The 56,928-nt window shown below is 65.7% G+C and carries 51 protein-coding genes (1 of these 51 only partly in view); 22 read left to right on the forward strand and 29 right to left on the reverse strand.

Annotated elements, in window-relative coordinates; all coding sequences use genetic code 11:
- The 4 genes from CI41S_RS26940 to CI41S_RS26955 form a co-directional block, all read right to left on the reverse strand.
- Positions 1-460: IS110 family RNA-guided transposase (locus CI41S_RS26940; RefSeq protein WP_139862371.1), on the reverse strand; the 460-nt coding region annotated here is incomplete at its 3' end.
- Positions 461-723: 263 nt separating this feature from the next.
- On the reverse strand, positions 724-1,950 hold the full coding sequence (locus tag CI41S_RS26945) for a PleD family two-component system response regulator (RefSeq protein WP_139483505.1): 1,227 nt from the start codon (positions 1,948-1,950) through the stop codon (positions 724-726).
- Between the two features lie 107 nt (positions 1,951-2,057).
- The gene (locus CI41S_RS26950; RefSeq protein ID WP_139862372.1) at positions 2,058-3,566 is read right to left on the reverse strand and encodes an AMP-binding protein; all 1,509 of its coding nucleotides are present in this window, start codon (positions 3,564-3,566) and stop codon (positions 2,058-2,060) included.
- Between the two features lie 38 nt (positions 3,567-3,604).
- Entirely contained in the window at positions 3,605-5,398 is a 1,794-nt protein-coding gene (locus tag CI41S_RS26955) for an extracellular solute-binding protein (protein ID WP_139862467.1), read from the reverse strand.
- Positions 5,399-5,772: 374 nt separating this feature from the next.
- Between CI41S_RS26955 and CI41S_RS26960 the strand changes: the two genes are divergently transcribed.
- Together CI41S_RS26960 and CI41S_RS26965 are read left to right on the forward strand one after the other, a co-directional pair.
- Positions 5,773-6,600, forward strand: a complete 828-nt coding sequence (locus tag CI41S_RS26960; protein ID WP_139483509.1) for an invasion associated locus B family protein — start codon at positions 5,773-5,775, stop codon at positions 6,598-6,600.
- A 285-nt stretch (positions 6,601-6,885) separates the two neighbouring features.
- The gene (locus CI41S_RS26965) at positions 6,886-8,160 is read left to right on the forward strand and encodes an MFS transporter (RefSeq protein ID WP_139862373.1); all 1,275 of its coding nucleotides are present in this window, start codon (positions 6,886-6,888) and stop codon (positions 8,158-8,160) included.
- A gap of 24 nt (positions 8,161-8,184) precedes the next feature.
- On the opposite strand, the gene hspQ is transcribed toward CI41S_RS26965, so the two are convergent.
- Positions 8,185-8,517: a heat shock protein HspQ gene (gene hspQ / locus CI41S_RS26970; RefSeq protein WP_139483513.1), complete on the reverse strand. Its 333-nt coding sequence runs from the start codon at positions 8,515-8,517 to the stop codon at positions 8,185-8,187.
- A 120-nt stretch (positions 8,518-8,637) separates the two neighbouring features.
- On the opposite strand from hspQ, the gene CI41S_RS26975 reads away from it, so the two are divergent.
- A complete protein-coding gene (locus CI41S_RS26975; protein WP_139862374.1) occupies positions 8,638-9,591 on the forward strand; it encodes an AEC family transporter in 954 nt (317 codons plus the stop codon).
- Positions 9,592-9,596: 5 nt separating this feature from the next.
- On the opposite strand, the gene CI41S_RS26980 is transcribed toward CI41S_RS26975, so the two are convergent.
- Entirely contained in the window at positions 9,597-10,781 is a 1,185-nt protein-coding gene (locus tag CI41S_RS26980; protein ID WP_139862375.1) for a UbiH/UbiF family hydroxylase, read from the reverse strand.
- Between the two features lie 134 nt (positions 10,782-10,915).
- Here CI41S_RS26980 and pcsA point away from each other — a divergent pair, with 134 nt between their 5' ends.
- The 3 genes from pcsA to CI41S_RS26995 all read left to right on the forward strand — a co-directional run bounded on the left by pcsA (position 10,916) and on the right by CI41S_RS26995 (position 13,421).
- Positions 10,916-11,644, forward strand: a complete 729-nt coding sequence (pcsA, locus tag CI41S_RS26985) for a phosphatidylcholine synthase (RefSeq protein ID WP_139862376.1) — start codon at positions 10,916-10,918, stop codon at positions 11,642-11,644.
- Positions 11,641-12,366, forward strand: a complete 726-nt coding sequence (locus CI41S_RS26990; protein WP_139862377.1) for a TerC family protein — start codon at positions 11,641-11,643, stop codon at positions 12,364-12,366. Before pcsA ends, CI41S_RS26990 begins: the two co-directional genes overlap by 4 nt.
- Before the next feature lie 80 nt (positions 12,367-12,446).
- Positions 12,447-13,421 (forward strand): quinone oxidoreductase family protein, encoded by a 975-nt coding sequence (locus tag CI41S_RS26995; protein ID WP_139862378.1) that lies wholly within the window; start codon positions 12,447-12,449, stop codon positions 13,419-13,421.
- 233 nt (positions 13,422-13,654) lie between these two features.
- Here CI41S_RS26995 and CI41S_RS27000 read toward each other — a convergent pair whose 3' ends face one another.
- The 3 genes from CI41S_RS27000 to rimO all read right to left on the reverse strand — a co-directional run bounded on the left by CI41S_RS27000 (position 13,655) and on the right by rimO (position 17,797).
- A complete protein-coding gene (locus CI41S_RS27000) occupies positions 13,655-14,851 on the reverse strand; it encodes an acetylornithine transaminase (RefSeq protein ID WP_139862379.1) in 1,197 nt (398 codons plus the stop codon).
- Positions 14,852-15,091: 240 nt separating this feature from the next.
- Positions 15,092-16,369 carry a tetratricopeptide repeat protein gene (locus tag CI41S_RS27005; protein WP_139862380.1) on the reverse strand — a complete coding sequence of 426 codons (1,278 nt, stop codon included), beginning with the start codon at positions 16,367-16,369 and terminating at the stop codon, positions 15,092-15,094.
- Positions 16,370-16,471: 102 nt separating this feature from the next.
- Positions 16,472-17,797 (reverse strand): 30S ribosomal protein S12 methylthiotransferase RimO, encoded by a 1,326-nt coding sequence (gene rimO / locus CI41S_RS27010; protein ID WP_139862381.1) that lies wholly within the window; start codon positions 17,795-17,797, stop codon positions 16,472-16,474.
- A 118-nt stretch (positions 17,798-17,915) separates the two neighbouring features.
- Here rimO and CI41S_RS27015 point away from each other — a divergent pair, with 118 nt between their 5' ends.
- From CI41S_RS27015 to CI41S_RS27025, 3 genes are all read left to right on the forward strand, one after another.
- Positions 17,916-18,506 (forward strand): ANTAR domain-containing response regulator, encoded by a 591-nt coding sequence (locus CI41S_RS27015; protein WP_139483527.1) that lies wholly within the window; start codon positions 17,916-17,918, stop codon positions 18,504-18,506.
- A complete protein-coding gene (locus tag CI41S_RS27020; RefSeq protein ID WP_139862382.1) occupies positions 18,503-19,660 on the forward strand; it encodes a CmpA/NrtA family ABC transporter substrate-binding protein in 1,158 nt (385 codons plus the stop codon). The genes CI41S_RS27015 and CI41S_RS27020 overlap by 4 nt, the downstream gene beginning before the upstream one ends.
- Before the next feature lie 190 nt (positions 19,661-19,850).
- Positions 19,851-20,003 (forward strand): hypothetical protein, encoded by a 153-nt coding sequence (locus tag CI41S_RS27025; protein ID WP_172626919.1) that lies wholly within the window; start codon positions 19,851-19,853, stop codon positions 20,001-20,003.
- A 73-nt stretch (positions 20,004-20,076) separates the two neighbouring features.
- On the opposite strand, the gene CI41S_RS27030 is transcribed toward CI41S_RS27025, so the two are convergent.
- From CI41S_RS27030 to pxpB, 4 genes are all read right to left on the reverse strand, one after another.
- Positions 20,077-20,508 carry a hypothetical protein gene (locus tag CI41S_RS27030; protein ID WP_139483533.1) on the reverse strand — a complete coding sequence of 144 codons (432 nt, stop codon included), beginning with the start codon at positions 20,506-20,508 and terminating at the stop codon, positions 20,077-20,079.
- 149 nt (positions 20,509-20,657) lie between these two features.
- A complete protein-coding gene (locus tag CI41S_RS27035; RefSeq protein ID WP_139483535.1) occupies positions 20,658-21,431 on the reverse strand; it encodes a LamB/YcsF family protein in 774 nt (257 codons plus the stop codon).
- A 24-nt stretch (positions 21,432-21,455) separates the two neighbouring features.
- Positions 21,456-22,490, reverse strand: coding sequence for a 5-oxoprolinase subunit C family protein (locus tag CI41S_RS27040; RefSeq protein WP_139862383.1), 1,035 nt, complete (start codon positions 22,488-22,490; stop codon positions 21,456-21,458).
- Positions 22,487-23,218 (reverse strand): 5-oxoprolinase subunit PxpB, encoded by a 732-nt coding sequence (pxpB, locus tag CI41S_RS27045; RefSeq protein ID WP_139862384.1) that lies wholly within the window; start codon positions 23,216-23,218, stop codon positions 22,487-22,489. Before pxpB ends, CI41S_RS27040 begins: the two co-directional genes overlap by 4 nt.
- A 212-nt stretch (positions 23,219-23,430) precedes the next feature.
- Here pxpB and CI41S_RS27050 point away from each other — a divergent pair, with 212 nt between their 5' ends.
- Together CI41S_RS27050 and CI41S_RS27055 are read left to right on the forward strand one after the other, a co-directional pair.
- Positions 23,431-24,129 carry a ribonuclease activity regulator RraA gene (locus CI41S_RS27050; RefSeq protein WP_139862385.1) on the forward strand — a complete coding sequence of 233 codons (699 nt, stop codon included), beginning with the start codon at positions 23,431-23,433 and terminating at the stop codon, positions 24,127-24,129.
- Between the two features lie 23 nt (positions 24,130-24,152).
- The gene (locus CI41S_RS27055) at positions 24,153-24,557 is read left to right on the forward strand and encodes a (R)-mandelonitrile lyase (protein ID WP_139483543.1); all 405 of its coding nucleotides are present in this window, start codon (positions 24,153-24,155) and stop codon (positions 24,555-24,557) included.
- 76 nt (positions 24,558-24,633) lie between these two features.
- Here CI41S_RS27055 and CI41S_RS27060 read toward each other — a convergent pair whose 3' ends face one another.
- Positions 24,634-25,452, reverse strand: coding sequence for a DUF2147 domain-containing protein (locus CI41S_RS27060; protein WP_139862386.1), 819 nt, complete (start codon positions 25,450-25,452; stop codon positions 24,634-24,636).
- A gap of 194 nt (positions 25,453-25,646) precedes the next feature.
- A complete protein-coding gene (locus tag CI41S_RS27065; RefSeq protein WP_172628210.1) occupies positions 25,647-26,420 on the reverse strand; it encodes a transporter substrate-binding domain-containing protein in 774 nt (257 codons plus the stop codon).
- An 85-nt stretch (positions 26,421-26,505) separates the two neighbouring features.
- On the opposite strand from CI41S_RS27065, the gene CI41S_RS27070 reads away from it, so the two are divergent.
- Positions 26,506-27,024, forward strand: a complete 519-nt coding sequence (locus tag CI41S_RS27070; protein ID WP_244622309.1) for a DUF1993 domain-containing protein — start codon at positions 26,506-26,508, stop codon at positions 27,022-27,024.
- Between the two features lie 715 nt (positions 27,025-27,739).
- On the opposite strand, the gene CI41S_RS44045 is transcribed toward CI41S_RS27070, so the two are convergent.
- From CI41S_RS44045 to CI41S_RS27105, 7 genes are all read right to left on the reverse strand, one after another.
- Positions 27,740-28,348, reverse strand: coding sequence for a hypothetical protein (locus tag CI41S_RS44045; protein WP_175607163.1), 609 nt, complete (start codon positions 28,346-28,348; stop codon positions 27,740-27,742).
- A gap of 154 nt (positions 28,349-28,502) precedes the next feature.
- Complete coding sequence (locus CI41S_RS27080) at positions 28,503-29,927, reverse strand: amidase (protein WP_139862388.1); 1,425 nt, start codon at positions 29,925-29,927, stop codon at positions 28,503-28,505.
- Between the two features lie 66 nt (positions 29,928-29,993).
- A complete protein-coding gene (locus CI41S_RS27085; protein WP_139483568.1) occupies positions 29,994-30,983 on the reverse strand; it encodes a hydroxyacid dehydrogenase in 990 nt (329 codons plus the stop codon).
- Positions 30,984-31,012: 29 nt separating this feature from the next.
- Positions 31,013-32,113: an ABC transporter ATP-binding protein gene (locus tag CI41S_RS27090; RefSeq protein WP_139483570.1), complete on the reverse strand. Its 1,101-nt coding sequence runs from the start codon at positions 32,111-32,113 to the stop codon at positions 31,013-31,015.
- 17 nt (positions 32,114-32,130) lie between these two features.
- A complete protein-coding gene (locus tag CI41S_RS27095; RefSeq protein ID WP_139862389.1) occupies positions 32,131-33,042 on the reverse strand; it encodes a carbohydrate ABC transporter permease in 912 nt (303 codons plus the stop codon).
- Complete coding sequence (locus CI41S_RS27100) at positions 33,042-33,977, reverse strand: carbohydrate ABC transporter permease (RefSeq protein WP_139862390.1); 936 nt, start codon at positions 33,975-33,977, stop codon at positions 33,042-33,044. The genes CI41S_RS27095 and CI41S_RS27100 overlap by 1 nt, the downstream gene beginning before the upstream one ends.
- Before the next feature lie 117 nt (positions 33,978-34,094).
- Entirely contained in the window at positions 34,095-35,435 is a 1,341-nt protein-coding gene (locus CI41S_RS27105; protein ID WP_139483573.1) for an ABC transporter substrate-binding protein, read from the reverse strand.
- 433 nt (positions 35,436-35,868) lie between these two features.
- Between CI41S_RS27105 and CI41S_RS27110 the strand changes: the two genes are divergently transcribed.
- On the forward strand, positions 35,869-36,621 hold the full coding sequence (locus tag CI41S_RS27110) for a Spy/CpxP family protein refolding chaperone (protein ID WP_139483575.1): 753 nt from the start codon (positions 35,869-35,871) through the stop codon (positions 36,619-36,621).
- A gap of 330 nt (positions 36,622-36,951) precedes the next feature.
- On the opposite strand, the gene CI41S_RS27115 is transcribed toward CI41S_RS27110, so the two are convergent.
- From CI41S_RS27115 to CI41S_RS27125, 3 genes are read right to left on the reverse strand one after another with little or no spacing between them, the layout of a single operon-like run.
- Complete coding sequence (locus CI41S_RS27115; protein WP_139483577.1) at positions 36,952-37,353, reverse strand: VOC family protein; 402 nt, start codon at positions 37,351-37,353, stop codon at positions 36,952-36,954.
- Positions 37,354-37,377: 24 nt separating this feature from the next.
- Positions 37,378-38,565: an acyl-CoA dehydrogenase family protein gene (locus tag CI41S_RS27120; protein WP_139862391.1), complete on the reverse strand. Its 1,188-nt coding sequence runs from the start codon at positions 38,563-38,565 to the stop codon at positions 37,378-37,380.
- Positions 38,566-38,576: 11 nt separating this feature from the next.
- A complete protein-coding gene (locus CI41S_RS27125) occupies positions 38,577-39,983 on the reverse strand; it encodes an MFS transporter (protein WP_139862392.1) in 1,407 nt (468 codons plus the stop codon).
- Positions 39,984-40,245: 262 nt separating this feature from the next.
- On the opposite strand from CI41S_RS27125, the gene CI41S_RS27130 reads away from it, so the two are divergent.
- Together CI41S_RS27130 and CI41S_RS27135 are read left to right on the forward strand one after the other, a co-directional pair.
- Positions 40,246-40,497: a PilZ domain-containing protein gene (locus tag CI41S_RS27130; protein ID WP_139483582.1), complete on the forward strand. Its 252-nt coding sequence runs from the start codon at positions 40,246-40,248 to the stop codon at positions 40,495-40,497.
- A gap of 88 nt (positions 40,498-40,585) precedes the next feature.
- Positions 40,586-41,317, forward strand: coding sequence for an adenylate/guanylate cyclase domain-containing protein (locus CI41S_RS27135; RefSeq protein ID WP_139862393.1), 732 nt, complete (start codon positions 40,586-40,588; stop codon positions 41,315-41,317).
- Positions 41,318-41,467: 150 nt separating this feature from the next.
- Here the strand turns inward: CI41S_RS27135 and CI41S_RS27140 are convergent, their stop codons facing one another.
- The gene (locus tag CI41S_RS27140) at positions 41,468-43,537 is read right to left on the reverse strand and encodes an ATP-dependent helicase (protein WP_139862394.1); all 2,070 of its coding nucleotides are present in this window, start codon (positions 43,535-43,537) and stop codon (positions 41,468-41,470) included.
- 126 nt (positions 43,538-43,663) lie between these two features.
- On the opposite strand from CI41S_RS27140, the gene CI41S_RS27145 reads away from it, so the two are divergent.
- Positions 43,664-43,921, forward strand: coding sequence for a hypothetical protein (locus CI41S_RS27145; RefSeq protein ID WP_139483586.1), 258 nt, complete (start codon positions 43,664-43,666; stop codon positions 43,919-43,921).
- A gap of 169 nt (positions 43,922-44,090) precedes the next feature.
- On the opposite strand, the gene CI41S_RS27150 is transcribed toward CI41S_RS27145, so the two are convergent.
- The gene (locus tag CI41S_RS27150; RefSeq protein ID WP_139483588.1) at positions 44,091-44,345 is read right to left on the reverse strand and encodes a hypothetical protein; all 255 of its coding nucleotides are present in this window, start codon (positions 44,343-44,345) and stop codon (positions 44,091-44,093) included.
- A 103-nt stretch (positions 44,346-44,448) separates the two neighbouring features.
- Positions 44,449-44,649 carry a DUF3072 domain-containing protein gene (locus CI41S_RS27155; RefSeq protein WP_244626711.1) on the reverse strand — a complete coding sequence of 67 codons (201 nt, stop codon included), beginning with the start codon at positions 44,647-44,649 and terminating at the stop codon, positions 44,449-44,451.
- A 61-nt stretch (positions 44,650-44,710) separates the two neighbouring features.
- On the opposite strand from CI41S_RS27155, the gene CI41S_RS27160 reads away from it, so the two are divergent.
- Positions 44,711-45,037, forward strand: a complete 327-nt coding sequence (locus tag CI41S_RS27160; RefSeq protein WP_139862395.1) for a hypothetical protein — start codon at positions 44,711-44,713, stop codon at positions 45,035-45,037.
- Between the two features lie 47 nt (positions 45,038-45,084).
- Entirely contained in the window at positions 45,085-45,336 is a 252-nt protein-coding gene (locus CI41S_RS27165; protein ID WP_244626712.1) for a hypothetical protein, read from the forward strand.
- Positions 45,337-45,496: 160 nt separating this feature from the next.
- Here CI41S_RS27165 and CI41S_RS27170 read toward each other — a convergent pair whose 3' ends face one another.
- Complete coding sequence (locus tag CI41S_RS27170) at positions 45,497-47,500, reverse strand: hybrid sensor histidine kinase/response regulator (RefSeq protein ID WP_139862396.1); 2,004 nt, start codon at positions 47,498-47,500, stop codon at positions 45,497-45,499.
- A 299-nt stretch (positions 47,501-47,799) separates the two neighbouring features.
- Between CI41S_RS27170 and CI41S_RS27175 the strand changes: the two genes are divergently transcribed.
- The 4 genes from CI41S_RS27175 to CI41S_RS27190 all read left to right on the forward strand — a co-directional run.
- Positions 47,800-54,090 carry a HAMP domain-containing protein gene (locus CI41S_RS27175; RefSeq protein ID WP_139862397.1) on the forward strand — a complete coding sequence of 2,097 codons (6,291 nt, stop codon included), beginning with the start codon at positions 47,800-47,802 and terminating at the stop codon, positions 54,088-54,090.
- A gap of 16 nt (positions 54,091-54,106) precedes the next feature.
- Entirely contained in the window at positions 54,107-55,600 is a 1,494-nt protein-coding gene (locus tag CI41S_RS27180; RefSeq protein ID WP_139862469.1) for a sensor histidine kinase, read from the forward strand.
- Between the two features lie 248 nt (positions 55,601-55,848).
- Positions 55,849-56,850, forward strand: a complete 1,002-nt coding sequence (locus CI41S_RS27185; RefSeq protein WP_430650048.1) for an HlyD family secretion protein — start codon at positions 55,849-55,851, stop codon at positions 56,848-56,850.
- Positions 56,847-56,928, forward strand: partial view of a DHA2 family efflux MFS transporter permease subunit gene (locus tag CI41S_RS27190; RefSeq protein ID WP_139862399.1) — the 5' end (the start) only. The gene runs 1,532 nt beyond the window's last position; the window shows 82 of its 1,614 coding nt (coding positions 1-82); its start codon is at positions 56,847-56,849; the stop codon falls past the right edge of the window. Before CI41S_RS27185 ends, CI41S_RS27190 begins: the two co-directional genes overlap by 4 nt.

Raw genomic sequence — 56,928 nt, forward strand, 5'->3', positions numbered from 1 at the left:
CCTGCGCCGCCACGATCCCGAGCTCGCTCAGCGCCGCCCGCAGCGCGTTCGCGGCCATCGTCCGCTGCCGAACCAGCAGCGCGCGGGTGCCGTGAACCGCCAGCGCCGCCTGCTGCGCGACGCTCTTCACCGCCACAAAGCGCATCGTCGGCCGGCTCACCGCCTCGCAGATCGCCTCCGCGTCCCGGCCATCGTTCTTGTTGCGCTTCACATAAGGCTTCACATAGGCCGGCGGCATCAGCTTGACTTCGTGGCCGTACTTCCCGATCACCCGTGCCCAATGATGCGCGCTGCCACAGGCCTCCATGCCCACCAGGCACGGCGGCAACTGCGCAAAAAACTTCTCCACGGCGGCCCGCCGAAGTTGCCGCCTCAGCACCACAGCTCCCGCCGCATCAACCCCGTGAACTTGAAACACGTTCTTCGCCAAGTCCAAACCAATCGTGCTAATCTTCGTCATGGACGGTCCCCTTGTCTGGTCGAATCAACATCACCAGTCTGGCACACTGATGCCGTTGGGGGCCGTCCACCCCATCTTTGCGAGGAGCGAAGCGACGACTTGTCCGCCGTAGCTCGAAGAGCGAAGGCGGAAGCAATCCATGGCTCCGCGGGTGCGGAGGAATGGATTGCTTCGCTTCGCTCGCAATGACGGGGAGAAGTGTGTGCACGAATGGCGGGCACGTCGCTTCGCTCCGTTGCCACCCTACGCAGCTTACGCCGTCCTTACGACGCCGCGCGCTCCGGCATCTGGGTGAGGCGCGCCAGCAGCGAGGTTGCGGAATCGCCCGGCTGCAGCGTGGCGACCGCGACGGCCGGCTCGGCTCTGACGTCGCGGCGGCCGTGATGGGTATGGCGCATCACGCTGGCGAGCCGCCGCGTGATTGCATGCGCGTTGCGCAAATCGGTCCCGGTGAACACGACGATCAGCGAGCGGTCGTCGTGCACTGCGCCGAAATCGGCCTGGCGCATCAGCCGGCTGATGATGCGGGCGCCGTCGAACTGGGCGCGCGGATGGGTGTCGTCGAAGGTGAAGCGCGCCACCGACAGGCTGCCGCCGCGCTCGGCGGTCTGGTAGACGGCAGTCGCGAAGTCGCGGTCGAACGCGACCTTGGTCAAGAGGCCGGTGCGGGCATCGATCAGGCCCTTGGCGTCGATCGCGCGCAGCATGCGGCCGAGCCGCGCCTCGAAGGCGTGCTGGCGGATCATCGGCAGGGCGATGTCGGCGATCCGCGACGGCCCGGCGGTGACGATCTCGAGATTGGGCAGATCGTAGCGCGGCGTGAGCTCGCCCGAGGCGACCAGCACCGGCAGCGGGCGAAAGCGCACATCCTCGGTCAGCACGGTCAGGAACGCATCCATCACCCTCGGCGTAAAGCCTTCGGCGAGCACGATGCCGTCGATGTCGCGGCTGGAGAGATGCTTTGCCGCCGCCTCGATGCTGAGTGCGCCGACCACGCCGGCGCGTTCGCCGAGCGCCACCGACAGCGTCGGATAGGCGCCGCCGCGGCCGATCAGGAGCGTGGTGGCTTCGCCGACCGGATCGATATCCGACAACGCAATCGGCGCCGGCGGCACCAGGCGCCGCATCACCGTCGCATGCAGCGCGCGGACGCGCAGCGACGCGTTGAGCCGCGCGATCAGGCGATCGGGCAGGCCCTTGCGCTGGAAGAATGCGATTGCGGTATCGGGCAGGGTGGTCGCGGGATCGACTGCGATCAGCGGCAGATAGGGCGCCCGGGCGGCGGCGCGTTTCGCCAGCGCCGCGAGCGCTGTGAAATCGGTGCCCTCGGCCGCCGCGATGATGGCGGCCGGCTTCACCTGCTCGATCGCCCGCCCGGCCTCGCTCCAGTCGGTGACCACCACCGGGAACAGCTTCGTCTCATCGAGGACGGCGGCGAACGGCGGTTTGGCCGCCGCCGATACGATGAGGACCGGACCTTGTTGCGACATACGAAAAGCTCGGAACCAATGCGCGAGATCAGCAAATTGGCGCGATGCTAGTTCGCTTCGCTTAATGCAGTGTCAACGCAATGCTAAGACTAACGCATCGATAAGATTCAACCCGTCGCGGCGTTGGCGCGGTCGCGAAAAGCTTCCACCATCAATGGGTTAAGCCCGAGTTCCGTCAGCGCGTCGCGGGCCCGTGCATTGTCCTGCGCCCGTCCGGCCAGCCGATGGCCGCTGAGCCGGTCCGGCAGCGCGGTCAAAAGCGCGCCCTGGCCGAGGCGGCGCGACCACTCCTGCAGGTCCTGCGCGAGGAAGCGGTACCCACCAACCGTCATGACCCCGGCCGGCGGCGCGGTGATGTTGAGGCCGCCGGTCGCGCGCTCGATTCGGGCGGCGTATTCGGTGTCGACGTAGTCACGCGGCGGCGGTGCGATCATGCCGTCGCCCGTCGGGGGCGGCGGCGCATAGGCGGCGACCGGCACCATCGGGCCGCGCAGGCCGAGCGTACCCTTCGGCGTCAGCAGGATCTCGCCGGCGATCGCTGCACCCGGCGCTTCGCGCGGCGCGCTGTGCGGGCCGACCTTGATCGGGGCGGGCGATCCGTCCTCGGCGCTGCGGCGGGCACCGAACAGCCCGGCTTCGCCGAACAGATAGACATCGGTCAGGGTCGCGCGCTTCGCGGTCCAGGCCGCGCTGGAGCCGACCTGTTCCGGCGTGCGCCAGAGCCCAACGACGTTGCGCAGGCCCGGCAGGCGCTCCAGGCCGCGTTCGTCGAGCCGCAGCGCGAGCTGTGCCGGCGCGATCAGCGTGTCGCAGCCGTAGTCGGTGAGCTGGGCTTCGAGCACCTCTTCGTCGAAGGGGTGATGCAGCACCAGCGTTCCGCCCGACAGCAGCCAGGTCACCAGCGAGGCGCAGATGCCGGCAAACGACATCGGCGCGAACGCCGCCATGATGGTCGAGCCCTGCGCGAGGTCGCTCTCCAGCGACATCGCGAGCCCGCCGGCGATCAGGCTGAAATGCGCGCGCGGCACCGGGCGAAAACCGTCACTGGTGACGTCGAAGGAGATCAGCGCCGGCTTGCGGCCGTCCTGGATCACCGAGCGCGAGGTCCGGGAATCCTGCAGGATCGCCTGATCGAGCGAGGCCATGCCCTCGGGCAGGTCGCTGCCGAAGCCGCAGACATGACGGATCGAGAACGCTTCGGCGGCGGCGTTCATCGCGATGTCAGCATAGGACACGCCGTCGATCCGGCCGCAGGTGACGATCGCCCGCGCCGCGGTGCGGTTGAGCACCGATGTCAGCTCGGACTGCCGCCACAGCAGCGGCAGCGGCACCACCACCAGCCCGGCGCGATGCGCCGCGAGCACTGTCAGCGCGAACTCGACGGTGGTGGGCAACTGGACGGCGATCACCGTGTTGGTCGGCAGCCCGCTCTCGATGAAATGGGCCGCGATCGCCGAGATCGCGCGGTCGGCTTGGGCGTAGGTCAGGCGCTTGCGGTTCTGCCCGGTGATGCGCTGCTTGTTGATCGGATCGACCAGCGCCAGCGCGTCCGGCTGCCGCGCCAAAGTCCGCTTGAACAGGGTATCGAGCGTCGGCGAGGTGATCTGCTGGTTCACGGGGTCAAATTCGGTTGCATCGCTTGATTCGGATCAGGTCACTTCGGCTTCGCGACTTCGGGCTTTGTGACTTCGGGCTTAGTGACTTCGGGCTTTGTGACTTGCGGCTTCGCGCCGACCCTCTGCCACCAAGTCTCCGGCAAATAGCCCGCCAAGGCCGTAGTCGATGGCCGTTGTACCCGATTCCAGCGCGCGATCCATTGCTCTCCCGCGTTAAACAGGGGGATAGCGTAGAAGCCCGACATCAGCGCCCGGTCCAGCGCCCGCACCGCCGAGACGAAGGCCGGCCGCTCCCGCGCCGCCAGCAGCGCCGCGATCATGGCGTCGATCGCGGGGTCCCTGGCGCCCATGTAATTACGGGTGCCGGTGACGTCGGCGGCCTGGCTGCCCCAATAGAACGCCTGCTCATTGCCTGGGGACAGCGACTGGTCCCAGCGGTTTGGAATCATGTCGAAGTCGAAGGCGAGCCGGCGCTGCTCGAACTGCACCGCATCGACCACCCGCACCGTGGCCTCGATGCCGGCGCGCTTGAGGTCGCGCTGATAGGCGAGCGCGATGCGTTCATGCTCGCGCGTCGTCACCAGGATCTCGACGGTGAGCGGCATTCCGGTCGCGCGCTGCTTCAACACCGTGCCGTCGATGCCGTAGCCGGCCTGCTCCAGCAGATCGAGCGCGCTGCGCAGGATGGTGCGGTCGCGCCCGGAGCCGTCGGTGACGGGGAGGCGGTAGTGGCCGTCGAGGATGTCGGGCGCGATGTGCGACAAATAGGGCTGGAGCAGATCGCGCTCGCGCTCGTCGGCAGGGCGGCCATAGGCGGACAGTTCGGATCCGGCAAAATAGCCGCCGGCGCGCGAATACAGCCCGAAATAATAGTTGCGGTTGATCCATTCGAAATCGAACAGCATCGCCAGCGCCTGGCGCACCCTGACGTCGGCGAATTTCGGCCGCCGGCTGTTGAACACCAGGAATTCGGACGGGTAGGGCGTGCCGAGCTTGTTGGTGTCGCGGACCACCTCGCCGCTGCGCACCGCCGGGAAATCATAGCCCTCGTGCCAGCGCAACGGCTCGTTCTCGGTGCGGAAATCGTACAGGCCGCGCTTGAACGCCTCGAACAGGCCGTTGGCCTCGCGGTAGTAATCGATCCTGATCTCGTCGAAGTTCCAGAGGCCGCGATTCACCGGCAAATCGCGGCCCCAGTAATCGGGATTTCGGGTGAAGGTGACGCTGGCGCCCGGCTTGACCGTGGTGACGCGATAGGGCCCGGAGCCAACAGGCGCGGCCAACGTGGTTTCCTCGAACCTGGCGGCGTCGACGGCGTGCCGCGGCAGGATCGGCATCAGGCCGAGGATCAGCGGCAGCTCGCGATCGGCGACGCCGCCGAAGTCGAACCGCACCGTCAGCGGGTCGGGCGCCTCCGCCTTTGCGACTTTTGAATAGTACTGGTGATGCAGCGGGCGGCCGTGGTCGCGCAGCAGCGCCAGCGAGAACAGCACGTCGTCGGCAGTGACCGGCTGGCCGTCGGAGAAGCGTGCGCGCGGATCGAGGTGGAAGGTGACGTAGCTCCGCGCATCGTCGGTCTCGACGCTGCGCGCTAGCAGGCCGTACAGGGTGAAGGGCTCGTCATTGCCTCGCACCATCAGGCTTTCATAGACATAGCCGCGCTCATAGGCGTAGCCGCGGACCTGCTGGACGGCGACGCCGCGGACGATCAGGGGATTGAGGCTGTCGAAGGTGCCGATCAGGCCCTGCACCAGCCGGCCGCCCTTGGGCGCGTCGGGATTAGCGTAGGGCAAATGGGTGAAACCGGGGGGCAGCGCCGGCGCGCCGTGCATCGCGATCGCATAGCTTTCGGCGGCGGCCGCGGGAGCCGGTCCCGCCGTCAGGAGGGCCAGGGCGATGGACAGACCGGCCAGCAAATGGCGCCCGACGCGCTCGGGAACACGCGCGTGAGGCGCCGGATTTGATTCGCGAGACGTCACGCCGGGAGCTTTATCACAGGCGGCCTCAACTCGCCGTAAGATGCGCGCAAATATGCTTGCCGCCATTGATCTTTCCGTCCGCCGCTGTATTGAAGGCGTGCAATTGACCGGGCGGCAACGCCTGTCACGTATCCGCCTCAATTGACGAGGAGACAGCCGCCCAAACGGCTATGTGTCGGCGCCCGCGGCGGTTTCGGGCGCTGCCCGTTCAGAAAGGGTTTTCCGCAATGAATTTCCGTATCTTGGCCGCTCCGGTCTTGCCGCGGGGGCGAGTTGTCGCCCTGATGGCGGCGACGGCATTGTCTGCAGCGTTCCTGGTTCCTGCCGCTCAGGCCCAGCAGCCCGCAGCGCCGGCGCCCGCGGCACCGAAGGCTGCGCCCAAGGCGGCACCCAAGGCAGCTCCGAAGGCGCCGGCCCCGGCGGCCCAGCAGGCCCCGCCGGCCGCTCAGCCGCCCGCCGCGGCCGCCCAGCAGCCGCCGCAGGACCAGCAGATCCAGCTGATCTACGCGCCCTGGACCAAGTTCTGCCTCAAGGGCCAGGAAGCCGGCGCCAAGCAGGTCTGCTTCACCGGCAAGGACGGCCGCATCGAGTCTGGTCAGCCGGTGATCGCCGCCGTGATCATCGAGCCGGAAGGCGAGCCGAAGAAGATCCTGCGCGTGACGCTGCCGCTCGGCATGCAGCTCGTGCACGGCACCCGCATTATCGTCGACAGCAACCCGCCGCAGCAGTCGCCTTACGTGATCTGCTTCCAGAACGGCTGCATGTCGGACTATGAAGCCACTCCCGAGCTGATCGCCAACATGAAGAAGGGCCAGAACCTCGTCGTTCAGGCGATCAACTCCAACGGCGCGCCGCTGACGCTGCCGCTGCCGCTCAACACCGAGTTCGCCAAGGCCTATGACGGCCCGCCGACCGATCCGAAGGTGTTCGAGGAGAACTCGAAGAAGCTGCAGGAAGAGTTGCAGAAGCGCGCCGAAGAGCAGCGCAAGAAGCTCGAAAGCGCCGGCCAGGGTCAAGGCGGCGCGGCGCCGGCCCCCAACGCGGCCGCCAAGTAAGCGCGACATCAACGACAATCAAGAAGGCGCCCCGAGAGGGCGCCTTTTTTGTCATGCGATCACGTCTGGCTGATGGCGGCTTACTGCGCTGGTGGTCCTGCCCGTCGTGTGCGATGTGTCAAAGCACAATCACAGAATCGATACGGGAGGCCAGACGAACGCGCGCAAGCGCCTTCGATGCGCAAACGCGTGTGTTCCGCCTGGCCGCTTGTTGCGGAACCGTGATGACGCGATCCGTCCATCTGGATTGCATCGGTTGCAATTCGTAGTCCCGGAATTTGCCTGATGTCCCGACAGTTGAATCAACAACGGCAGGAACCGCGATCCCGGCCGCTGCAGCCGCAGCTGCGCACGGCGTCCGTCGCGGCCGCGCCGCGCGTCACGCAGGACAATTCCGCGCGGACATTCCATCCCGGGATCGTTCATCTCGCGCTGGCGATGGGCGGTTTTGCGATCGGCATCGCCGAATTCGCCACCATGAGCCTGCTGCCGTTCTTTGCCCATGACCTCGGCGTCAGCGAGCCCGCGGCCGGCCACGCCATCAGCGCCTACGCGCTCGGCGTCGTGGTCGGCGCGCCCGTGATCGCAGTGCTGTCGGCGCGGCTGACGCGGCGGACGCTGCTGATCGCGCTGATGGGGTTCTTCGCGCTGATGAACGGGCTCTCCGGCCTCGCGCCGGATTACCACACCCTGCTGGCGCTGCGCTTCCTCGCCGGATTGCCGCACGGCGCCTATTTCGGGATCGCGATGCTGGTTGCGGCAGCGCTGGTGCCGACCGACAAGCGCACCGCGGCGGTCGGCCGCGTGCTGCTCGGGCTGACGATTGCGACCACGGTCGGCGTGCCGCTCGCCAACGGGGTGGGGCAGGCGATCGGCTGGCGCTGGGCGTTCGCGATCGTGGCCGGCCTCGCGCTGCTCACCGCGACGCTGGTTGCGATCTTCGCGCCGCGCGACGTCGTCAACAGCAAGGCGAGCCCGCTGCGCGAGCTCTCCGCACTCGGACGCAAGCACGTCTGGCTGACGCTGGCGATCGGCGCCGTCGGTTTCGGCGGGCTGTTCTCGGTCTACACCTATCTCGCCTCGACCATGCTGGCGGTGACGCACACCTCGCCGGCGATGGTGCCGGTCGCGCTCTGCGTATTCGGCATCGGCCTCACCGCCGGCAACATCATCGTGCCGCGCTTTGCCGACCGCGCGCTGATGGCGACCGCCGGCGGCCTGCTGCTGTGGTCGGCGGCGACGCTGGCGCTGTATCCGTTGGCCGCGGCGAATATCTGGACGCTGTGTGCCGACGTGTTCCTGATCGGGCTCGGCGGCGCGCTCGCGACCGTCTTGCAGACCCGCCTGATGGACGTCGCCGGCGAGGCCCAGAGCCTCGCCGCGTCGCTGAACCATTCCGCCTTCAACACCGCCAATGCGCTGGGGCCATGGCTTGGCGGCATGGCGGTGGCGGCCGGCTATGGCTGGACCTCGACCGGCCTGGTCGGCGCGGGATTGGCGCTATCGGGGTTCGTGGTCTGGGCGATCGCGGCGGCGCTCGCCGCGCGCGAGGGCGTGTAAGCGATGCGCGAGATGCGCGGCGCGTCAGTTCAGCGAGGGATTGCGCGGACGGTAGCCGCCGGACTTGTCCTTCACAAAAATCTCGGCGACCTGCGAATGGCGGATCGGCTCACCGGAATCGTCCGGCAGCAGATTCTGCTCCGAAACATAGGCGACGTATTCGGTCTCGGAGTTCTCCGCGAGCAGATGGTAGAACGGCTGGTCCTTGTGCGGCCGGACGTCCTCGGGGATCGACAGCCACCATTCCTCGGTGTTGTTGAACTCCGGATCGATGTCAAAGATCACGCCCCGGAACGAGAACACCCGGTGACGGACGATCTGACCGATCTGAAATTTGGCGGTGCGCGCTTTGATCATGCCTCGTCGATAGACCAACATCGTGGCCGATGCTAGGGGCATGGACGCGATTTAACCCACCGTTTACCACTTCCAGGCGGCCCAACCGCCCCGAAATCCGGCCGAGAAGTCACTTTCAGAATGCTCGATATCCTCAATCTGGCGCTGCCGTATTTCGGCCTGATCTTCATCGGTTACATCTGCGGCAAGGCCAAGGGATTGCCCGAGGCCGGGCTGTCCTGGATGAACTTCTTTCTGCTTTACGTCTCGTTACCGGCGCTGCTGTTCGGGATCATGTCCAAGACGCCGTTTGCCGAGCTGAACAACCCGCCATTCCTGATCGCCACCACGCTCGGAACCGTGATCGCGTTCTTCCTGGCGATGGTCGCAGGAAAGCTGATCGGCGGCCTGTCGCTGCGCGAGGCGACGCTCGCCGGGCTCTCCGGCGCCTACGGCAATATCGGCTACATGGGACCGGGGCTGGCGCTCGCCGTGCTCGGCAGCAAGGCGGCGGCGCCGACCGCGCTGATCTTCTGCTGCGACAGCATCTTCCTGTTCTCGATCGTGCCGCTGCTGATCGAGCTCACCGACCGCGACCATCCCTCGCTGCTGCATGCGCTCGGGGTGGTGGCGCGGCAGATCGTGCAGAACCCGCTGATCATGTCGGCGGTGTTCGGCGCGATCGTCGCCGCGCTGCATATTCCGCTGCCGGTCGCGCTCGACCGCACGGTGCAGTTCCTGGAGAACGCGGCGGCGCCGATGGCGCTGTTCGTGCTCGGCGTCACCGTGGCGCTGCGGCCGTTCGAGCGGGTGCCGTGGGAGGTGCCCGGCGTGATCGCGATCAAGCTCCTGATCCATCCGATCGTGGCGTTCGGCCTGATGCTGCTGTTCGGCCCGTTCGCGCAGCCCTGGGCGGCGACCGCGGTGCTGATGGCCTCGCTGCCGCCGGCGCTCAACGTGTTCGTGATCGCGCGGCAGAACGACACCTGGATCGAGCCGGCGTCGGTCGCGGTGCTGATCGGCACGTTCGCCTCGGTGGTCACGCTGACCAGCGTGATGTGGCTGCTGCAGACCGGGCGGCTGGTATTCCCTTAGAAGGGTTAGCGCCGCCACGAGGGCGCGAGGCCCTCGCGCATCGCGAGCCGCCTGAGCGGGCCGATCGACCCAATCATGTGCAGGCCGGCGGCGCGCATGGTCTGCATGCCGACGAAGTCGCTGAGCAGCGAGCGGTTGGCGATGTCGATCGCCCAGGTCCGGCTGCTAACGTCGGGACGCCGCGCCGCCTGGTAGCGCGACAGCACCAGCGACGAGCCCGGATCCTCGCCGCGCCCGATCGCCTCGCCGGCGATCGCGGCGATGTCGGCCGCATCGCGCAGGCCCATGTTGAGGCCCTGGGCGCCGATCGGCGGCAGCACATGCGCGGACTCGCCGACCAGCGCGATGCGGTTTTTCGCAAACTGCCGGGGACTCTCGATGGCGAGCGGAAACACATGCCGGCCGGGCTCGACCTCGACGCGGCCGAGGATCGAGTGCGACTGCCGCTCCGCCGCCACGGACATTTCGTCGTCGCCGAGCGCCATCAGCCGCTCGGCCTCCTTCGGCGTGGAGACCCAGACCACGCTGCTGCGGTTGCCGGCCAGCGGCACGAACACGCAGGGACCGTGCTCGGTGTGAAACTCGGTCGAGACGTTCTTGTGCGGCCGCGTGTGCGTGATGTTGAAGGTGAGGGCGGACTGTCCGAGGGCGCGGCTGACCATCTCGATGCCGGCGGCCTCGCGCGACAGCGAATTGCGGCCGTCGGCGCCGACGACCAGCCGGGCCGACAGCGAGCGGCCCTGGCGCGTCGTCACGCTGACCGCAGCGTCATCGGGGAGGATGGTGGCGGCCTCGTCGTCGAACCGTGTCAGCGCCGACAGTTCACCGGCGCGGTCCTCGAGCGCGGCCACCAGCGAGCGGTTATCGATGTTGAAACCGAACTGCGCGCGCCCGATCTCCTCGGCCGAGAACCGCACCTCGGGCGCGCGGATCAGCCGCCCGGTGTCGTCGACGAGGCGCATGGTCTTGAGCTGAGCCGCCTTGTCGGCACAGCGCCGCCACACGTCCAGCCGTTCCAAAAGATCGGTGGAGGCGCCGAGCAGCGCCGTGGTGCGGTTGTCGGCATAGGGCGCGCGGCGCGCCACCAGCGCGGTCCGCGCGCCGGCGTCGGCCACCGCGATCGCGGCCGTCAGCCCGGCCGGTCCGCCCCCGATAATGATAACGTCATAAACCTGCAGGTCGTCGCTCATCCCAGGACAATTGACATTGTTCGCCGCATTTTCAAGCCACCGCTAACCTTCAAAAGTTTCCCGCAGATTTGCGCGGCGGAACGCCGCAAGACTGCATATGCAAATCGGGGCGATTCCTGATAGCACTGCTGGCAATGGATCATACCAGCCAGCCGGATGCGTTGCCTGCACGGATGCGGACCGCCGCATTCTCCGTTCATATTTTCACGGCGCTGGGGGCGGGGGTCGCATTGCTGGCGATGCTGGAGGCCGTGCGCGAGCACTGGGCCAACATGTTCGGCTGGCTCGGCGTCGCGCTCGTGATCGACGGGATCGACGGGCCCCTGGCGCGCCGGCTCGATGTCGTGCGGCGGGCGCCGAACTGGTCGGGCGAGGTGCTCGATTTGGTGGTTGATTTCGTCACCTATGTGTTCGTGCCGGCCTATGCGATCACCGCCAGCGGCCTGCTGCTGCCGCTGGCCGCGCCGATTCTCGGCATCGGCATCGTGGTCTCCAGCGCGCTGTATTTCGCCGACCGCAGGATGAAGTCCGACGACAACCATTTTCGCGGCTTCCCGGCGCTATGGAATGCGGCGGCGTTCTATCTGTTCCTGCTGCACTTGCCGCCGGTGATCTCGACCATCGCGGTCGCGCTCCTGATCGCGCTGACCTTTGCGCCTTTTCATGTGCTGCACCCGCTCCGCGTGGTGCGGCTGCGCTGGCTGACGCTGTGGCTGCTCGCCGCCTGGGCGCTGCTCGGCATGTACACGCTCGCCAACGACTTCGTGGTCGGGCCGTCGGTCACGTTCGGGCTGTGCGCCATCGCCGCCTACATCGTCGGCAGCGACACCCTGATCCGCCGCATGAAAGCATTTCGCGCATGATGCAATTGATCGTTAGCCCGGAAGCCTGGGCGGCGCTGCTGACCTTGACCGCGCTGGAGATCGTGCTCGGGATCGACAACGTGATCTTCCTGTCGGTCCTGGTGTCGCGGATTCCGCCCGCGCAAGCCAAGCGCGCCCGCCAGATTGGCCTGGCGCTGGCGCTGGTGTTCCGCATCCTGCTGCTCTCGGTCCTGGTCTGGCTGATCGGGCTGACGCAGCCGGTCATCACCATCAAGGGCATGGAGCTGTCCTGGCGCGACATCATCCTGATCGGCGGCGGCCTGTTCCTGATCGCCAAGGCCACCCACGAGATCCACGGCGAGGTCGAGGCGCGCGAGGGCGAGGCCGGCGAGCAGCCGAGCTCCAGCGCATTCTTCTGGGTGATCGTGCAGATCATCATCATCGACCTCGTGTTCTCGCTGGACTCGATCATCACCGCGATCGGCATGGCCCAGGATATCGAGATCATGATCGCGGCGGTCGTGATCGCCTGCATCATCATGTACGTCTCGTCGGGGCCGGTGGCGCGGTTCGTCGCGGAGCATCCGACCACAAAAATGCTGGCGCTGGCGTTCCTAGTCCTGATCGGCGTGGCGCTGGTGGCCGACGGCTTCGGCGTTCATATCCCGCGCGGCTACATCTATTTCGCAATCGCGTTCTCGGCCGCGGTCGAGATGTTCAACGTGATGGCTCGCCGCAACCGCAGGAAAGCCGTGAGATAAGGCCTGTTCCGGCGCCTCGGTTGACAAGGCCGCGCCGATGGCATTCGCTCGCCTGACGCGAGACGGAAGGGGAGCACGACATGACCAAGGCTGTGCGGGTGCACAAGGTAGGCGGACCGGAAGTCCTGACCTATGAGGATGTCGAGGTTGGCCCGCCCGGCGCCGGCGAGGTTCGGATCCGCCAACACGCGGTCGGGCTGAATTTTATCGACGTCTATTTCCGCACCGGCCTCTACAAGGCGCCGGGCCTGCCGTTCATCGCCGGCAACGAGGCCGCAGGGGAGGTGCTGGCGGTCGGCCCGGGGGTGACCAATTTCCATCCCGGCGATCGCGTCGCCTACTACTTCAATCTCGGCGGCTACGCCTCCGAGCGGGTGATCCCGGCCGACAAACTTGTAAAACTGCCCGACCACATCACCTATGAGCAGGGCGCCGTGCTGATGCTCAAGGGGCTGACGGTCTGGTACCTCTTGCACAAGACCTTCAAGGTCGAGCAGGGGCATCGGGTGCTGATCCACGCCGCCGCGGGCGGCATCGGGCTGTTGGCCTGCCAGTGGGCGCGGGCGCTCGGCGCGCATGTCATCGGCACCGTCGGCTCCAAGGCCAAGGCCGATCTCGCGCTCGCCAATGGCTGCGACCATGTCATCCTCTACAACGAGGAAAATTTCGTCGAGCGCGTCAAGCAGATCAGCCGCGGCGAGCTCTGCGACGTCGTCTATGACGGCGTCGGCAAGACCACGTTCCCGGGCTCGCTGTCCTGCCTCAGGCCGCGCGGCCTGTTCGTCTCGTTCGGCAACGCCTCCGGCCCGGTGCCGCCGTTCCCGCTCGCCGAGCTCAACAACCACGGCTCGCTGTTCGCGACCCGGCCGAAGCTGAACGACTATGTCGGCACCCGCAAGGAATTGCTCGAAGGCGCCGACACGCTGTTTGCCGCCGTGATCAACGGCAAGCTGCACGTGCCGATCAATCACGCCTATGCGCTGAAGGATGCGGCAAAGGCACATATCGATCTGGAGAGCCGGGCGACCACCGGCGCGGCGATTCTGCGGCCGTAGTGTAGCCCGTCATTCCGGGGCATCGCGTCAGCGATGAACCCGGAATCTCGAGATTCCGGGTTCGATGCTGCGCATCGCCCCGGAATGACGGAAAGATGTCACACCACCTGACGTCATTGCGAGGAGCGCAGCGCGAAATTGCAACGCAATTTTGCCCTGAAGCGACGAAGCAATCCATTGATCCCCGAATGGAGAAGTAGATTGCTTCGCTCGCAATGACGAGGTGGTGACAACTACGCCACCCGCCTTGCCGCGCCGACTTTCGTCAGCACCGTATCCAGGCAATCGATCACCGCCAAAATCTCCTCGCGCGCGACGTTGAGCGCCGGCATGAAGCGCAGCGTGTCGGGCTGCGGCGAGTTGATCAGCACGCCGGCCGCGAACGCCTCCGCCACCACGGCAGCACCGATCGGCATCTTGAGATCGAGCGCGAGCAGCAAGCCGCGGCCCCTGATCTCGCCGAGCCCGTGCCGCGCCGACAGCCGCTGCAACTCGCGCTCGAGCAAGAGGCCCGCATCGGTCGCGGCTTTCAGGAAATTGGGCTGGGCGACCTGCTCGAGCACGGCAAGGCCGGCGGCGCACATCAACGGGTTGCCGTTGAAGGTGCCGCCCTGGTCGCCGTGGTCGAAGCACGCTGCATGTTCGGTCGCGAGCAGCGCTGCGAGCGGCACGCCGCCGCCGATGCCCTTGCCGAGCGTCATGATGTCGGGCTCGATCCCGGCATGCTCATAGCCGAACAGTTTTCCGGTCCGGCCGATGCCGGTCTGGATCTCGTCGACGATCAGGAGCAGGCCGCGCTGCTGGGTCAGCGCGCGCAACTCGTTCAGGAAGGCATCGGTTGCCGGCCACACGCCGGCCTCGCCCTGTATCGGCTCCAGCATGACGGCAACCGTCGACGCGGTGATCAACTGCCGCACCGACTCGATGTCGTTCAGCTTGGCCTTCCGGAAGCCCGAGACCTTCGGCTCGAACAGCGGCTCGAACGCCTTCTTGCCCGAGGCCGACATGGTCGCGAGCGTGCGGCCGTGGAAGCCGCCTTCGAAGGTGATGATCTCGTGCGCGCCGTTCTTGTACTTTGCGCCGAACTTGCGCGCGAGCTTGATCGCGCCCTCGTTGGCCTCCGCGCCTGAATTGGCGAAGAACACCTGGTCGAAGCAGCTGTTGTCGACCAGCAGTTTTGCCAGCTTCAGGCTCGGCTCGTTGTAGAACGCCGGGCTTGGCGTGAGCAGCCGCCGGGCCTGCGAGGCCAGCGCGTCGGCGACTGCGACCGGCGAGTGGCCGAGCGCGTTGACGGCCCAGCCCTGCACGAAATCGAGATAGCGGTTGCGGTTGGCGTCCCACAGATACGACCCGGCGCCGCGCACGAACACGACCTCGGGGCGGGCCGTGATGTCCATCAGCGCGTCGAACGGATGAGTGGCGTTGGTCATGTCGATCTCCTCTGGGGTCGGTGTGGGGAAGGGCGGGCCAAAAAGCGAGAAGGCCGCGTTTGGGGCGCGGCCTTCTCGAAAACCTGGGCTGATTGAGCTAATCAGCGCTGGCGTCGGACACGGCGCGACCCATCATCGTCGTTGCTACGACGACGGCAGACGGCGCGGCGGTTGGTCCGGTTCAGCTTCATGGCGCAGGCCCATACAGCCGAACGGCCGGCGCTGTCAAGCGCGCGTGCGTCATTCGATGCCGTAGGGCGCGAATTCCTTGGCGATGTCGGGCTGAATTTCCCGGGCGGCAGTGCTGTCGGCCTGCCCCGCATCGGCCTCGCCCTGCTTGCGCCGGGCGATGCCGCGTCCATAGAGCGAGCTGGCGAGTTTCGGGTTGATGCTCAGCGCGGCGTCGAAATCCGCGGTCGCTGCATCGAGCTCGCCGAGCTTCAGGCGGCAGATGCCGCGGCTGTCGAGCGTGTAGGGATCGTCCGGCTTCCATTGCAGCGACTGCTGGCAATCGGCGAGCGCGTCCTGCGCCCGTCCCAGGATCACGAGCGTCAGGCAACGCGCGTTGAGCGCCGCGGCGTATTTCGGATTGAACTTGATCGCATTGCTGAAATCGTCGAACGCGCGCGCGTAATCCTGCCGTCCAAGATACAAATTGCCGCGGGCGTAATAGTCGCGGTAGCCGGCCGGATCGAGCCGCAGCGATTGATCGAAATCGGTCAGCGCCCGATCAATGTCGCCGCGATCGCGAAACAGCCGCGCGCGGTTGCCGTAGGCCGCCGCATAGCGCGGGTCGAGCCGCAGCGACATGTTGTAGTCGGCCATCGCGCGATCGAGATCATTGCGGCCGCGCCAGGCATTGCCGCGATTGTAGTAGACCAGCGCGAATTTCGGATCGAGGCTGATGGCGCGGTCATAGTCGGCTATCGCGCGATCCGGCTCCCTGGCATCGGCGTAAGAATTGCCGCGGTTGTTGTAGTACCAGGCATCCTTCGGGTTGAGCCGGATGGCCTCGGTGTAATCGGCGATGGCACGCTCCGGCTCGCCGCGGTCGCTGTGGGCGATGCCGCGATTGTAGCGCGCGAAGACATCCTTCGGATTGAGCGCGATGGCCCGGTCGAAATCGGCGATCGCCGCATCAAGGTTGCCCTTGCGGCGGTAGGCCTCGCCACGGTTGGTCAACGCCTTCGCCCGCAACGGCTCGTACGTGATCACTTCGGTGAAGTCGGCGATGGCGCGATCGAGATCGTTGCTTTCGAGATAGCCGGCGCCGCGGTTGAGCAGGAGGCCGGCGCGCTGCTTCTCCTTCCATTTCTTCCGCAACGCCAGCAGAAAGCTGCAACCGCCGATGCGCTGCGCAGCGTCCTTCTTGCTGAAGCACCAGGCCTGCGCGGCGGATTCGGAGGACGGCCGGGGCTCGGCGCGCGCGGTAGTGCCGGCAAACGCCAGCGCCAGCGAGACGCGGATGGCCGCGGCCACCCGGCCGCGCGCGAACAGTCGTTTCCAGGATTGCCGCAAGGCCAGGCTCCGTGCGACCGAAGTGTCGCCACTGCTTTGTGAGCCCAGACCGCGGCCGGGTTCACCAAAACAGACGATGCCCGGCTGTCAGAACCTTGGCCGTCAGAACCCCGCGACGCTGCCGTGCAGGTCGTATTCGTCGGCGCGCTCGATCTTCGCGGTGACGATCTCGCCGACCTTGAGCGGGCGGCGGCTGGACAGATAGACGGCGCCGTCGATCTCCGGCGCATCGGCCTTTGACCGACCTTTTGCCACCGTCGGGCCGACTTCGTCGACGATGACCTGCTGGCGGGTGCCGACCTTGCGCTTGAGGCGGCGGGCCGAGATCTTCTGCTGCCGCGCCATCAGCGCGTTCCAGCGCTCCTGCTTGACCTCATCAGGCACGGCGTTGCCGATCGCGTTCGACGCGGCGCCGGCGACCGGCTCGTATTTGAAGCAGCCGAGGCGGTCGATCTGGGCTTCCTCGAGCCAGTCGAGCAAATAGGCGAAGTCGGCGTCGGCCTCGCCGGGGAAGCCGACGATGAAGGTCGAGCGCAACGTCAAGTCAGGACACTGCTCGCGCCACTTCTGGATCCGCGCCAGCGTCTTCTCCTGGGCGGCCGGGCGCTTCATCGCGCGCAGCACGTCCGGGCTCGCATGCTGGAACGGGATATCGAGATAGGGCAGCACCTTGCCCTCGGTCATCAGGCCGATGACCTCGTCGACATGCGGGTAGGGGTAGACGTATTGCAGCCGCACCCAGGCCCCGAGCTCGCCGAGCTCCTTCGCCAGGTCGAAGAATTTGGCGCGCACGGCGCGGTCCTGCCACGGGCTCTCGGCATATTTCAGGTCGACGCCGTAGGCCGAGGTGTCCTGCGAGATGACCAGCAACTCCTTGACACCGGCCTTCACCAGCTTCTCGGCCTCACGCAGCACGTCATTGGCCGGCCGCGACACCAGATCGCCGCGCAGCTTCGGGATGATGCAGAAGCTGCAGCGGTTGTTGCAGCCTTCGGAAATCTTCAAATAGGCGTAGTGCCGCGGCGTTAGCTTGACGCCCTGCGGCGGCACGAGGTCGAGATGCGGATTGTGCGCCGGCGGCAGCGCGCGGTGCACGGCGTCCAGCACGCTCTCATATTGCTGCGGGCCCGTGATCGAGAGCACGCCGGGGTAGGCGGCCTCGATCTGCTCCGGCTCGGCGCCCATGCAGCCGGTGACGATGACCTTGCCGTTCTCCGCCATCGCCTCGCCGATCGCAGACAGCGATTCCTGCTTGGCGCTGTCGAGGAAGCCGCAGGTGTTGACGATGACGATGTCGGCGCCGTCATGCTTGCGCGCGAGCTCATAGCCCTCCGCACGCAGCCGGGTGATGATGCGCTCGGAATCGACCAGCGCCTTGGGGCACCCCAAGGACACAAAGCTCACTTTCGGCGCGGCGGCCTCTTGCATATCTCTGAATCTGCCTGATTGATGGGCAGGAGCTAGTCCGAATTACCGAGAATTACAACCCTTTCCGGGGCCCTCCGGCGTGTTATGGATGGCCCTTGCCGGGTCCTACGAGTTCTCGATGAGCGCTGAGTCGTCTCCCAAGATCGTCATTGTCGACGAAAGCCCGATCCGGGCCGCCATCCTGGAGGAGGGGCTGCGCGAGGCCGGGTATACGGACGTCGTCCACATCAGCGAGATGCAGAGCCTGCTCTCGCGGATCTATGCGCAGGACCCCGACATCATCGTCATCGACCTGGAAAACCCCAGCCGCGACGTGCTGGAACAAATGTTCCAGGTCAGCCGTGCCGTCCGCCGGCCGATCGCGATGTTCGTCGACCAGAGCGACGCCGCCTCGATCCAGGCCTCGGTCGAGGCGGGGGTCTCGGCCTACATCGTGGACGGTCTGAAGAAGGAGCGGATCAAGCCGATCCTCGACCTCTGCGTCTCCCGCTTCAACGCCTTCTCCAAGCTGCAGGACGAGCTCGACCGCACCAAGCATGCGCTGGAGGAGCGCAAGGTGATCGACCGCGCCAAGGGCATTTTGATGAAGCTGAAGGGGCTGACCGAGGAGGAGGCCTACGTGCTGATGCGCTCGACCGCGATGCGCGAGAAGAAGAAGATCGGCGAGATCGCGCAATCGATCCTGACGGCGTCGGAGCTGTTGAAATGAGCACACACTTGCGCATCGGGTTCATTCCGCTGGTCGACGCCGCCGCGCTGATCGTCGCTGTCGACAAGGGCTTTGCCGCGGCCGAAGGGCTCGACATCGAGCTGGTGCGGGAGGTGTCGTGGTCGAATGTCCGCGACAAGCTCAACATCGGCCTGTTCGACGCCGCCCATCTGCTGGCGCCGGTGGCGATCGCCTCGAGCCTCGGGCTCGGCCACGTCAAGGTACCGATCGCGGCCCCGTTCAATCTCGGGCTCAACGGCAACGCCATCACGGTGTCGCCGGCGCTGCACGCCGCGCTGATGGAGGAGATCGACGGCGACCGGTTCGATCCGATGGCGACCGCGCGCGCGCTCGCCCGCGTGGTGGCGAAGCGGAAGAGGAGCGGGGCGGAGCCGCTGACCTTCGGCATGACGTTCCCGTTCTCGACCCACAATTACCAGCTGCGGTTCTGGATGGCCGCGGGCGGCGTCGATCCCGACGAGGACGTCCAGCTCGTGGTGCTGCCGCCGCCTTACATGGTCGACAGCCTCGCCAACGGCCATGTCGACGCGTTCTGCGTCGGCGCGCCCTGGAATTCGGTCGCGGTCGATCTCGGCATCGGCCACATCCTGCATTTCGTTTCCGACATCCTGCTCAGCGCGGTCGAGAAGGTGCTGGCGGTGCGGCAGACCTGGTCGGAGCAGCATCCCGATCTGGTGACGGCCTTGGTGCGCGCGCATCTGCGCGCCGCCGAATTCATCGAGCAGCCGGCGAACCGGCCCGAGGTGGCACGCATGCTCAGCTCGCCGGAGCGGATCGGTGTCGATGCCGGCGTCATCCAGCGCACGCTGGACGGCCGGCTGAAGATCGCGCCCGACGGCACCATGCGCGAGAGCAAGCGCTACCTGCTGGTCGGGCGCGAGGCGGCGGCGCGGCCCGATCCGGTGCAGGCGGCCTGGCTCTATGCGCAGATGGTGCGCTGGGGCCAGACGCCGCTGCGGCCGGATGCGCTGAAGACGGCGATGGCGGTATTCAGGCCCGATCTCTACGACGCCGCCATCGGGCGCGCGGCGGGGACGGTGAACGCCATCGGCGCCTTCGCGGGGCCGCCGTTCGATCCGAACGATGTCGCCGGCCATCTGGCGGCGTTCAAGATCGGCCGCTGGAAGCCCTGAATCGGGGGCAAGGCCGGTTCCCGACGCGTCGAATCCGGCCGAATAAAATTCTCGGTCGAATCGAGCATGGGGAATTTTTCTCTCGGAACCGAGTTCCGGAAGGCGGTCGCATCGCTATTTTCGCCGCCCGCTTGAAACTGCGCGAGAACGATATTCCATATCCCGTCAAATGGGGCGTTGGAGATCGACCATGCGCGAGCTATCGGCGGAAGCCCGCCTGCATTTTCATGCGCGAAACATTTCACGAAAAACCGGGAGTGGCGTTCATACCGCCGCGCTGTACAGCGCCTTTGCGGTGATCGCCGCCATCGTGTTCGGCACGCTGTCTGTCCATCCGTTCTGAGGCGTCAAGAAACCAAGAAGCCGCCGCCTGATGTCGTCAGGCGGCGGCTTTGTTTTGGCAGAAATGCTGGCGCTCAGTAGCCGCGATAGCCGTAACCGTATCCACCATAGCCGTAGCCATATCCGCCGCCGCCGCAGGTGCTGCAGGTCTGCTGCACCGGCGCGTAGTAGGAATAGCCCGGCGAGACCATCTCGGTGCGCTCCTGGGTGGCGTATTGCGGCGCGATGCGCTCATACGCGACGCCTTCGGGGGCGACCATCACCGTCTTCGGCACCATCACGGTGCGATACTGCGCCGGCGTGCGATGCGCGATGACGCGGCCCGGCGACACCATCACGGTTTCCTGCACCGTGCGATACTGCGGCGGCACCGTCTGCACCTGATAGCAGGTCGTGCAGGGCTGGGGCGGCGGCGTGTAGCAGCCGTAGCAGCCGGCGGAGGCCGCGCTGGAGAAGGCGGCGGTGGCGACCGCGGCAATGGCAATCGAGAGGCTGGTGCGGAACATGCTTTTCGTACCCAATGTTCTGAGAGGAACGTGAAGGCTCGGATGCAGCACCTACCAACCAATCGGCAAGTTTGGGTTTAAGAAGACTCTTAATGGAATCTAAAAGGGCCGGCGCTCGTGCCGACCCTTGCTGTCTTTGTGCACGCAGCTCAATGCGCGGTCTTGAACGGCGCCACCGTGATGCCGGCGCTCTTCAGCGCCTCGCGCACGCCGCGCGCGATCTCTACCGCACCCGGCGTGTCGCCGTGGATGCAGACGGTGTCGGTCTGCATCTTGATCACCTTGCCGGTGACGGACACCACCGCGCTGTCCTGCACCATCCGTACCACGCGTTCGGCGATCGCCTTGGGATCGTGCAGCACCGCGCCGGGCTTCTTGCGCGACACCAGATTGCCGTTGTCCTCATAGGCGCGGTCGGCGAACACCTCGTGCGCCATCGGCAGATTGGCGGCTTCGCCGGCGCGCACCAGCTTTGAGTTCGCGAGCACGACGAACACGAGGCTCGGATCGACCGCCTTGATCGCATTGGCGATCGCGCGTGCCGTCATGTCGTCCTCGCAGGCGACGTTGGAGATCGCGCCATGGGCCTTCACATGCGTGACCTTGTGGCCGGCCGCGGTCGCGATCGCCTGCAGGGCGCCGATCTGATAGGCGATCAAATTCTCGATCTCCGACGAGGTCAGCCCCGGCATCGGGCGGCGGCCAAAACCGTGCAGGTCGCGGTAGCCGGGATGGGCACCGACGCTGACGCCGCGCGCCTTCGCGAGCTCGACCGTCTTGCGCATGATGTCGGCATCGCCGGCGTGATAGCCGCAGGCGACGTTGACCGAGGTCGCAAGCTCGATCATCGCGGCGTCATTGCCCATTTCCCACGGGCCAAAGCTCTCGCCGAGATCGCAATTGAGGTCGATGGTTGAGGTCATGACGATCGATCCATTCTTGTTGATTTAGGGCAGCGCAACTTGCCACGTCGCGGCATCGATGGCGCTGACCGCCTGGCCTGCGACGTTAGCATCTCTGAGCGCCTCGATGTTGAGGCTGAAATCCTCAATGGCGCGAAGGCGGTCGGGCAGGGAGCGCAGAAGCTGCTGGAACTTGATCGCCTCGGCCTGCGCCTCCGCCATCGTCACCGCCTTGAAGCGGAATGGCCGGCCGGCGGAGATCTGGGCGAAGCGGCCGAAATCGGCCGTGATCACGGTCGCGATCTTCGGATAGCCGCCGCTGGTGCCGCGGTCGGGCATCAGCACGATCGGCTGGCCGTTGCCGGGCACCTGGACGCTGCCGTTCACGGTGCCGTCGGAGACGATGTTGTGGCCGTCGAGGTGCTTGATCACGGGACCTTCGAGCCGGTAGCCCATGCGGTCGCTGGTGGCGGAAATCTTCCACTCGCTATCGACGAACAGTTTTTTGTTTTCGTCGCTGAATTCGTCGTCCTGCGGACCGAACAGCACGCGGATTGGCGCCTCAGTGGCAGGTGGCAGTTCGATCCGGCGCTCGGCGGCGCCGCTCGCGGCCTGGGTCTGCAACTCGTCGCCGCTCTGCAGCGGCCGCGGATAGGGACTGCCGAGCCCGGCGCGCGCATTGACGGCGAGGCTGCCGAACATCGGCTCGCCGGCGATGCCGTGCTCGATCGCGAGGTAGCTGAACGAGCCGCCGCGGGCGAAGCCGAGATTGAGGGTTTCACCATCGGCCAGTGTCGCCGAACTGTCCGAGGCGACCGGCCGCCCGCCGATGTCGGCGTTGCGCGGCGCGCCGGCGAGGCCGATCCGCACCGCGCCGCCGCGCGCCGTGAAGGCGGCGCCGAATGGGCCGATCTCGATGGCGGCCGCGAACAGGTCGTTGCCGACCAGCGCGTTGGCGGTGGCGAGCGAAAGCCGGTCCATCGCGCCGCTCGGCACCAGGCCGTAGCGCTGCGAGCCTGGGCGGCCGGCATCCTGCACCGAGCTCGCAGGTCCGATCGAGGTGACGACGAGCTTGCTCATGGCATCACCAGTTCAGCGATGACCTCGCCGGCCGCGGCGGCGCGGTCCTGCTCGGCGAAGGTTTTGGCGTCGACCGCGGTGAAGCTGATGGCGTCGCCCGGCTCCAGCAGGAAGGTCGGGTCGCGGTGCAATTGGTAGGTTCTGACCGCGGTACGGCCGAGCAGGTGCCAGCCGCTGGGACCGGCGAGACATTGCACGCCGGTCTGGATGCCGCCGATCGAGATCGTGCCGGCCGGGGTCAGCAGCCGCGGATCCTTGCGCCGCGGCATGTGCAGGAACTTTTCCAGCCCGCTGAGATAGGACCAGCCGGGCGTGAAGCCGATCATGGCGACGCGATAGTCGCCGGCGACATGGCGCTTCACGATCTCGTCGGGCGTGGTGGCGAGCGCCTTCGCCACGTCCTCGAGATCGATGCCGTTCTCGCCGCCATAGGCGACCGGAATACGCCAGCGCCGCGTTCCGGCGGCGGTCGGCAGCGCCCTGGCGGCGCGCGCCAGCAGCTGCTCGCCGAGGGCGTCGAAGCCGATCTCGACCGGATCATAGTGCACCAGCAGCGAGCGATAGGTCGGCACCGTCTCGGTGATCCCTGCGATCGGTTCGGCCGAAATCAGGCGGTCGAGCGCCAGCACGCGCCGGTTGGCGGCGTCGTCGATGGTGCGGCTGAATTCCACCGTGATGGCGGCATCGCCACTCGGCAACAGGCGGGGAGGGCTTAGGGTTTCTGACATCGGATCAAGCGGACTCGTCGCCCATCAAGCTAGCGTGTTTCGGCGCGGGAAGGAATTCACCTCGTGCAAAATGATGCAGCAACTTCAATAAATTAATCGGCATGCCCGTGATAAGTTTGGATGATCGCAAGATTTTCCCGCAGCCCTTGACGCAAGGGCCTTGCCCGGCAACATGCGCCCGTCATTTCCTCCCATCGGAGCACACTTTTCAGATGTCCCTGTCCGCCGAAGCGATTGCGACGCTGTCGCACGTGTCCACCGCCACCATCACCACCGTCCTGCTCAAGAAGGGGCTGCGTAACGTCTGGATGCGCGGCACCAAGCCGCTGCAGCTGGGCCAGAAGCGGTTGGTCGGACCCGCCTTCACGCTGCGCTTCGTGCCGGCCCGCGAGGATCTGGCGACGCCGGAATCCTGGTCGTCGCCGATCTCGACCCGCACCGCGATCGAGGCCATGCCGGAGGGCTGCATCGCCGTGGTCGACGCCATGGGCATCACCGATGCCGGCATTTTCGGCGACATTCTCTGCGCCCGCATGGTCAAGCGCGGCGTCGCCGCGCTGATCACCGACGGCGTCGTCCGCGACCTCGAGGGCGTGCTCGGCACCGGCCTGCCGGTGTGGTGCGACGGCTACGCGGCGCCGCCGTCGGTGGCAGGGCTGACCTTCGTCGGCTGGGGTGAACCGATCGGCTGCGGCGGCGTTGCCGTGTTCCCGAACGACGTCGTGGTCGCCGACCAGGACGGCGCGGTGCTGATCCCGCAGGCGTTCCTCGATCAGGTGCTGGCGGAGGGGCCGGAGCAGGAGCGGATGGAAGCCTGGATCGTCAACGAGGTGAACAACGGCGCGCAATTGCCCGGCCTCTATCCGATGAACGCCGAGACCAAGGCGCGCTACGCCGCGAGCAAGAAATAACATCAACAGAGCGAGGTAACCCCATGGACATCCACGTTTCCGGCTCGCGGCCGACCCGCCGCGCGCCGAAGGAGAATTTTACCGGCACGGTGCTGCAGGACCCGATCAACATGGCGCCCGCGCCGGCGCGGCTGAACGCTTCGCGCGTCTCGTTCGAGCCCGGCGCGCGCACCGCCTGGCACACCCATCCGCTCGGCCAGACGCTTTACGTGATCTCCGGCATCGGCCGGGTGCAGGCCAAGGGCGGCCCGATCCGGGAAATCCGCCCCGGCGACGTGGTCTGGATTCCGCCAAACGAGAAGCACTGGCACGGCGCCTCGCCCAGCAACAGCATGACCCACATCGCCATGCAGGAGGCGCTCGACGGCGTCTATTCGACCTGGATGGAGCACGTCACCGACGAGGAATACAACGGCAAGGTCGGCTGATGACCGACCTGTAGCCCAGGTGATGAAGCCTCGCTCATCGAGCGGGGCTTCTTTGTTTCTGGGCCTCGAATGTCCCTCAATTCACCCGCGTCCAGGTCTGGCCGCCGCAGAACATGCCGCCAAACGCGCAGCCCTGGACGCGCAGCGTATCGGGGCCCTTCAGCGCGATGGTGGAATCGTAGCTGCTGCCGCTGTTCGGATCGACGATGCGGCCGCTCCATTTGTCCTTGCCCGGCTTCATGTTGATCAGCACCTGCTCGCGGTTCTGGCTGGTCTTCTTGTCGACCGCGTAGCCGCACAGATTGGCGCCGCATTGCTCGATGCGGACCTTGCCGTCCTTCTCCTCCGTCAACCAGACGCCGAGCGGCGAATTCGCGGCCTGCACGGCAGGCGCGGCGGGCTTCGGCGCGGCAGCGGGTGGGGCGGCAGCAACGGCAGGCGCTGGCGCGGGCTTTGCTGCGGGCGCGGCGTCCTGCCGAACCGGTGGCGGAGCAGGCGGAGGCGGTGCGGTCGATGCCGGATCTGACGGCGCCACGGCGACGGCCGTGCTGGCGTCCGCGGGTGCCGCTGCGGGCGGAGCCGCGGCTGCCGCGGGCGGTGGTGCTGCTGCCGCCGGTGCCGGCGCAGGTGCTGCGGCCGCAGCTGGCGGTGTGGCGGGCGCAGGCTGCGGATCCGTCTTGACCTCCTTCGCGGCGGGCTTGCGCTTCGGCTCGGCGTCCTCGCCCTTGGCGCGCTTGCTGCGACGGGGCGTGTTGTCATAGACGCCGGGGATCGAGACGGTGCCGCGATCGGGGTCGATCCGGATGGTGCGGCCGTCAACTTCGAAGCTGTATTGCGCCTGCGCGGCGGCCGTGCTCGCCAACAACAAGACGGCGATCGCCAAAAGCTTCTTCATCTCGACCTCCAGTGCAGGGAACCTGGCTGGGATTACGCGACGGGGGCTTGCCCGAACGTGATTCCGGTCACGTCAAAATTGGGGTCACTTCAACATTGTGAGTCGTGTCCTGACCGCCTTGGTTCAATGATCGGATCGCAGCCTGGTTTCATGTCCGCGGGCGGGCAATTTTGTCGCGGATGCCGCGGCATCGGCTATTCGAACCATGCCGCGTAGATCTTCTTGAAGGTGCCGTCCTCGCGCACGATGTGCAGCCACTGATCGACGAACGCTTTGAGGGCAAAATCGCGCTGCATCCAGTAGGCCTTCTCCGAGAAGTCGAACGGCTTTTCGGGATGCACCGCGCACAGCACGCCGGGGTGCAGCTTCTGCTGATAGCGCGTCTCGGATGCGTCGGTCATCATCAGGTCGGCGTCGCCCCTGGCGATCTCGTCGAATATCCTGGTGTTGTCGTTGAACACGCGGATCTCGGCGCTCTTCACATTGGCGCGTGCGAAGCGCTCGTTGGTGCCGCCGGGATTGACGATGACGCGGGTGCCCGGCTTGTCGATCTCGGCGATGGTCTCGTACTTGCCCTGGTCGGCGCAGCGCGCGATCGGCGTCTTGCCCTCGCGCATGATCGCGGTCGAGAACAGGCCCTTCTTCTGCCGGTCGAACGTGATCGAGACGCCGCCCATCGCGATGTCGAAATCGTCGGCTTCGAAATCCTTCATCATCTGCGGCCATGAGGTCGGCACGAACTCGACCTTGACGCCGAGCGCCTTGCCGAGCGCCTGCGCCATGTCGACGTCGAAGCCGCGGAACGTTTTCGTTTCCTTGTCGAGCGAGGTGAAAGGCAAATAGTCGCCGGTCATGCCGACCCGCAGCGTGCCGCGCTTGACGATCTCGTCGAGGCGGGAGGGAGCCTGCTGTGCCTGGGCCGTGGATACGAGCAAAGCCAAAGCGACACCGGCCAGCATGCGAAACATCAAACTTCTCCCTCAATTCCGATGACATGTCGTTGCCGAGCATTTAGACCAGATGGCGCGATCGAGCCAATCAATTGGATGCCAAGTGACCATCTCGCTGCATGAAGCTTCCGTCGGCGTCTTCGTGCCGTATCTGCGCAATCTTTCCGCGCTGCTCGACCATGCGCAGGCCCACGCCGACGCGCGCAGGATCGATCCCGACGTGCTGCTCGGGATGCGGCTTGCTCCGAACATGTACAGCCTTCGCCAGCAGGTCGGGGAGGCCAACCGCCACGTCATCCTGAGCTGCGCGTTGCTGGCCGGTTGCGTGCCGCTGGCCTTCGCCGATGCCACGCCCGATATCGCCGAGCTGAAGGCGCGGATCGCTGCCACCATCGACTTCGCGCAGGGCGTGCCGCCGCCGGCGATCGACGCGGCCGCCGACAAGGAGGTTGTGTTCACCTTCCGCAGCGGCGCGACGCGGCCATTCACCGGCAAGTCGCTGATCCTGACGTTCAGCGTCCCGCAGTTCTTTTTTCATATTGCAACGGCCTACGACATCCTGCGCCACGCCGGCGTCGCGCTTGTGAAGAAGGATTTTTTGGGACCGCCGCGGGAGGCGTAGGCGTGAGGCTGGACGACTTGTGCGTCTAGCCGATTTGTCGGTCGAGCCGCCCGACGCGGTGTCATCACCCGCGAAAGCGGGTGATCCAGTATTCCAGAGGCAGCGGTGATGGAGCCGAGAGCCCGCGGCGTACCGGATCGCCCGGTCAAGCCGGGCGATGACGGTTGTGGGTGGGGACGCAGTTTTGCCATCTCGCGACATGATTTGTCCGAGGTTTGCATTTCGTTTCGCCGCTCTGAGATCAGAGGGCGCAGGGAAAGCCGGGTGCCGATTGCACCCATGGGCCCGGTCCAGCAAAAAAAGCACCGGGATAGGACCACAGGTGTAACCGGAAACAACCCGGCTTTCCCTGCGCGATGGGTTACGGCTTATATGTGCTCTCCCCGGCGAGACTGGGCTTTTTTGTCACCGCTTTCGCAACAACGCTTTCGCGTTTTGCGAGAGGACACCTGCCACTAGGGCGTCAGGCCTGCACGACTTCACCGTCCGCCTCGCATGCTGTCGTCACTGGCACGCGCGGCGTCCACCGCATCTCACCGCAACACTGCGACGATGGCCAGCGCCCCCTCGATCGGGTGAGACGGGTACGTCTATACACCTGAGTTGCCGTTCGGATAAAGCGAAATATTTTTGCCGCGGGGGCTTGCGCCGTCGGGCAAGTCACTGATTAAATTCCTGCGGACAGCTGTGTGCGTCGATGTTCACCGCGAAGAGACTATTCACGCGCCTCGTCGTCGCCGTTGTCCTCGTGCGCGAGAACGGTCGGAGCCGCAGGCACCGTGCGGGTGATCATCTCTTGCCTGAAATCCTCAAAACGCTGGCGCGCCTCGGCTTCGCGGTCGTCGACGAATTTGATCGCGGCGTCCTTGTCCATCGGGCCGTTGACGAGCGGGGTCGATCCTTCGCCGACGGTCTCGTCGACATAGTAGCGGCCGCCGTCCTCGCGCACGGTCCAGCGGAAGCGCAGCGCGGCCATCGGGCCGGGGCCGGCCTTGGAGTAGCCGTTGGCCTCGATCGGCTGGACCGGTTGCGGGCTCGGCTCTGGTTCGCTTTGCTCCGGTTCACTTGCCTCTGGTTGGCTTGGCTCCGCTTCGCTTGGCCCGGGTTCGATCGACGGCTGCTCGATCAAGGGCTGCTCGATCGATTGCGGTAGGGGCGGCGGCACCGCCACGGCCACGGGCGGCTCCTCGGCGGGAGCTGCCGGTTTGTCCGCCGTCTTGTCGGTCGCCTTGTCCGTCGTTTTGGCCGGCTCGGGAGGCGCAGTCGGCTGATCGAGAATGCTTGCAATCGCAGCTAGCGCATTGTCGGTCGGGTCGTCGCTCACGGTCAGTCTCCTGGGCAGCGCGCCGGCTGAACCGCGCCGACGCCATCCCTATCTACCTGATCCGGCTACATTTTGTAACCCAAAGCGCGATGGGATTGGGGTTAATCCCATCGCGGGGGCGGCTTCCTGTTGGAGCAGGATGTCGCGGAAGGCTCTAGCCGCAAGCCGGCGGCCGCCGGTCCTTCCAGGGGCGGGCCTGCTCGAGCTGGCCGGCGAGGCGGAACAGCAGGCCTTCCTCACCGAACCTGGCCGCGAACATCATCCCGAGCGGCAGCCCGGCCTTGTTCCAGGCTGATGGTACCGACATCGCCGGCTGACCGGACATGTTGAACATCGAGGTGCCCGGAATGTAGCGGCGCAGCAGCGGCGCGATCTGGCTCAGATCCTCCGACATCGTGTTCAGCTCGCCGATCCGCACCGGCGGTGTGCACAGCGTCGGGCTGAGGAAGATGTCGCAGCCCTCGAAGAAGGTCGCCAGCGCGCGCGAGATCTGGAACGCGGCGAGCTGTGCGCCGACATAGTCGACCGGCGTCAACTTGAGCGAGTTCTGCGCCATCGCGAGAGTCAGGCGTTCGACGTCATCAGTGGTCAGGCTGCGGCCGAAGCGCTGCTCGAGCAGGCGGAGCGTCAGCCCGGTGTTGCTGCCGACGATGGTGGTGATCGCGGCGGCAGGATCGGCGGCGAGCGGCGGTGCGCGCTCCTCGACGTGATGGCCGAGCCCCGCCAGCAGTTTTGCAACGTCGCGGACCGCTTCCGCGATCTCCGGATCGATGGCATCGCCATAGGGCGATTTGTCGGTGAAGCTGATGCGCAGGCGGCCGGGATCGCGGCCGACCTCCTGTGAGAACGGCCGCTCCGGCGGCGGCGCGACATAGGGGCTCGACGGTTCGGGACCGTGGATCGCGTCCATCATCACCGCGCTGTCGCGGACGCTGACGCTGACGACATGCCCGACGGCGAAGCCGCCCCAGCCTTCGCCGCGGTCGGGGCCGACCGGGTTGCGCGCCCGGGTCGGCTTCATGCCGAACACGCCGGAGGCGGCGGCGGGGATGCGGATCGAGCCGCCGCCGTCGCTGGCATGCGCCACCGGCAGGATGCGCGCTGCAACCGCGGCAGCGGCGCCGCCGGACGAGCCTCCCGAGGAATGTTCGAGATTCCAGGGATTGCGGGTCGGGCCGAACAGGCGGGATTCCGTCGTCGGCATCAGGCCGAATTCGGGGCTCGCGCTCTTGCCGAAGATCGCAAGGCCGGCATCGAGGAAACGCTGGGCCAGCGTGGAATTGTGATCGGCGACGAAATCCTTCAGCACGGTTGCGCCCCACGTGGTGCGCGTGCCCTCGAGCGGCTCGAGGTCCTTCAGCAGGAACGGCACGCCGGTGAAGGGACCGTCGGGCAGCCCCTTGGCGATCTGGCGCTCGGCATAGTCGTAGTGCTTGACGACGACCGCGTTGATCTGCGGGTCGAGTTTCGCCGTGCGCGCAACGGCCTCGTCGAGCAGCTCCTTCGGCGTCACATCCTTCTTGCGCACGAGTTCGGCGAGCCCGACCGCGTCATAATTACCGTATTCCTTGAAGCTCATGCGCATGCTCCGAAATCGCCGGGCCGCTAACGCAGCGGTCCCGGCGTTGTCAGTTCGGCCGAACGCTCAGCCGAGGACGTCCTGATTGATCACGTTCTGGCGCAGCGGGGTGCCGTCCAGCACGCTCAAAATATTCCGCGCGGTCTGCTCGCTCATGCGATCGACGGCCTCGACGGTGACGCCCGCAACGTGCGGCGCCATGATCACGTTCGGCAGGCTGTGCAGCGGTTGACCGACCGGCGGCGGCTCGACCTCGAACACGTCGAGGCCGGCGCCCGCGAGCTTGCCCGACACCAGCGCGTCGTGCAGCGCGTTCTCGTCGACGATGCCGCCGCGCGCGGTGTTGATCAGGTAGGCGGTCGGCTTCATGCGCCTCAACCGGGCCGCGTTGAACATGCCGACGGTCTCCGGCGTCTTCGGGCAGTGGATGGAGACGAAGTCCGCGCGCGACAATGCCGCATCAAGGTCGGGCACTGCTTCGCAGCCGGCCGCGGCGATCTCGGCGGCCGGCTTGTAGGGATCGTAGACCAGCACGTTCATTTCCATCGCAAGGCAGCGCTTGGCGGTGCGGGTGCCGATGCGGCCGAAGCCGACGATCAAGACCGTCTTGCCGTAGAGATCGAACGGTAGCACGCCGAGCCGGCTCGCCCAGGTGCCTTCCTTGACCATGGCATGCATTTCCTGCGAGCGCTTGGCGAGCGTCAGCATCATGAACAGCGCATGCTCGGCGACCGAGGGCGAGTTGGCGGTCCCTGCGACCATCAGCGGCACCTTGCGGCGCGACAGCGCCGGCACGTCCACCGCGTCGTAGCCGACGCCGATCCGCGTCACCACCAGCATGCCGTTGGACGCCTCCAGCTCGGCCTCGCCGAACCGGGTGGCGCCGAGCGCAACCCCATGGACCGGCGCATGCTGCTGCAGCATGGCCTGAAAATCCGTGGCGGAGATCAGGTTCGGAAACTCGATGAGCTCGAGATCGTCTCGCGCGCTGAGGAGAGCCCGTGCCCCCGGTGAGAAAGTCTGGGTGATGAAGATCTTTTTCTTGTTGGTGGCCATTTCCTGCCCTTGAGGTTTCTTGTCCGCCGTCAAAGCACGGCGCCGGTCACCTCGTTTAGCAAATGCATATTGTTGAGGTCCACAGCCAATCGGAGCGGGCTGCCATCCTGCGCGCCGGCATTGGGATTGACCCGGCCGCAGACCTGGCTGCCTTCGAGCGTGAAGTAGACCAGGGTTTCCATGCCCATCGGCTCGGTGACGTCGAGCACCGCATCGAACGGCTCGATGCCAGGCTCGGCATGCGGCCTTGCTTCCATGACATGCTCCGGCCGGATGCCCAGCAGCAGCTTGTCGGTGCGCGGCAGGCTCCCGTAGCGGGCGGCGCGCGCCGGCGGCAGCGGGAAGGCGAGGCGGTCGGTCAGCCGCACGTTCAGCTTGCCCGCGACGTCCTCGAGCCGGCACGGCACGAAATTCATCGCCGGCGAGCCGATGAAGCTCGCGACGAACCGCGTCGCCGGCTTGTGATAGAGCTCGTTGGGCGTGCCGATCTGCTCGATCCTGCCATGGTTCATCACCACCACGCGGTCGGCCAGCGTCATCGCCTCGACCTGGTCGTGGGTGACGTAGACGGTGGTGGTGCGGACCTTCTGGTGCACCTTCTTGATCTCGATCCGCATCTGCACCCGCAGCTTGGCATCGAGGTTGGACAGCGGCTCGTCGAACAGGAAGACCTTCGGGTTGCGCACGATAGCGCGGCCCATCGCGACGCGCTGGCGCTGGCCGCCGGACAGCTGCTTCGGCTTGCGGTCGATCAGGTCGGTGATGTCGAGCATGCGGGCGGCTTCGGTGACCCGGCTCTTGATCTCGGCCTTCGGATAGTGCTTCAGCCGCAGCCCGAACGACATGTTCTCGGCGACGGTCATGTGCGGATAGAGCGCGTAGTTCTGGAACACCATGGCGATGTCGCGATCCTTCGGCGGCACGTCGTTGACGACGTCGCCGCCGATCATGATGTCGCCGTCGGAAATGTCCTCGAGGCCGGCGATCATCCGCAGCGTGGTCGACTTGCCGCAGCCCGACGGTCCGACCAGCACCACGAACTCATGGTCGGCGATATCGAGATCGATGCCGCGCACCGCCTCGACATCGTCATAACGCTTCACCACCTTACGCAACGTCACGTCAGCCATGAATCCCTACCTCGCGTTCAACCCTTTGTCGCACCGGCGGTCAGGCCGGCAATGTAGTAGTCCATCAGGAAGGCGTAGATGATCAGCGGCGGCGCGGCGCCGAGCAGGGCGCCGGTCATGATCTGTCCCCAGTTGAAGACGTCGCCCTTGATCAGGGTGGTGATGATGCCGACCGGCAGCACCAGCTGGTCGGTCGAGGTGGTGAACACCAGCGGATAGAGGAACTGGGCCCAGGACACCGTGAAGGCGAAGATCGTCGCCGCGATCAGGCCGGGCAGCGCGACCGGGATGAAGATCCGGGTCAGGGTCTGGAACCAGCTCGCGCCGTCGATGATCGCGGCCTCGTCGAGCTCCTTCGGGATCGAGGCGAAATAGCCGATCATGATCCAGGTGCAGAACGGCACCGTCAGCGTCGGATAGACCAGCAACAGCACGTACCAGCGGTTGATCAGCTGGATGCCGGTCCAGTCGCCGAACACCGCGAACATCTTGAACAGCGGGATGAACAGCAACGTGTCCGGGATCAGGTAGGTAAGGAACACGCCTGTGGCGAGCGTGGCCGAGCCCCAGAATTTCATCCGCGCCAGCGCGAACGCCGCCGGCACGCTGATCAGCATCGTGATGGTGACGACGATGATCGAGACCCAGGCCGAATTCCAGAAGAAGCGCAGGAACTGGTTCGAGGTCAAAAGCCCGAGGTAGTTCTCCAGCGTCGGGTGATACACCCACCACGGATTGGTCGCCGCCGAAATCTCGGCGCTGCTCTTCAGCGACGTGATCAGCATGTAGAACGGCGGCGTCAGCGAGAAGACCGCAAACAGCACCAGGAAGAAATACGACCAGCGCAGCGCCCAGGCGCGGTCGCGGCTCATGCTGCCGTACTTCACCTTGCGGGTCGGTCCGGACTTGTCGATCGTCACCGTGCTCATCAGGCTTCATTCCCGCGTTTGGAGATGTCGCGCAGGATGAACACCGCGGCGATGGCGAGGATCGGCACCATGAACAGCGACACGCTGGCGCCGAGCGGCACGTCGCTGCCCTCGATGCCGACGCGGAACGCCCAGGTCGCGAAGATATGGGTGTGGTCGAGCGGCCCGCCGGCGGTGAGGATGCGCACGATGTCGAAATTGGCGAAGGTGACGATCAGCGAGAACAGCGTCGTGATGGCGATGATGTTGCGCATCATCGGCAAGGTCACGTACCAGATGCGCTGCCACCAGTTGGCGCCGTCGATCGCGGCCGCCTCGTAGAGCTGCTCGGGGACCGATTTGAGCGCCGCGAGATACATGATCATGAAGAACGGCGCGCCGTACCAGACGTTGACCAGGATGACGGAGAAGCGCGCCCAAGCTGCATCGCCGGTCCACGGGATCGGGCCGATGCCGAGGAACGACAGGGTGTAGTTGAAGGCGCTGTAGGACGGGTCGAACAGCCACAGCCAGGCCAGCGTCGACATCGCCGGCGGGATCACCCACGGCACCAGCAGCATGCCGCGCCATTTGCGCTGCTTCTTGGCGGGCACGTTGTGGACGAAATGCGCGACGATGAAGCCGATCAGCGCTTTGAAGATCACGGCCGAGATCGCGAAGATGCAGGACTGCTTGACCACCAGCCAGAAGGTGTCGCGCCTGAACAGGAACTCGAAATTGCCGAAGCCGACGAATTTCGCCATCGACTTGTTCAGCGTCGCCAGATGCAGGGAATAGAAGGCGGGATAGACCACGAGGATCAGGATCAAAAGGATCAGCGGCAACGTCATCACGAACGCGACCGTCGATTTGCGCCGCAGCGCGTTGCGCATGCCGCCGCGCTTGCGCGCCTGGCTGCCCGCGACACGGTTGGGCTGGAATGTCACATCAACCATGACGCAGGTTCCTCGCGTGGGTTGGTCGAACGGGCCTGCGGCCCGGTCGGCGTACATTTTGGGGCGGCGCAGCGCGTGCGGCCGCCGTGTCGGCAGCCGCACGCGAGGCTGCGTCCGTCAGCTCCGCATGAAGCCTTCGCACTCGCCCTCGGCCCAGGCGAGGGTCTTCTCCATGGCCTCGCCCTGATAGTACCTGAGGCACATCTTGGTCAGCGTGGCCTGGAAGTAGATCTGCTGCGCCACCTTGGGCGGCGCCGGCGAGGCCGCGATCGACAGGGTCTGGTGCTTATAGGGGTTCGGGTAGTGATAGAGCGTGCCCTTCGGCGGCGCTTCCTCCTGCCAGACCTTCAGCGTCGTGAGCTTCTCGTAGGCCGGCAGATCATAGCCGCCGCTCGCCACGCACATCTTCTCGATCGAGGCGGGCTTCGACAGATGTACCAGCAGGCTCTTCGCCGCCTCCTTGTTCTTGGAGAAGTTCCAGATGCTCCAGAAATACGGCAGATACGGCGCGAAGCGCCCCTTCGGCCCGGCCGGGAAGCCGTGGGTCCAGCACTGCTCGGCAACCTGCGGCGCGTCGCGCTTGGCGACCGCCCAGGCGCTCGGCGGATTCATGATCATGGCGCCCTTGCCGGAGACCAGCCATTTGTTGTTGGAGCTGTCGTCCCATGCCGCGGCGTCGGGCGGCAGGAAGGCGATCAGCTTCTTGTAGAATTCGAGCGACTGGCGCACCGCGTCGGTCTTCACGGTGAGATTGCCCTTGGCATCGACGAGCTGGGCGCCGAACGACTGGAAGATCGCGCCGGCGGTATCGACGCTGTCGCTGGTCTCGCCGAGGCCGATCCCGAACGGGACGCCGGCCTTGTGGCAGGCTTCCGCCGCCTTGAGGAAGGTGTCGAACGTCCAGTTGTCTGCCTTCGGCGGGCTGCCGGCCGGATACATCTCCTGCACGTCGATGTTGGCATGCTTCTTCATCAGGTCGATGCGCGAGCAGGGGCCCTTGATCTGGCTGCCGACGGAGGCGGGAACGCCGAGCCACTTGCCGTCGAGCTGACCGAGGTACTGCACCGTGCCGTTGGCCGCGCCATTCTCGGCGATGATCGGGCCCATGATGTCGTCGACGCGCTCGAGCTGTTCGGAATTGGAGTGACACCACCAGGTCGGCATCGCGAAGATGTCGTGGCCGGATTTGGCCTGCGCTTCGGCGGCGATGGTCAGGATGTTCTTGTTGCCCTGGCTCGGGACGTAGTCGATCGTGACCTCGACCTTCTCCTTCTCGGCCCATGCCTTGACGAGCTCCTCGGACGCCTTGTTGGCGCCGGGCACCCAGTGATCCCAAAAGGCCATCGAGAGTTTGCCGGCAGCGTACGCGCCACGCACGTAAGGAGCAGTTATCAGCGCAGCCGATGTTAGCGCTGTCGCAGCAACGAATTCTCGGCGTGAAAGCTTCTTCCGTGACATGGCAATACCCTCCCTGGTGAGCCGACGGACAAAGACTTGTTTGTTTTTGTGCACCGCGTTCGCGCGGCGTCGCGTGATTTTGTTGGAGGCAATCAGAACAGAATTGCCAGCGTCTGTCGAGAAACCAGATGCTTGCGTGTGTAGAACTAACGTTGTGGTCAAATTGCAGGCAGTGCAGTTCGGTTGCCGGCCGTTTGCAATCCTTCCTTGGCTTCCTTGCCTCATGCTGCGGCGCACGCGAGCCGCCACATGCGCACCTCTTAAGACGGTGCGCTCTTGAGCCGCAGGTTTCGTAAGCCCAGGCGAGACCAGGTTTCGTCATCTTGATGCCCAGCGCGCCCAATAGACTCGCTGAAGTTCACGGCGATAAAATCCGGATTCGTCGACGACCCCCGCCTATTGCAAACCCACCCTCGATCATGGAGACCCGATAATGCCTATCCCGGTAGCGAAGCTGCGATGGACACTGTGCGTCGCGCTCGGGGCCGCCGCCGTGACGTTGTTCGCAGCACCTCGTCTCGTCGATGCGCAGATTGTGCAGGGCGTCGAAAAGGGCGCGCGGGAGGGCAACAAGGCCGCCGGACCGGTCGGCGGCGTTCTGGGCGGAGCCATCGGCGGCGTCGTCGGGGTGGTGACCGGCGTGACCGGGGTCCTCACCGGCAACAATGGCAACGCCCCGAGCGGCAAGAACGCGCCCGCGTCCGGCGACAAGCAGGGCGCCAAGGCCACGAAGTCGGCCAAAGCCAATGACAAGGCCGGCAATGACAAAGCGGGCAAGGACAAGGCTGCCAAGCCGCCCGCCGTGCTGACCCAAGATGGCGCACCGCAGCTCACCGCCGAGCAGATCGTCGCCAACAGCGATGCCAATATCGAGCGGATCAAGAAGGAGCTGAACCTGACGCCCGAGCAGGAGAAGCACTGGGCCGGGTTCAACAGCGCGATGCATTACCTCGGCCACAACGGTGCCGACCGCCTCAACCTGCGCATCGCCCGCGCCCAGCGCGATCCGCCCGACGACATCGTCGAGCAGATGCGCAACGAGGCCCAGTTCCTCAACGACCGCGCGGTCGATCAGCGCAACGTCGCCGACGCCGCCGAGCCGCTGTTCGCCAGCCTCGACGACAAGCAGAAGCAGGTCTTCATCACCGAAATGGTCCGCCTCAGTCACGAGCGCGGGCTGGATTGACGACCATCTCGCTCCGCCGTGGGGACGAATAGCCGGGCCACCAGGCCCTGGGGTAGGTTGAAAGGCGCGGCACCCGGCTATTCTGCCGCAGCGGCGCGGCACGGCTACATCGTCATTCAATGTTGAAGAAAAGCCGACCAGATCGCGCCCGAGTGATGGCCGAGTAGCGGTGTTGTCGGGAACCCGATTGCGTCATCATCATCGGCCGGCGACGAACCGGCCGATGAGTCCAGGGATCAGGGCGAGACCAAACCCGACAAAACAACCCCATGCAAAGTAGAGATGGGGCCTCGCATCCATTCGAGCACACCAGATTTAGCGGGCCCCCGTTCAGCTCTTCGGAAAATTCAGCTCCACGCCGATGCCGTCGGGGTCATAGAGGAAGATCTGGGTGTCGCCGGTGCGCGGCACGATCTGCTCGCGGAAGGTCACGTTGCTGGCGTGCAGGCGCTTGCGGACGGCCTCGACGTCGGTGGCGGCGAAGGCGATGTGGTCGAGGCGGCCGGTGTCCTCGTATTTCTTCTCGGTGCCGCGCACCACGATGCCCTCGCGCGGCTTGCGGGTGCCCATCAGATGGACGGTGGCCTGGCCGCCGGAATAGAGCCAGTAGCCGGGGAAATCGAGCGGCGGCCGGTCGCCGTTCTCGAGCCCGAGCACGTCGCAATAAAACGCCTTGGTGCGCTCGAGATCCTGCGGTTCGATGGTGTAATGCTGCAGTCCGCCCAATGGCATGGCTCTTCTCCTTGAGAAACCGGGTTAGACGAAGGACAGATCGGCCTCGGCGCCGAGCATCCAGGCGCCGACGGTCTCGAAATGGCTGAACCGGCCCTGCAATTGCTGAGTCACGGTGTGGATGTCGCGGAAGCGGCGCTCCAGCGGGTGGCCGTCGAAGATCGCGGTGGCGCCGGCGGTGTTGTAGGCGAAGTCGACCGCCTCGCGGGCCTTGTGGATGGCATGGGTTGCCGCCATCCGGATGGTCATGCGCTGCGCCACCGTGATGGTGTTGCCGGCAACCACGTACTTCCAGATGTCGGCCATCGATTGCAGCAGGAAGGCGCGGGCGGCGAGCAGATTGACCTCGGCCACGGCGAGGCCGGACTGCACCACGGCATTGTCGCGCAGCGTCTTCTTCATGCCGCGCGGCACCTTGTTGCGGGCGACGTCGGTGAAATTGTCCAGCGCGCTACGGGCGATGCCGCAGGCGACCCCGGCAAAGCCGATCTGATAGCAGGTGTGGTTGCTCATCCGGTACAGCGGGCCGTGCTCGCGGCACTCGCGGTCGAACTCGCGGGTGATGGAGTGATCGGCGCGGACGAAGAAATCGTTCAGGGAAAACTGGTCGCTGGCGGTGCCGCGCAGCCCGACCGTGTTCCAGATGTCGGTCCACTCGACGTCCTCGCTGCGCACCAGCATGGTGCGCTCGGCCTGCTCGCCATTGGCGTCGCGGCGCGGCGAGCCGTCGGCTGCATAGATCGGGCAGTGCGCGCCGAGCCAGGTGGCGTGCCGGCCGCCCGAGGCGAACGACCAGACGCCGGTGACGCGGTAGCCGCCCTCGCATTCGACCGCCTTGACCTTGGGGCCGGGACCCCAGGCGAGCACCGCGCGCGGATCGGCGAAGATCTCCTGCGCAACCGGCAGGTCGAGATAGGCCGCCGACATCGCGCAGCCGCCGGCCTGGCTGAGGCACCAGGCGGTCGAGGCATCGGCCTTGGCGATGGTCTCGATGACGTGGAAGAAGGTGACGGGATCGGTCTCGATCCCGTTGCTCGAACGCGGCAGCAGCAGGCGGAACAGCCGCGCTTCATGCAGTTGGTCGAGCAGCTCGGGCGGCAGGCGGCGCGTCGTCTCGATGCCGTCGGAGGCGGCCGCAACCGCGCTCCTGACCGCCTCGGCGCGGGCGATCACGTCGGAATCGCCGGCAAGGTCGGCGGATGTCACGTTCATGTCCGCCTCCTTCAGGCCTGCCGGATTTTCGCAGCCGCCGCGACGTCAGCCGCCGCGTTCAGTTCCTGGTCGATCTGCTCGATCGATTTGCCGCGGGTCTCGATGCCGAGGAAGTAATAGACGGCACCCGCCATCAGGAACCAGCAGCCGAGATAAACGAAGGCGGTCGGAATCTGCGTCATCGGCACGTCCGGCTTGAGATAGTTGTTGGAGCCGACGATCAGGGCGAGGCCGACGGGGCCGAGGATCTTGCCGATCCCCCCGAAGCCGTAGGCCGAGCCCATGCCGGTGGTGCGCAGATGCGAGGGCCAGATCTCCGCGGCATAGGGGCCGACGATGGCAAAGCCGCCGTCGGCGAAGAAGAACGCGACGGCCAGCAGCAGCCAGAACGCCGATATGCCGAACAGCGTCGCATCGTAGTGATAGCCGGCAATGATGGTCAGCGCGCCGGCGCCGAAGCCGAGCAGGCCGCCCGCGACGCGCCGTCCCATCAATTCCGAGAAGTAGGAGAAAGAGATGCGGCCGATGAAGCCGGTGACGCTGAGCAGGATCATCATCTTGGCGGCCTGCTGCGGCGAGACCTTGAGCAGCAGCACGAACAGCGCGGGCGCCCACAGCGTGATGCCGTAAACGCCGGTCTGCGCCCCGGCATTGCCGAACCAGGAGACGATCAGGCTGCGCGGATATTTGAACAGGTCGAACCAGTTGGTCTTGACGATCGGGCCGGCATCGGCCGCGCTCGGCAACGGCAGTTCCGACGGTGGCACCTGCAGCGCCCAGGCCAGCGACTTGCGGGCTTCCTCATAGCGCCCCTGCCGGCACAGCCAGCGCGGCGATTCCGGAACCCAGAGCCGGACCAGCAACACCAGAACCGACGGCAGCACGCCGATCGCAAACAGCAGCCGCCACTGGTCGGTGCCCATCACCGCGCCCAGCACGGCGCCAAGTCCGACCCCGAGCGGGATCACGCAGGTGACGAGCCCGCCGACCCAGCCGCGCTTGTGCGAGGGCATGAACTCCTGCACCAGCGGCAGGTCGACGCAATACAGGCCGCCGACGCCGGTGCCGACGAAGAAGCGCAGAATGGTCAGATAGATCCAGCCATTGTCAGGCGTGAAATAGAGCAAGCCGGTGGCGATCGAGAAGTTCAGCACCGTGCCGATGAAGACGATGCGGCGCCCGATCCGGTCGGCGAGCCAGCCCCAGAGGTAGGCGCCGAGGATGGCGCCGATGCCGGAGCTCATCAACACGATGGCCGACTGGCCGAAAGTGAGCTTCCACGGGCCGATCAGGAATGCGAGCACGAAGCCGATCAGGAAGTAATCGAAGAATTCCAGCGCATCGCCGATGATGGCCGCCGCTAGGATTTTGAGCTGGTTGCCGGTCAGAGTCGTCCGGCGATCGAGGATCTCGAACATGGCGCGTCTCCCCTTGGCGCCTGTTCATTTTTTTGGACGGAGCGTCGCGCCAGCGCACCGTCAATGTCGTGAGGCTAGCCTTGCGCGGTTGCGAACGACAACCCCGCCCCGGCGCGGGGCTCGTCTGCGCCGATGCGATAAGCAATTCGGCTTGCCGCTCCGCACAAATCGCGGTGCGAAAGCCCGAAGCTGAACAAAGGGACCGTTGACTCGTTCACTGCCGATGGCCAAGCCTGTGTCACGACATTCGGGGCCAAGCGGAATGGATGAGAAGCGCAAGCATCCGCGAACCGAAATCAATGAACCCGGCTATGTCTCGTCGGGCGGTTCGGTCATGCATTGCGTGATCGTCAATATCTCGCCGGAAGGGGCCGCGATCGAGGTCGACAACCCGGCCTACGTCCCGGATCGCTTTCAGCTGGTGATGGCGAACGATCCCTCCGTCGTCTACGAGTGCCAGGTGGTCTGGACCAAGAAGACGCGGATCGGGTTGAGCTTTGTGGCGGCGGCCTGACCGCAAGCCATCGGCGAATATTCTGCCTGGCAGCATATCGCTGGTGTTAGACTGAGCTGGACTCGCTAGTGGAACAGCAGGTGCCGCGATGACTACACAGCCTGCATCGGTCTGCCTCGGGTGCTGGCAGAACCTGCACGTGCCGATCCCGCTGCGAGGACCGCTGTCGGCGCCGTTCCGGTTGTTCGGCATCCGGCCGAGCCGAATGAATCCCAACACCTGCACGATCTGCGAGATGGCGTTCTCGAAGGTCATGAAGGCGCGCTCCGTGACCATCGACGCCACCATTATGTTCGCCGATCTGCGCGGCTACACAACGCTGACGCAAACCATCGCGCCGAGCGGGCTGACCTTGCTGCTGGATGCGTTCTACGACGATTGCGCGGCCGCGATCTGGCGCCATGACGGCCTCCTCAACAAGACCATCGGTGATGCCGTGCTTGCGATCTTCAATTTCCCGGTCAAGCAGCAGGATCACGCGGCGCAGGCACTCTTGGCCGCCCGCGCCATTCAGGAGAGCTTTCGCCGCAGGCGGGACGAACTGGCGCGGGACATCGGCGCAGGCGATGTCGAGATCGGAATCGGGATCGGGATTGACAGTGGCGACACCAATTTCGGTGAGTTCGGCCAGACCCATCGCGATCTGACGGCCGTCGGCACCGTGGTCAACCGCGCCGCGCGCGCCCAGGCCGCCGCGAAATCGGGTGAAATCCTGGTCACGGCGGCCGTGCGGGATCGCACCGGCGCTATGGTTACGGCAAGCGGTTCCGACTACGCGCTGAAGGGATTTGCCGAGCCGACCAAGCTGTTCTCTGCCTGATTGACGCAGCGCAAAAACGACGGCCTCGGCGTGTCCTCAGGACTACGCGCCGAAGCCGTCGGGACGGTCGTTTGCCGATTACGAACGCCGCCTCAACGTTGCTGACGGCAGGTTCGTTCCGGCCCCAGCTAGCAATTTTTCAATCGGGGATCAGCGCCACATGCCGCGCATCTTGGCGCGGAGGTCGATCGGCGGCGCCGGCTTGGCCGACCCGGGTTCCGCGGCGGCGGCGCGGGGCCAGGCCGTCCGCTCGAACATCGGCAGCAATCGTTCCGGGATGAAGCGGGTGCGCGAGGCGTACATGTGGCGATCGCCCTTGGCGGCCTGGCCGTGGACGAAGAAGCGCTGCGGCACCATCAGGTGCAGATCGTCCTTGGCGCGGGTCATCGCGACATAGAGCAGGCGGCGCTCCTCCTCGAGTTCCGCCGACGTGCCGGCGCCGAGATCGGACGGCATGCAGCCGTCGACGATGTTGAGCACGTAGACCGATTTCCACTCCTGGCCCTTGGCGGAATGGATCGTCGACAGGATCAAATAGTCCTCGTCGAGCAGCGGCACGCCGGCCTGGTCGCTGGTGGCATCCGGCGGATCGAGAGTCAGCTCGGTCAGGAAGCGTTCACGCGACGGATAGCCGCTCGCAATCTGCTCGAGCTGAATCAGATCGGCGCGGCGGACCTCGCTATCCTCGTGGATGCGGTCGAGATGCGGCTCGTACCACAGCCGCGCGCGCTCGATGTCGACGGGCCATTCCGAGTAACGCAGGTTCTCGATCGCCTCGACGAACAGCCGCCAGTCCGCACCGGCGCGCGGCGGCGAGGGCAGCGATGCCAGCGTTGCGATCGGGTCGGCGGCCTCTGCCATGTGGTCGAGCACGCGCTGCGCCGAGGCCGGCCCGACGCCGGGCAACAAATGCAGGATGCGGAAGCCAGCGACCCGGTCGCGCGGATTGGCGGCGAAGCGCAGCAACGCCAGCATGTCCTTGACATGCGCGGCATCGAGGAACTTGAGGCCGCCGAATTTGACGAACGGGATGTTGCGGCGGGTCAGCTCGATCTCGAGCGGCCCCGAGTGCGAGGAGGTGCGGAACAGCACCGCCTGGTGCTTCAGCAATGTGCCTTCCTCGCGGGTCGCCAGCACCTGCTCGACGATATAGCGGGCCTGCTCGGCCTCGTCACGGATCGTGACGAGCAGCGGCTTGCGGGTCGAGGCCCGGTCGGTCCACAGGTTCTTGGTGAAGCGCTCCTTGGCCAGCGAGATCACGCCATTGGCCGCCGACAGGATCGGCTGCGTCGAGCGGTAGTTGCGGTCGAGCGTGACGATCTCGGCCGCAGGGCGGAATTGGTTCGGGAAGTCGAGGATGTTGCGCACCGTCGCGGCGCGGAACGAATAGATCGACTGCGCGTCGTCGCCGACCACCGTGAGCCCGCGTCCCGCGGGCTTGAGCGCGAGCAGGATCGACGACTGCAGGCGGTTGGTGTCCTGATATTCGTCGACCATCACGTGGTCGAAACGGCTGCCGATCTCGTCCGCGAGGGCAGGGTCCATGACCATCTGCGCCCAGTAGAGCAGCAGGTCGTCGTAATCGAGCACGTTCTGCTGCTGCTTGGTCTCGACATAGGCCGCGAACAGCCGCTTCAGTTCATTGGCCCAGCCCGCGCACCACGGGAAGTGCTGGCCGAGCACCGCCTCGATCGGCATCTCCGCATTGACGCAGCGCGAATAGATCGCGACGCAGGTGCCCTTGGTGGGAAACCGGCTTTCTGTCCGCGACAGGCCGAGGTCGTGGCGGGCCAGGTTCATCAGATCGGCGGAATCCTCGCGGTCGTGGATCGTAAAGGCGGGATCGAGCCCGATGCGCTCGGCGAATTCGCGCAGCAGCCGTGCGCCGATGCCGTGGAATGTTCCGGCCCAGCTCAGCGCATCGGTCATGACGGAGGCGCGATCGCCGAGCACCCGGCTCGCGATGCGCTCGACACGGCCCGCCATTTCGCTCGCCGCGCGCCGCGAAAAAGTCATCAACAGGATGCGGCGCGGGTCGGTGCCGGCGACGATCAGATGCGCGACGCGATGCGCCAGCGTGTTGGTCTTGCCGGAACCGGCGCCCGCGATCACCAGCAGCGGAGGCCCGATGATGCCATCCGCGCCGACGCCGTGCTCGACCGCGCGGCGCTGCTCGGGATTGAGCGCATCCAGATAGGCTGTGTTGGCAAGGTCAGGCACGAATCACCCCCGCCAAACGCTAACAGACATCGCAGCGGATGGGGTCGACGCGCCGGCGCGGGAAGCAAGAAATTAGATTGACATTACCGCGGCGCGTTGCACACAACCGCGCCATGAGTGATGCATATGGCTGACGTATCCAGTTCCGACACACCGCTGAAGGCGACGTTCAAGGTGCGGCTGAACGGCGAGACGGTAACGCTTGCGACCGTCGGCCAGGCCCACCGCTTCATCACCAATCTCAGCGCCGTCGAATGGATGGAGTTCCGCTCGCTGCACGACGATGCCGTCGCTGCGCTGGAGCTCGCAGCCGGCAATGCCATGCTGACGGTGCAGGCGACCAACGCACTGCGCGCGCTGTTCGTCCGCGCTAGGATGCTTTGAGCAGGTTCTGAAAAAGAAACGGGCCGCCTTGGCCCTCCCAGGCGGCCCCAGATGGCTGAAGCGCAATGCCTCACGCCGTGATGTGTACCGCCGTTACCTTGTTTGCGGCCATGACGGAGATGGCCTTTACGCAACCGCAGCCGATTCGGCTGTAGCGGCGACACCACAATCAGGTGCCGGAATCGTCGACGAGGCGGTCATACACAAGGGCGGACCGGAGATTGATGGTGGCGATCTTCAGATAGCTCGGCTCGCGCATCGCGTTGTTGAACATCATGATCGCGGTCCGCCAATAGCTGCGCTCGCGCTGATCCAGGCTCAGCGCGGACATGTAATCGGCGGCGTCACCGACCGTCGCGAGCGTCCGCCCGTCCTTCAGCGTGATCGGGAACGCAAGCGGCGATCGCTTCTCCAGTTCCTGCACGTAAAGAATCCCCCGCGGCCCCGACTGCAATAGCAGGAACCAGCATTAGCTGCGCCGGCTATATCAAGTGTTAAGCGGGCGCCGGGCGGGGCTGGTCGGTGCCTCAGAACGAGTCCGCCAATGCAATCTCGGCCCTGAGCGAATTGATGCGCCGCTCCGCCTCCTCGAACGTCAGGTCGCGCGCGTACTGGTTCGGCTGGTAGGCCTCCTCGGCAAGGCTCCGCAGCCGGGCGGCCTGGGCACGGGTCATCTGCCCCTGGATGCGCTCGGTGACCCCACCAAATTTTACCGCTGCCATGCTCATATTTCACCTCACTAGCAAGCTCGTGACTTGACAATATGTTCTATTTTTGTTCCAACAAGCCATGGACAACAAGATTAATGAAATTCGTCGGAAGATCAGCGTGTTGCGTGCCGAGATGACTCTGGTCGAGGCGGCGATCCGGGACCAGGTCAATCGCGACCTCGATTGCAGCGAGGCGTCCTACCGGCTGATGGCGATGCGGGCCGAGGTGGCCGAGTTGATCAAGCGCTGGCGGGCCGCCGGCGGTGACGACCGCCTGCCGACGGTTCGCGAGCGTTTGAGCCGGACTTATCGGGATCGTCTCACCGCCAACGCGGACGCAAAAGCGATCGCCGGAGTGAAGCCGGACAAGGGTAAGCCCAGCCGGGTTGGCACCGGGCCCAAATAAGGGTTTCAGGTCGGGAACTCGACGCGCGGGATAGGCATTTTCTAGCGATGTCGAGTCCCATTGCATCGTCCGACGCCATGATCGCCGATCCGACCGTGCGACCGCCGCGCGCATCAGTGAATGACGATCGCAGCCCGCTGCTGACGTTGATCTCCTGCGTCAGCTGCGCCAGGACCATGCGGCTTGAGACCAGCTATCCGGGAAGCGAGGGCAGGGACATCCTTCAGTACCGCTGCGAGCGGTGCAATCGCATCGAGCGCGTCCTGCTGGTGCGCCGGACCTGGCCCGCGGAACGCTAAAGCGCGTTGAGGTTAAGTTGAACCATCATCGCGCTTTAGCTCTTTGTTTGAGCATGATCTCCGCGCAAACGCTCCGCGTTTGTCGCGAGGGAAAACCGCTTCACACTTTTCGCTCACGCGGCCGTACCGGTCCGGATCATGCACGAGCCTTCCGCCCGACCTAGCTGCGGACTTTCGCTCTTGCCTTGGAGTTTTCCTGGACTTTTTTCTCGTCCGTCGAGCTGGTGTCGAATTCGCCGGAGGGGGCCGCCGATCGGCCGTCCGCCTCGGCAGCGGCTTGATGCCCCGTCAGCTTGGACAATTCGCGGCTGAGATCGTGAATGTGATACGGCTTGCGCAGCACCGGGAAATCCGACTTCACGTCGCGCGCGCTGTCGCTGTAACCCGTCGTCAGCAGGATCGGCAGCTCGGGCTTCCGCTCCCGGATCGTGCGCGCGAGCTTCAGCCCGTCCATCTTGCCGGGCATCACGATGTCGCTGAACACCACATCGACCCCGTTCGCCTCGATCGCCCGCAACGCGTGTTCCGCATTCGACGCCCAGTTCACGGTGTAGCCGAGCTGTTCGAGCAGGCCGGTGCTCGCGTCGGCCACGGCGGGATTGTCCTCGATCAGGAGGACGGTAGCGGATCGCTGCGCGGTCCGGTCCGGGTTTCCGGGATGCGGTGCCGCGGTCCCGCGCGGCAAGACGATGCTGACGGTGGTGCCCTTGCCGAGCGTGCTGGCGATCTCGACCCTCCCGCCGGCCTGGTGGGCGAAACCATGGACCTGGGACAGCCCAAGGCCGGTACCCCTGCCGATCGGCTTGGTGGTGAAGAACGGATCGAACACCTTGCTCAGCACGTCATCGGGAATGCCTTCGCCGGTGTCGGCGACGCTGACCACCACGTGGTCGGCCTCGGGCACGTTGCGGGCCGAGACGGTCACCGTGCCGCCGTCCGCCGTTGCGTCGCGCGCATTGACCACGAGGTTGATCAGTGCGGTTTCAAAATCGGTCGGGTCGACGAAGACCGGCCAGACCTCGGGCTGGATCTCGATGTTCAGCCTGACCAGGCTGCCGAGCGCGCTGCCGAGGACTTCGCGCACCGAGGCGATCCGGTCGGCGACATTGATGGTCTGCGGATTGACGCTCTGCCGGCGCGCGAAGGTCAGCAATTGGCTGGTCAGCGATGCGGCGCGCTCGGTGGCGGTCTCGATCGCGCCGAGCGCGGCCCGACCGCGCTCGCTCGTCACCTCGCGCTTGATCCTGTGCAGATTGCCCGAGATGATCATCAGAAGGTTGTTGAAGTCGTGGGCGACGCCGCCGGTCAATTGGCCGAGCGCATCCATCTTCAGGGTTTCCGCGAGCTGGCGCTGCACCTGCTCGAGCTTCTGTTGCGCCTCGCGGCGCTCGGAAATGTCTCGCGTGATTTTGGCGAAGCCGACCAGCGTGCCTTCGGCGTCGCGGATCGGATCGATCACGACGCTGGCCCAGAAGAACGAGCCGTCCTTCCGCACCCGCCAGCCATCCTCCTCGTAATGCCCGGTCTCTTCCGCGATCTTGAGCGCGCGGGCGGGCTTGCCGGCGGCCTGATCGGCCGGCGTATAGAATCGCGAAAAACTCTGGCCGATGATTTCGTCCGGCGCGTAGCCGTTGATGCGCTGACCGCCGGCGTTCCAGTTGGCGACGATGCCGGCCGGCGTCAGCATGTAGAGCGCGTAGTCGGTGACGTTGCTCACCAGCAGGCGGAACTGGTTCTCGCTGGCCTCGAGGTCGGCGCGCGCCTGGCGCCGCTCGGTCATGTCACGGATCACCATGGCGTAGCCGACGAGCTTGCGCGTCTCGTAGATCGGATCGATGACGACGGAGGCATAGAATTTCGAGCCATCCTTGCGAAGCCGCCAGCCCTCGGTGAGGAAGTGCTTTTCCTTGCGGGCGATCCGCAGGGCTTTTGCGGGAAGGCCGGATGCTCGGTCCTCCGGCAGGTAGAATTCCGAGAAGTGCTTGCCGAGGATCGCCCTGGCGTTGTGGCCGGTCGTGCGCTCGGCGCCCTTGTTCCAGTTGATGACGCGTCCGTCGGCGGCGAGCATGCAGATGGCATAGTCGACAGCTCCGCCGGCCACGCGCTGGAAACGGCGCTCGCTTTCGGAATTGCCCCGTTCGCGCTGCTCTGATCTCTTAACCATCACCGATCCCGCCGAGGCCCGAAACGCTCGGAACAGGCCTTTGTTCCAAATGCGACAAACCGGCAATACGAACGGCTTACCCTGCCGGTCAAAAAAGTTCCATCCAGCCCTGGAACCTTCGGTTCCAATGGCAATTAACATGCTCGGTTTGCGTCACAAATCGCGTTTGTCGCGTTTTCATGCTTGAATGGATCACCGGCACTCATTCTTATGGTTTTGCTGGCTTATCCGAGTCCTTGGAGTCCGAGTCCCTGGATTCCGAGTTCTAGGATTCAAGGCCAGCACGTAGGGGAAATTCAATGACCGATCTCGGTTCGTCGCCGCGCCCCCGCACTGAATCACGCCGCGCCCAGTCATCCAACGGAAGCCTCGATCCCTCCCATGATCTGCTGCAGTCGCTGCAGGCGATGCGGGCCGGCGATTTCTCGGCGCGGATGCGCGGCGATTATCTCGGGATCGACGGCAAGATCGCCGACGCCTTCAACGAGATTGCCGCCGCCAATGAGCGGATGGCGCAGCAGCTGGCGCGGGTCGGCGAGGTGGTCGGCCGCGAGGGACAGACCCGCCAGCGCGTCAATTTCGGGCTCGCCAGCGGCGCCTGGGCGGACATGGAGAGTTCGGTCAACACCTTGATCGACGACCTGCTGTGGCCGACCCGCGAGGTGACCCGCGCGGTCGCCGCGGTGGCGCAGGGCGACCTGCTGCAGACCGTGAAGCTCGACGTCGAGGGCAGGCCGCTGCGCGGCGAATTCCTGCAGTCGGCGAACATCGTCAACACGATGATCAAGCAGCTTTCGGTGTTCACCTCGGAAGTCACCCGCGTGGCGCGCGAGGTCGGCACCGAGGGCAAGCTCGGCGGCCAGGCCCAGGTGCCGGAGGTGACCGGCGTCTGGAAGGATCTGACCGAGAGCGTCAACTCGATGGCCAACAACCTGACCGGCCAGGTCCGCAACATCGCCGAGGTGACGATCGCGGTCGCCAACGGCGACTTGTCGAAGAAGATCACGGTCGACGTCCGCGGCGAGATCCTGCAGCTGAAGGAGGCCATCAACACGATGGTCGATCAGCTGCGTTCGTTCGCCTCCGAAGTCACCCGCGTGGCGCGCGAGGTCGGCACCGACGGCAAGCTCGGCGGCCAGGCGATCGTGCCGGGTGTCGCCGGCACCTGGAAGGACCTGACCGACTCGGTGAACGCGATGTGCGGCAACCTGACCGCCCAGGTCCGCAACATCGCCAACGTCACCACGGCGGTGGCGCGCGGCGACCTGTCGCGCAAGATCACGGTCGACGTGTCGGGCGAAATTCTCGAGCTGAAGGACACCATCAACACCATGGTGGACCAGCTCAATGCGTTCGCCTCGGAAGTGACGCGCGTGGCGCGCGAGGTCGGCACCGAAGGCAAGCTCGGCGGGCAGGCCAAGGTCCCCGGCGTCGCCGGCACCTGGAAGGACCTGACCGACAACGTCAACTTCATGGCGTCGAACCTCACCGCGCAGGTCCGCAACATCGCCGACGTCGCCACCGCGATCGCCGGCGGCGACCTGTCGAAAAAGATCACGGTGAACGTGTCGGGCGAGATCCTTCAGTTGAAGGAAACGCTCAACACCATGGTGGACCAGCTCAACGCGTTCGCCTCGGAAGTGACGCGCGTGGCGCGCGAGGTCGGCACCGAGGGCAAGCTCGGCGGCCAGGCCAACGTGCTCGGCGTCGCCGGCACCTGGAAGGACCTGACCGACAACGTCAACTTCATGGCGTCGAACCTCACCGCGCAGGTCCGCAACATCGCCGCGGTGACCACGGCGGTCGCCGGCGGCGACCTGTCGAAGAAGATCACGGTCGACGTGCGCGGCGAAATTCTCGAGCTGAAGGACACCATCAACACGATGGTCGACCAGCTCAACGCCTTCGCCGGCGAGGTGACGCGTGTGGCGCGCGAGGTGGGCACCGAAGGCAAGCTCGGCGGCCAGGCCGAAGTGCGCGGCGTTGCCGGCACCTGGAAGGACTTGACCGACAGCGTCAACTCGATGGCCTCGAACCTGACCGCGCAGGTCCGCAACATCGCCGAGGTCGCGACCGCGGTGGCGAAGGGCGACCTGTCGAAGAAGATCACCGTGAACGTGTCGGGCGAAATCCTTCAGCTGAAGGAGACGCTGAACACGATGGTCGACCAGCTCAACGCCTTCGCCGGCGAAGTGACGCGCGTGGCGCGCGAGGTCGGTACCGACGGCAAGCTCGGCGGCCAGGCCGAGGTGCCCGGCGTCGCCGGCACCTGGAAGGATTTGACCGACAGCGTCAACTCGATGGCCGGCAACCTCACGGCGCAGGTCCGCAACATCGCCGAGGTGGCCACCGCGATCGCCGGCGGCGACCTGTCGCGCAAGATCACGGTCGACGTCCGCGGCGAGATCCTTCAGCTGAAGCAAACGCTCAATACGATGGTCGACCAGCTCAACCGCTTCGCGGGCGAGGTGACGCGCGTGGCGCGCGAGGTCGGCACCGATGGCAGCCTTGGCGGCCAGGCCAACGTGCCCGGCGTCGCCGGCACCTGGAAGGACCTCACCGACAACGTCAATTCGATGGCCGGGAATCTCACGGCGCAGGTCCGCAACATCGCCGAGGTGACGACCGCCGTGGCGCGCGGCGACCTGTCGCGCAAGATCACCGTCGACGTGAAGGGCGAAATCCTCGAACTGAAGAACACCATCAACACCATGGTGGACCAGCTCAACGGTTTTGCCGGCGAGGTGACGCGCGTCGCCCGCGAGGTCGGCACCGAGGGCAAGCTCGGCGGCCAGGCCGAGGTGCCCGGCGTCGCCGGCACCTGGAAGGACCTCACCGACAACGTCAACTTCATGGCCTCGAACCTGACCGCGCAGGTTCGCAACATCGCCGAGGTCGCGAGCGCGATCGCCGGCGGCGACCTGTCGAAGAAGATCACGGTGGACGTGCGCGGCGAGATACTGCTGCTCAAGGACACCCTGAACACCATGGTCGAGCAGCTGCGCTCGTTCGCGGCCGAAGTGACGCGCGTGGCGCGCGAGGTCGGCACCGAGGGACGGCTCGGCGGCCAGGCCGTGGTGCCCGGCGTCGGCGGCACCTGGAAAGACCTCACCGACAACGTCAACCTCTTGGCCGCCAACCTGACCACCCAGGTCCGCAACATCGCCGAGGTGACGACTGCGGTGGCGCGGGGCGACCTGTCGCGCAAGATCACCGTCGACGTGAAGGGCGAAATCCTCGAGCTGAAGAACACCATCAACACCATGGTGGACCAGCTCAACGCCTTCGCCGGCGAGGTGACGCGCGTCGCCCGCGAGGTCGGCACCGAGGGCAAGCTCGGCGGCCAGGCCGAGGTGCGCGGCGTCGCCGGCACCTGGAAGGATCTGACCGACACCGTCAACGTCATGGCGGCGAACCTGACCGAGCAGGTGCGCGGCATCGTCAAGGTGGTGACCGCGGTCGCCGACGGCGACCTCAAGCAGAACCTCACGGTGAAGTCGAAGGGCGAGGTCGCGGCGCTCGCCGACACCATCAACAACATGACCGAGACGCTGGCGACCTTCGCCGAGCAGGTCACCGGCGTTGCGCGCGAGGTCGGCGTCGAGGGCCGGCTCGGCGGTCAGGCCGCCGTGCCCGGTGCGGCCGGCACCTGGAAGGACCTCACCGGCAACGTCAATCTGCTCGCGGCCAACCTGACATCCCAAGTGCGCGCGATCGCGGAGGTCGCGACCGCCGTGACCAAGGGCGACCTGACCCGCTCGATCCAGGTCGACGTCCGCGGCGAGGTGGCGGAGCTGAAGGACAACATCAACACCATGATCGGCAACCTCCGTCTCACCACGGAGCGCAATACCGAGCAGGACTGGCTGAAAACCAACCTCGCGCGTTTCACCAACATGCTGCAGGGCCAGCGCGACCTCGCGACCGTCGGCCGCCTGCTGCTGACCGAGCTGGCGCCGCTGATCAACGCCCATATGGGCGTGATCTACCAGGTCGATAATCCCGAGAACGCGCAGCTGCGTCTGCTCTCGGCCTATGCCAGCGACAGCAGCAATCCGCATCCGCAGATCGTCCAGTTCGGCGAGGGGTTGATCGGGCAATGCGCGCTCGACAAGCGCCAGCGCCTGGTCTCGGACATTCCGGGTGATGCGGTGCCGGTCAATTCGGCGCTGATGCGGATCATGCCGAAGAACCTCGTCGTGTTCCCGGTGCTGTTCGAGAACCAGGTCAAGGCGGTGATCGAGCTGTCGTCGATCTCGTCGTTCACGACCTCGCAGATCACCTTCCTCGAACAGCTCACCGACAGCATCGGCATCGTGCTCAACAGCATCGAGGCGACGATGCAGACCGAGGCGCTGCTGAAACAGTCGCAGCAGCTCGCCGGCGAATTACAGACCCAGCAGAAGGAGCTGCAGCAGACCAACGATCAGCTCGAGCAGAAGGCCCAGCAGCTCGCCGAGCGCAACGTCGACGTCGAGCGCAAGAACCAGGAGATCGAGCAGGCGCGGCGCGCGCTCGAGGAAAAGGCGACCGAGCTCGCGCTGACCTCGAAGTACAAGTCCGAATTCCTCGCCAACATGTCGCACGAGCTGCGCACGCCGCTGAACTCGATCCTGATCCTCGGCCAGCAGCTGACCGAAAACCCCGACGGCAATCTGACCGGCAAGCAGGTCGAGTTCGCCCGCACCATCCACGGCGCCGGCACCGATCTGTTGAACCTGATCAGCGACATTCTCGATCTCTCCAAGATCGAGTCCGGCACCGTGACGGTCGATGCCGAGGAGATCCTGACATCGAGCCTGCTGGAAACCGTCGGACGGCCGTTCCGGCACGAGGCGGAGAACCGGCATCTGTCGTTCAGCATCGACGTCGACGCCAATCTCGCCCGCAGCATGGTGACCGATAGCAAGCGGCTGCAGCAGGTGCTCAAGAACCTGCTCTCGAACGCCTTCAAGTTCACCGCCGAAGGCGGCGTCAGCCTGACCGTCTCGGCCGCGGTCGGCGGCTGGAGCGTCGAGCATCCGATCCTCAACACCGCGCCCGCGGTGGTGGCGTTCGAAGTGTCGGATACCGGCATCGGCATTCCCCAGGACAAGCAGAAGCTGATCTTCGAGGCGTTCCAGCAGGCCGACGCCGGCACCAGCCGCAAATACGGCGGCACCGGCCTCGGCCTTGCGATCAGCCGCGAGCTCGCAAGCCTGCTCGGCGGCGAGATCCATCTGCGCAGCGCCACCGGCAAGGGCTCGACCTTCACGCTGTATCTACCGCTGAAATATGCGGGACCGTCGGTCGCGCTGCGGCAGCACATTCAGCCGGTGCAGATGCCGCACACCCCGGCGCCGTCGCTGCAGGCCTCCGCCGCGCAGGAGCGGGCGATCGAGCAGCTGACCGACGACCGGCTCAATCTGGAGCCCGGCGACACCATCCTGTTGATCGTCGAGGACGACCCGCACTACGCGCGCGTGCTGATCGATCTGGCGCGCGACAAGGGTTTTAAAGTCCTGGTCGCCACCCGCGGCGCCGAGGCGCTGGATCTTGCCAAGCAATTCCAGCCGGCCGCGGTGTCGCTCGACGTGTTCCTGCCCGACATGCTCGGCTGGAGCGTGCTGAGCCAGCTCAAGCACAATCCGCTGACCCGTCACATTCCGGTCCAGATCATCACGCTCGACGAGGACCGCCAGCATGCGCTGGCCCGCGGCGCCTTCTCCTTCGTCAACAAGCCGACCACGACCGAAGGCGTCAGCGCGGCGCTGTCGCAGATCAAGGAATACGCCAAGCCGCGCCGCAAGCGGCTGTTGATCGTCGAGGACAATGCGGCGGAACAGCTCAGCATCACCGAACTGCTCGGACACGAGGACATCGAGATCGTGACCAGCGATACCGGGGCGGGCGCATTGTCGGTGCTGCGCGAGAATCCGTGCGACTGCGTCGTGCTCGATCTTCGGCTGCCCGATATGAGCGGTTTCGAGGTGCTGGATCAGATCCGCAAGGACGACGTGCTCTCCAATATTCCCGTTGTGGTGTTTACGGGGCGGGAACTGTCGGCCGAAGAAGATGCGGAACTGCACACGATGGCGCGCAGCATCGTGGTCAAGGGCGTGGAATCGCCGGAACGGCTGCTCGATGAAACGTCACTGTTCCTGCACCGTGTGATCACGGAATTGCCCGTCGCAAAACAGAAGATGCTGGAGAAGCTCAATAGTTCCGATGAGGATCTCATTGGCAAGACCGCGCTTCTGGTCGACGACGACGCCCGCAACATCTTCGCGCTCTCGAGCGTGCTGGAGCGCCGCGGTATGAAGGTGCTGACCGCGACGACCGGGCATGAGGCAATATCGCTCGTACAGTCCAATCCGAAGATCGCGATCGTGCTGATGGATATCATGATGCCGCAGATGGACGGCTACCAGACCATCGGTGCGATCAGGCAAAATCCCGCCTTCGCGCGGCTGCCGATCATTGCGCTGACCGCAAAGGCGATGAAGGGCGACCGCGAGAAATGCCTTGAAGCGGGCGCGTCCGACTATCTGGCCAAACCCGTCAACACCGAGCAACTGCTGCTCGCGATCCGCATGTGGCTGCACCGCTGATCGGCGATCGACAATGATGGACAATGAAAAAATAAACATCCTTCTGGTCGACGACCAACCGGCGAAGCTGCTGGCTTACGAGGTCATCCTGAAGGAGCTCGGCGAGAACCTCGTCGCGGTGTCGTCGGGCCGGGAGGCGCTCGAATTCCTGCTCAAGAACGAGGTCGCCGTCATCCTGGTCGATGTCTGCATGCCCGAGCTCGACGGCTTCGAGCTTGCGGCGATGATCCGCGAGCATCCGCGCTTCCAGAAGACCGCGATGATCTTCATCTCGGCGATCCAGGTCAGCGATATCGACCGGCTGCGCGGCTACGAGATGGGCGCAGTCGACTACGTGCCGGTGCCCGTCGTGCCTGAGGTGCTGCGGGCAAAGATCCGGGTGTTCGCCGAGCTCTATCGCAAGACCCGGCAGCTTGAACGCCTCAATGCCGAGCTCGAGGACCGCGTGCGCGCACGCACCGCCGAGCTCGAGCAGTCGACTACCCGCCTGGTGGAGAGCGAGCAGCGCCGCAGCATGGCGATTGCCGCCGGCAAGATGGGATCGTGGGACTGGGATTGGGTCAACGGCGACTGGATGTGGGACGAGGGCCAGTACAAGATATTCGGGGTCGATCCAAAATCCTTCGAACTCACCTCCGAAAATATCCAGGGGCTGTTTCATCCTGACGATGTCGAGGATCTCAAGCGCGCCTGGGCCGGCTTCGGCAAGGGCGAGACGTCCTATGAGGCCGAATTCCGCGTCATGCGGCCGAACGGGGAGGTGCGCTGGTGCGTCGGCACGGCCGCCGCGACCAGCGACCGCCATGGCCGGGTGGTGCGGGTCAGCGGCGTCACCGTCGACATCACCGATCGCAAGAAGGCCGAGGAGCGCCAGAGCCTGTTGACCCGTGAGGTCGATCATCGCGCCAAGAACGCGCTCGCGCTGGCGCAATCGATCGTGCGGCTGACGCGCGCGCAGAACGTCAACGCCTATGTGCGCGCGGTCGAGGGCCGCATCACGGCGCTGGCGCGGGTCCACACGGTGCTGTCGCTGTCGAGCTGGCAGGGCGCCGAGATCCGGCGGCTGGTCACCGAGGAGATCGCGCCTTATTCCGAGGCCGGGCAGATCCAGATCGAAGGCGCCGAGGTGCAGCTGCAGCCCGCGACCGCACAGACGCTGGCGCTGGCGCTGCATGAACTCGTCACCAACTCGGCGAAGTATGGCAGCCTGTCGGTGCTGTCGGGCCGGCTCGCGATCACCTGGGCGGTACAGGACGACGCGCTGATCCTGGCCTGGGTGGAAACCGGTGGGCCCAGCGTGACCAAACCGACGCAAAAAGGTTTCGGCACGCGAAGTGTGATCGCCAGCATCGAGACCCAGCTCGGTGGGCGCGCCGATTTCGATTGGCGGAGCGAAGGCCTGGTCTGCCGCCTGACCGTTCCGCTCAAGGCCGGCATCACCGAGAGCACAAGCTACCGGGATCTGACCGCGCCCGAGCGCCAGCCGGTGCTGAGTTCCAGGGCCGTGTAACAACCTCATTGTGCAGGAACCAAGCGTCGGACCTTTCGGTTAACCGCGAGGTCGATCGCCGCCGTTCCTGAACTTGAGGTGTAACCTTGGATGCCCGAACCAGAGAGCGCGGGCCGTCCGCGGAAAAGCCGCGGCAGCCCGAGCGCACCCCTGAGCAGAAATCCGCACCGGACAAGTCATCAACGGTGCAAGACGCGCGGGAGGCCGACAAGAAGCCGTCGCTGCGTGAACGCCTGCGTCAGCACTGGATGCTTGCCGCTGCGGGCGCGGTCCTGCTGCTGGCCGCGCTGATTGGTGGCGGCGCCTACTGGCTGAACATTCGCCACTATGAATCGACGGACGACGCCTTCGTTGCCGCGCGCAGCTTTGCGGTCGCCTCGAAGGTCGGCGGCTATGTCGTCGACGTCCCCGTCACCGACAACCAGCACGTCAATGCCGGCGATCTGCTGGCGCGGATCGATGAGCGCGACTACAGGATCGCAGTCGAGCAGGCCGGCGCGCAGGTCGCGATCGCCCAAGCCAACATCGCCAATGTCGAGGCGCAGCTCGACAGCCAGCAGGAGCAGATCAAGCAGGCCCGCGCGCAGGAGCAGCAGGCCGAAGCGCAATTGAAGTTCGCCGAGGAGGAGGCGTCCCGTGCGCAGAATCTGGTCGAGAAGGGCGCCGGCACGGTACAGCGGCAGCAGCAGACGCGTTCCGACCTCGATGCCCAGCAGGCCAATACCAGCCGCGCGAAGACGGCAGTGACCGCGGCCGAGCTCGGCGTCAAGACGCTGGAGGCGCAGCGCAAGAGCAGCCAGGCCTCGCTCGAGCAGGCGAAGGCGCAGCTCGATCAGGCCAGGCTGAATCTGCAATACACCAACATCGTTGCCGCGCAGTCCGGGCGCGTCGTCAAGCTGAGCGGTGCGGTCGGCACCTACGTTGCGCCCGCCCAGAGCGTCATGATGTTCGTGCCGGACGAGGTCTGGATCACCGCCAACTACAAGGAAACCCAGCTGACGGACATGCGTCCGGGCCAGCCGGTCGAGATCAGGATTGACGCCTATCCGGAGCGCAAGCTGACCGGCCGTGTCGCCTCGGTTCAGCCAGGCTCCGGCACCGCGTTCAGCCTGTTGCCGGCGGAGAATGCCACCGGCAATTTCGTCAAGGTCGTGCAGCGCGTTCCCGTCAAGATCGTGGTCGACAATTGGCCGGGCGACGTGCCGGTCGGGCCGGGCATGTCGGTGGTGCCCTGGACGCGGGTGCGATGAGCGATGCCGTGGACGGCGGCGGCGCCTCCTGGTCGCCGGAGCGCTCGGCCGCCGGTGGGCACAATCCCTATCTGATCG

This window comes from Bradyrhizobium ivorense, assembly GCF_900696085.1.
Classification (GTDB): domain Bacteria; phylum Pseudomonadota; class Alphaproteobacteria; order Rhizobiales; family Xanthobacteraceae; genus Bradyrhizobium; species Bradyrhizobium ivorense.

Coding starts and splice junctions, on each gene's coding strand:
- CI41S_RS27175 (WP_139862397.1), top strand. CDS start 47,800: ATGACCGATCTCGGTTCGTCGCCGCGCCCCCGCACTGAATCACGCCGC.
- CI41S_RS27065 (WP_172628210.1), bottom strand. CDS start 26,420: ATGTTTCGCATGCTGGCCGGTGTCGCTTTGGCTTTGCTCGTATCCACG.
- CI41S_RS27105 (WP_139483573.1), bottom strand. CDS start 35,435: ATGTCACGGAAGAAGCTTTCACGCCGAGAATTCGTTGCTGCGACAGCG.
- CI41S_RS27000 (WP_139862379.1), bottom strand. CDS start 14,851: ATGACCAACGCCACTCATCCGTTCGACGCGCTGATGGACATCACGGCC.
- CI41S_RS27165 (WP_244626712.1), top strand. CDS start 45,085: ATGTCGAGTCCCATTGCATCGTCCGACGCCATGATCGCCGATCCGACC.
- CI41S_RS27095 (WP_139862389.1), bottom strand. CDS start 33,042: ATGAGCACGGTGACGATCGACAAGTCCGGACCGACCCGCAAGGTGAAG.
- CI41S_RS27115 (WP_139483577.1), bottom strand. CDS start 37,353: ATGCCATTGGGCGGACTGCAGCATTACACCATCGAACCGCAGGATCTC.
- CI41S_RS27030 (WP_139483533.1), bottom strand. CDS start 20,508: ATGTTCCGCACCAGCCTCTCGATTGCCATTGCCGCGGTCGCCACCGCC.
- CI41S_RS27055 (WP_139483543.1), top strand. CDS start 24,153: ATGGACATCCACGTTTCCGGCTCGCGGCCGACCCGCCGCGCGCCGAAG.
- CI41S_RS27130 (WP_139483582.1), top strand. CDS start 40,246: ATGGATGAGAAGCGCAAGCATCCGCGAACCGAAATCAATGAACCCGGC.
- CI41S_RS27155 (WP_244626711.1), bottom strand. CDS start 44,649: ATGAGCATGGCAGCGGTAAAATTTGGTGGGGTCACCGAGCGCATCCAG.
- CI41S_RS27180 (WP_139862469.1), top strand. CDS start 54,107: ATGGACAATGAAAAAATAAACATCCTTCTGGTCGACGACCAACCGGCG.
- CI41S_RS26945 (WP_139483505.1), bottom strand. CDS start 1,950: ATGTCGCAACAAGGTCCGGTCCTCATCGTATCGGCGGCGGCCAAACCG.
- CI41S_RS26975 (WP_139862374.1), top strand. CDS start 8,638: ATGCTCGATATCCTCAATCTGGCGCTGCCGTATTTCGGCCTGATCTTC.
- CI41S_RS26995 (WP_139862378.1), top strand. CDS start 12,447: ATGACCAAGGCTGTGCGGGTGCACAAGGTAGGCGGACCGGAAGTCCTG.
- CI41S_RS27025 (WP_172626919.1), top strand. CDS start 19,851: ATGCGCGAGCTATCGGCGGAAGCCCGCCTGCATTTTCATGCGCGAAAC.
- CI41S_RS27185 (WP_430650048.1), top strand. CDS start 55,849: ATGCTTGCCGCTGCGGGCGCGGTCCTGCTGCTGGCCGCGCTGATTGGT.
- CI41S_RS27100 (WP_139862390.1), bottom strand. CDS start 33,977: ATGGTTGATGTGACATTCCAGCCCAACCGTGTCGCGGGCAGCCAGGCG.
- CI41S_RS26965 (WP_139862373.1), top strand. CDS start 6,886: ATGTCCCGACAGTTGAATCAACAACGGCAGGAACCGCGATCCCGGCCG.
- pxpB (WP_139862384.1), bottom strand. CDS start 23,218: ATGTCAGAAACCCTAAGCCCTCCCCGCCTGTTGCCGAGTGGCGATGCC.
- CI41S_RS27080 (WP_139862388.1), bottom strand. CDS start 29,927: ATGAGCTTCAAGGAATACGGTAATTATGACGCGGTCGGGCTCGCCGAA.
- CI41S_RS27020 (WP_139862382.1), top strand. CDS start 18,503: ATGAGCACACACTTGCGCATCGGGTTCATTCCGCTGGTCGACGCCGCC.
- CI41S_RS27015 (WP_139483527.1), top strand. CDS start 17,916: ATGAGCGCTGAGTCGTCTCCCAAGATCGTCATTGTCGACGAAAGCCCG.
- CI41S_RS26955 (WP_139862467.1), bottom strand. CDS start 5,398: ATGCACGGCGCGCCGGCGCTGCCCCCCGGTTTCACCCATTTGCCCTAC.
- CI41S_RS27040 (WP_139862383.1), bottom strand. CDS start 22,490: ATGAGCAAGCTCGTCGTCACCTCGATCGGACCTGCGAGCTCGGTGCAG.
- hspQ (WP_139483513.1), bottom strand. CDS start 8,517: ATGATCAAAGCGCGCACCGCCAAATTTCAGATCGGTCAGATCGTCCGT.
- CI41S_RS27135 (WP_139862393.1), top strand. CDS start 40,586: ATGACTACACAGCCTGCATCGGTCTGCCTCGGGTGCTGGCAGAACCTG.
- rimO (WP_139862381.1), bottom strand. CDS start 17,797: ATGCAAGAGGCCGCCGCGCCGAAAGTGAGCTTTGTGTCCTTGGGGTGC.
- CI41S_RS26960 (WP_139483509.1), top strand. CDS start 5,773: ATGAATTTCCGTATCTTGGCCGCTCCGGTCTTGCCGCGGGGGCGAGTT.
- CI41S_RS27090 (WP_139483570.1), bottom strand. CDS start 32,113: ATGGCTGACGTGACGTTGCGTAAGGTGGTGAAGCGTTATGACGATGTC.
- CI41S_RS27160 (WP_139862395.1), top strand. CDS start 44,711: ATGGACAACAAGATTAATGAAATTCGTCGGAAGATCAGCGTGTTGCGT.
- CI41S_RS27060 (WP_139862386.1), bottom strand. CDS start 25,452: ATGAAGAAGCTTTTGGCGATCGCCGTCTTGTTGTTGGCGAGCACGGCC.
- CI41S_RS27050 (WP_139862385.1), top strand. CDS start 23,431: ATGTCCCTGTCCGCCGAAGCGATTGCGACGCTGTCGCACGTGTCCACC.
- CI41S_RS27125 (WP_139862392.1), bottom strand. CDS start 39,983: ATGTTCGAGATCCTCGATCGCCGGACGACTCTGACCGGCAACCAGCTC.
- CI41S_RS27035 (WP_139483535.1), bottom strand. CDS start 21,431: ATGACCTCAACCATCGACCTCAATTGCGATCTCGGCGAGAGCTTTGGC.
- CI41S_RS27145 (WP_139483586.1), top strand. CDS start 43,664: ATGGCTGACGTATCCAGTTCCGACACACCGCTGAAGGCGACGTTCAAG.
- CI41S_RS26990 (WP_139862377.1), top strand. CDS start 11,641: ATGATGCAATTGATCGTTAGCCCGGAAGCCTGGGCGGCGCTGCTGACC.
- CI41S_RS27170 (WP_139862396.1), bottom strand. CDS start 47,500: ATGGTTAAGAGATCAGAGCAGCGCGAACGGGGCAATTCCGAAAGCGAG.
- CI41S_RS26980 (WP_139862375.1), bottom strand. CDS start 10,781: ATGAGCGACGACCTGCAGGTTTATGACGTTATCATTATCGGGGGCGGA.
- CI41S_RS27085 (WP_139483568.1), bottom strand. CDS start 30,983: ATGGCCACCAACAAGAAAAAGATCTTCATCACCCAGACTTTCTCACCG.
- pcsA (WP_139862376.1), top strand. CDS start 10,916: ATGGATCATACCAGCCAGCCGGATGCGTTGCCTGCACGGATGCGGACC.
- CI41S_RS27110 (WP_139483575.1), top strand. CDS start 35,869: ATGCCTATCCCGGTAGCGAAGCTGCGATGGACACTGTGCGTCGCGCTC.
- CI41S_RS27120 (WP_139862391.1), bottom strand. CDS start 38,565: ATGAACGTGACATCCGCCGACCTTGCCGGCGATTCCGACGTGATCGCC.